Here is a 57,671-nt window from a genome sequence, read left to right as displayed (position 1 = left end):
CGGCCCGGCGGGCGAGTTGCCGGTCGAGCTTGGCGCGCGCCAGTTTGCGCTGCCGGTCCCTGCTGGAAGCCACCCGTGCTCCCCTTCCTCTACCCTGGTCGTCACCGGTGGTCGGGCGTCCTGCGCCCGTTCGACGGCGGGTGCGCCACGCCACACGCCCGCCAGAGTGTACGGCTACCGGCTGGGAAAGTGGTGTACGAGGTCCGGGCCGGGTTTATCGGGACGCGTCACTGGGCCCGGTCGGGCCCACGGGACGCACGCGATCGGCGCCGCCCGCGCCGCGAGGACGCACGCGATAGGCGCCACGCGGGACGCCTCGGACGCACGCGCAGAACCTCCTCGCCCCGCCCGATAGGCTGCGGACGGGGAACAAGCTCGACGGAAGGGGAGCGGACGTGCTCGTGGCCGGCTTTCCCGCGGACGCCTTCGGCACCAACTGCTACGTGGTCGCCGCCGCGCCGGGGGAGCAGTGCGTGGTGGTCGATCCCGGCATCGGGGTGCTCGACCGGCTCGACGCCCTGCTGGCCGAGCATCGGCTGCACCCGGCCGCCGTCCTGCTCACCCACGGCCACCTCGACCACACGTTCTCGGTGGCGCCGGTCTGCGGCGCACGCGGCATCACCGCGTACGTGCACCCCGGCGACCGGGAGATGCTCGCCGACCCGGCCAAGGGGCTGTCGGCGGATCTCACCTCGCTCTTCGGTGGGCGGCTGCCGTACACCGAGCCGGAGGACGTCGCCGAGCTGACCGACGGCGCCACGCTCGCCCTCGCCGGGTTGGAGATCACCGTCGACCACGCCCCGGGCCATACCGGCGGGTCGGTGCTCTTCCGGCTGCCGGCCGCCGGCTCGTCTTGGGAGGCGGAGCAGCTCTGCCTCTCGGGCGACGTCCTGTTCGCCGGCTCGATCGGCCGCACCGACCTGCCGGGCGGCAGCATGACGAGGATGGTCACCAGCCTCCGGGACAAGATCCTCCCGCTGGCCGACGACACCGTCGTGCTGCCCGGCCACGGCCCCGCGACCACCATCGGCCGCGAGCGCGCGACCAACCCGTACCTCGTCGAGGTGGCGGGAGGCGGCGCGCGACCGCCGGCCCCCGCCCGCGGCCTCTGACCGGCCGCACCGACTTCCCGTCCCGCGGCCTCCAGCCGGGCCGCACCGACTTCTCGCCCCGCGGCCGTGGCCGGCCGCGCCGACTCTTCGCCCGCGCCGACCGCGCGGGGCCGCGAACGGAGCATCATGAGCAAGCCCACGCCCATCTCCGGCTTCCCGGAGTGGACGCCCGCGCAGCGGATGATCGAGCAGTACGTCCTCGACCGGATCCGCGACACCTTCGAGCTGTACGGCTTCGCCCCGCTCGAGACCCGCGCGGTGGAGCCGCTGGACCAGCTGTTGCGCAAGGGGGAGACCTCCAAGGAGGTCTACCTGATCCGGCGCCTCCAGGCCGACGCCGACGGCCCGGCCGGCGACGACGCGCTCGGCCTGCACTTCGACCTGACCGTGCCGTTCGCCCGCTACGTGCTGGAGAACGCCGGCAAGCTGCAGTTCCCGTTCCGCCGCTACCAGATCCAGAAGGTGTGGCGGGGCGAGCGGCCGCAGGAGGGGCGCTACCGCGAGTTCCTCCAGGCCGACATCGACATCGTCGACCGCGACACCCTCGCCCCGCACCACGAGGCGGAGATGCCGCTGGTGATCGGCGACGCGCTGCGCTCGCTGCCGATCCCGCCGGTGAGGATCCAGGTCAACAACCGCAAGATCTGCGAGGGCTTCTACCGGGGCATCGGGCTGACCGACCCGGAGGCGGCCCTGCGCGCGGTGGACAAGCTCGACAAGATCGGCCCGGCGAAGGTGGCCGAGCTGCTGGCGCAGACCGCCGGGGCGAGCGAGGCGCAGGCCAAGGCGGTCCTGTCGCTGGCGGAGATCTCCGCCCCGGACGCCTCCTTCGCCGACGCCGTCCGCGCGCTGGGCGTCAGCGACCCGATGCTCGACGAGGGCGTCGAGGAGCTGGTCCGGGTGGTGGAGACCGCCGCCGCGCACTCCCCGGGTCTGTGCGTGGCCGACCTGCGCATCGCCCGGGGCCTGGACTACTACACCGGCACGGTCTACGAGACGCAGATGGTCGGCTACGAGCGGTTCGGCTCGATCTGCTCCGGCGGCCGGTACGACAACCTGGCCAGCGCCGGCGCCACCCGCTTCCCGGGGGTGGGCATCTCGATCGGGGTGACCCGGCTGCTGGGGCTGCTCTTCGGCGCCGGCGCGCTGTCGGTGTCGCGGGACGTGCCGACCTGCGTCCTGGTCGCGGTGACCGGCGAGGAGCAGCGCGCCGCCAGCAACCGGGTGGCCGAGGCGCTGCGGTCGCGGGGCGTACCGACCGAGGTGTCGCCGAGCGCGGCGAAGTTCGGCAAGCAGATCCGCTACGCCGAGCGGCGGGGCATCCCGTACGTCTGGTTCCCGGGGGTGGACGGCGCGGCCGACGAGGTGAAGGACATCCGTTCCGGCGAGCAGGCCCCCGCCTCGGCGGGGGAGTGGGCGCTGCCCCGGGCCGACCTCAGGCCGCTGGTCAGCTGAGACATTACTGGCGCGTACGCGCGATCGGACCTACGGTGGCGTAAGTTACGCCACCGTAGGGAGATCGTCGTGACCGCACTCAGCCAGACCGCCCTGCTCCTCGAACTGGAACCCGTCGTCGAGAAGAACCTCGACCGGCACCTGACCGTCGCCAAGGAGTGGTTCCCGCACGAGTACGTGCCGTGGAGCGAGGGGCGCACCTTCGACGGGCCGCTGGACGGCGAGGCGTGGGCGGAGAGCGACTCGACGATCCCGGACGTGGCCCGTACCGCGCTGATCGTCAACCTGCTGACCGAGGACAACCTGCCCTCGTACCACCACGAGATCGCCACCCTGTTCGGCCGCGACGGCGCCTGGGGCACGTGGGTGCACCGGTGGACCGCCGAGGAGGGGCGGCACGGCACCGCCATCCGCGACTACCTCACCGTCACCCGGGCGGTGGACCCGGTGGCGCTGGAGCGGGCCCGGATGACGCACATGTCCGCCGGCTACGCCAACGTCCACGACGACGAGGTGCTGCACTCCCTGGCGTACGTCTCGTTTCAGGAGTTGGCCACCCGGATCTCGCACCGCAACACCGGTCGGGTCACCGGCGACCCGGCGTGCGAGGCGCTGCTGGCCCGGGTCGCGGCCGACGAGAACCTGCACATGGTCTTCTACCGCAACCTGCTGGCCGGGGCCTTCGAGCTGGCGCCGAGTCAGGCGATGCGGGCGGTCGCCGACGTGGTGGCCGACTTCCAGATGCCCGGCAACGGCATCGACGGCTTCGCCCGCAAGTCCGTGGCGATCGCCCTCGCCGGCATCTACGACCTGCGTCAGCACCGCGACGACGTGGTGGCGCCGGTGCTGCGCCAGTGGGACGTCTTCAACGTGACGGGGCTCGACGCCGACGGCGAGGCCGCCCGCGACCAGATCGCGGCGCACCTCGACGACCTCGAGCGCGCCGCCTCCCGCTTCGAGGAGAAGCGCGACGCCCGCGCCGCCCGCCTGGCCGCCCGCTGACCCCGGCCCCCGCGACAGGGCCGTCGATCATGCAGTCGTGGTGGGGGACAGAACGCCTGAACCAGCGGGATCCCGGCACCACAACTGCATGATCGACTACTCGGTGGGCGGGAGGTCCAGGGGGAAGAGGAGGCACGTCGAGGTGGCGTGGGCGACCAGGCGCGACTTCGCGTCGAGCAGCTTCGCCTCGGCCAGGGCCGTGCGGCGACCGCTCTGCAGGACGGTGCCCTCGCAGCGCAGCGTGCCGCTCGCGACGGTCACCGGGCGGAGGAACTTCACGTTCAGGTCCAGCGAGGTGTAGCCGACCCCGGCCGGCAGGGTGGTGTGCACGGCGCACGCCGCGGCGGTGTCCAGCATGGTGGAGATGACCCCGCCGTGCACGGTGCCGAGCGGGTTGTAGTGGAACTCCTGAGGGACGAGTTCGACGGCCACCCACCCCTCGTCGGCCTCCATCCGGGACATGTCGACCAGGTGCATGATGGGCGGCGCCGCCAGCTCGCCGGCGATCATCGCGCGCAGCAGTTCCAGGCCGCCGCGCCGGCCGACGTGCGCGGCGTTGATGCCCGGGTCGGACCACGAGAAGGTGCGGCTACGTGCCGGATCCTGCGTCTGCGTCATGGACCCAGCCTGGCAGCGCGTTGCTGAGTCTGTCAATCAGACCTAGCCTGGAGCGCATGAGACCCGCGGCACTGGACTGGTCGGTGGAGAACTGCACCATCGCCCGGGCGATGGAGATCCTCGGCGAACGGTGGACCCTCGTCGTCCTGCGCGAGGTCTTCAACGGCGTCCGCCGCTTCGACGACATGCGGGTGCGCACCGGCATCCCCCGCCAGGTGCTGGCCAACCGGCTGGCGATGCTGGTGGAGCGCGGCGTCCTGCGGCGCGAGCCCTATCGGGAGCCCGGCAGCCGGGAGCGCCACGAGTACCGGCTGACCGGGATGGGGCTCGACCTGTGGCCGGTGCTGGTCGCCGTCCTCGGCTGGGGGGACCGCTACCTGGCCGACCCGGAGGGCTCGCCGCTGACGGTCGCGCACCGCGAGTGCGGCGCGGAGGTCCGCGTCGAGCTGCGCTGCGAGCGCGGGCACGAAATCGTCCGGCCGCGCGACGTGGTGCCGCGTCCGGGGCCCGGGGCGCGCCGCCGCGCCGACTGACCGTCCGTCGGCGGACGGATCGGCCCGGGGCCGCGAGGCGCGTCGTCGGCGCCGATCGCCGTGAGGACCCGGTCGCGCGTACCGGATGGTGGGACGACGGGCGAAGCATATAGACGTACGCCTGTGTCCACAATGTTTCGGACTGATGGCCGCCGCAGCCGGGGCGAAAAGGACAAAGTCGGGTCTTGCATACGTACTGAAGTATGTGAATACTTCAGTGAGCTCGGCCGGTACCCCCAGATCGGCAGGGCTGCTCCCGGCTCGTGTCGCCCCGGCGCGGGTCAGTCACCCCCTTCTGGAGGTTGTTGCATGCGACCCACGAGGTCCTCGCTCCGTCGTGCCGCCGTCGTCGCCGCGGCCGGCGCCATGGTCGCCGGCTCGCTGATCGGCGCGCCCGCCCAGGCCGCACCCTCGTTCGCTTCGCCCGACGCCGCCGCCGGCCTGGCCGAGCGCCTCGGCGACCGGTCCGCCGGCACGTACGCCGACGCCAACGGCAAGATGGTCGTCACCGTGACCGACGCGCTCGCCGCCCGGCAGGTCAGCGCCGCCGGCGCCACCCCGAAGATCGTCAAGCGCGGCGCCAGCGAGTTGGCCCGGGCGACCTCGGAGCTGGACCGCTCCGCCAAGATCCCCGGCACCGCGTGGTGGACCGACCCGGCCACCAACCAGGTCGTCGTCTCCGTCGACAGCACCGTCACCGGCGCCAAGCTGGAGCGCGTCAAGGCCGCCGCCGAGCGGATGAACGGCGCGATCCGGATCGAGGCCGAGGCCGGCGTGCTCGGCACCCGCATCTCCGGCGGCCAGGCCATCTACGCCGGTGGCGGCGGTCGCTGCTCGCTCGGCTTCAACGTCCGCAGCGGCAGCACCTACTACTTCCTGACCGCCGGGCACTGCACCAACATCTCGGCCAGCTGGTACAGCAACTCCGCCCAGACCAACCTGCTGGGCAGCCGCGCCGGCAGCAGCTTCCCGGGCAACGACTACGGCATCGTGCGGCACAACAACTCCGCCAACGCCGCCGGCAACGTCTCCCTCTACAACGGCAGCTTCCGGGACATCACCGCCGCCGGCAACGCCTACGTCGGCCAGTCGGTGCAGCGCTCCGGCAGCACCACCGGCCTGCGCAGCGGCTCGGTGACCGCGCTCAACGCCACGGTGAACTACGCCGAGGGCTCGGTCTCCGGCCTGATCCGTACCAACGTCTGCGCCGAGCCGGGCGACAGCGGCGGATCGCTGTTCAGCGGCACCATCGCCCTGGGCCTGACCTCCGGTGGCAGCGGCAACTGCCGCACCGGTGGCACGACCTACTTCCAGCCGGTCGGCGAGGCGCTGAGCCGCTACGGCGTCAGCGTCTTCTGATCGATCGCACCGCAACGGGCCGCCGGGTGATCCCGGCGGCCCGTCCGCCTGCCCGGAGCGGTTTGCCGGACTGGGGCGGGCAGGTCGGGGTAGGTTCCCGTCGGTGAGCGCCCCCGTGACCCCGCCCGCCGACGCCACCGCGTCCCCCTGGGCCCCGCTGCGGCTCGCCGCGTTCCGCAGCCTCTGGCTGGCGGTGCTGGCCAGCAACGTGGGCACCTGGATGCAGACCGTCGGCGCCCAGTGGCTGCTCGTCGACGAGACCAACGCCTCGACCCTGGTGTCGCTGGTGCAGACCGCCAGCATGCTGCCCGTGCTGCTGCTCGCCCTGCCCGCCGGCGCGCTGGCGGACACCCTCGACCGTCGCCGGCTGCTGATCGGCGTGCAGTGCTTCCTGGCCGCCGTCGGCGTACTGCTGGCGGGCCTCACCGCCGCCGGCCGGATGCCGCCGGCGCTGCTGCTCACCCTCACCTTCGCGCTCGGCGTCGGTCAGGCGCTGACCCTGCCGGCCTGGCAGGCGGTCATCCCCGAGCTGGTGCCCCGCTCCCAGCTCGTCTCGGCCTCGGCGCTCGGGTCGATCAGCGTGAACCTGGCCCGCGCGGTCGGACCGGCGGTGGCCGGCGTGCTGGTCGCCCGGGCCGGCGTCGCCACCGTCTTCGCCGTCAACGCGCTGTCGTTCGCCGTCTTCGCGCTGGCCCTGCTGCGCTGGCGGCCCGAACGGACCGGCGGCGACGACCTGCCCGAGCGGTTCACGGCCGCGCTGCGCGCCGGTGGCCGGTACGTGCGGCACTCGCCGGTGGTCCGCCGGATCCTGCTGCGCGCGGCGCTGTTCGTGGTGCCGGGCAGCGCGCTGTGGGCGCTGCTGCCCCTGGTCGCGAGCCGTCGCCTGGACCTGGGCGCGGGCGGGTACGGCGTGCTGCTCGCCGCGCTCGGCGTCGGCGCGGTGGCCGGCGCCCTCGTGCTGCCCCGGATCCGGCTGGCGTTCAGCACCAACCGGCTCCTGCTGCTGGCCGGCCTGGTCTACGCCGCCGTCCTGGTGGTGCTCGCCCTGGCGCCGGGCCCGGTGCCGGTCGCCCTGGCCCTGGTGCCCGCCGGCATGGCCTGGATGACCGTCCTGTCGAGCGTCAACGCCGCCATGCAGCTCTTCCTGCCCGGCTGGGTACGCGCCCGCGGCCTCTCGGTCTACCAGATGGTCTTCGCCGGCGGGCAGGCGCTCGGCGCGGTCGCCTGGGGTGCGCTCGGCGAGCTGACCAGCCTCGTGGTGGCGCTCGCCGTGGCGGCCGGGGCGATGGCCGTCGGCGCGGTGACCGTGCCGCTCTGGCCGCTGCGCGAGACCCGGGGCCTCGACCGGGACCCGGCGGTCTGGTGGCCCGAGCCGCACCTGACGCTGCGGGCCGACCCGCGCACCGGGCCGGTGCTGGTGACCGTCTCCTACACGGTGCCGCCGGAGCGGCAGGCGGAGTTCGTCGCGGCGATGCGCCTGGTGGGCCGGTCCCGGCGGCGTACGGGGGCGATGCGCTGGGGCCTGTTCCGCACGGGCGAACGGGCGGACGGCTTCGTCGAGGTCTACCAGGTGCCCTCCTGGGAGGAGCACCTGCGCCAGCACGGTGGCCGGCTCACCGGCGCCGACCGTGGGGTCGAGGAGCGGGCCCGGGCGCTGACCGTCGGGGACATCGTGGTGAACCACCTCCTGCCGGCCGATCCCCCCGACTGACGGCCGGCGGCGGAGCCGGTCCGCCACGGGTGGGCGGGGCCGCGCTCCGCGCCCGGCGGCAGGCGGAGGGCGCCTGCCTCACCCCGCAACGGGGCGCGGGGGAGGGCTGACAGAATGCCAGGGGTAACGCTGTACCGCAGATGAGGAGACGCGAGTCGTGATCCGTACCCATGACGCCGGCAGCCTGCGCGCGACGGACGCCGGCACCACGGTGACGCTCGCCGGGTGGGTGGCCCGCCGGCGCGACCACGGCGGCGTGATCTTCGTCGACCTGCGCGACGGGTCCGGCGTGGTCCAGGTGGTGTTCCGCGAGGAGGACGCGCACGCGCTGCGCAACGAGTTCTGCGTCCGGGTGACCGGCGAGGTGACCCGCCGCCCCGAGGGCAACGAGAACCCGGAGCTGCCGACCGGCGGGATCGAGGTGACCGCCACCGAGCTGGAGGTGCTCTCCGAGGCGGCGCCGCTGCCCCTGCCGGTCGACGACCAGGTCGAGGCCGGCGACGACATCCGGCTGCGCTACCGCTACCTCGACCTGCGTCGCAGCGGCCCGGCGAAGGCGATGCGGCTGCGCTCGCGGGCCAACCAGCTCGCCCGCACCGTGCTGCACGAGCGGGACTTCCTGGAGATCGAGACCCCGACGCTGACCCGCTCCACGCCGGAGGGCGCGCGCGACTTCCTGGTGCCGGTGCGCCTTCAGCCCGGCAGCTGGTACGCGCTGCCGCAGTCGCCCCAGCTGTTCAAGCAGCTGCTGATGGTCGGCGGCATGGAGCGGTACTACCAGATCGCCCGCTGCTACCGCGACGAGGACTTCCGCGCCGACCGCCAGCCGGAGTTCACCCAGCTCGACATCGAGATGTCCTTCGTCACCGAGGACGACGTCATCGACCTCGGCGAGGCGATCGTCTCGGCGCTCTGGAAGGACCTGGCGGGCCACGAGATCTCCCGGCCGATCCCGCGCATCACCTGGCACGACGCGATGGCCCGCTACGGCTCCGACAAGCCCGACCTGCGCTACGGCGTCGAGCTGACCGAGCTGACCGACTACCTGCGCGGCACCGAGTTCCGGGTCTTTGCCGGCGCGATCGACGCGGGCGGCTACGTCGGCGCGGTCGTCATGCCCGGCGGCGCGTCGCAGAGCCGCAAGGAACTCGACGGCTGGCAGGACTGGGCCAGGGCGCGCGGCGCGCGCGGCCTGGCGTACGTGGTGCTCGACGCCGAGACCGGCGAGGCGCGTGGGCCGGTGGCGAAGAACCTCTCCGCCGAGCACCTGGGCGGGCTCGCCGACGCGGTCGGCGCGAAGCCGGGCGACGCGGTCTTCTTCGCCGCCAGCACGAACACCCGCGAGGCGCAGGAACTGCTCGGCGCGGCCCGCATCGAGATCGCCAAGCGGGCCGGGCTCGTCGACGAGAGTGCCTGGGCGTTCTGCTGGGTGGTCGACGCGCCGATGTTCGAGCGCACCGACGAGGGCGGCTGGACGGCGGTGCACCACCCGTTCACCTCGCCGAACGCCGAGTGGGTCGGCCGGTTCGAGGAGGCCCCGGACCGGGCGCTGGCGTACGCGTACGACATCGTCTGCAACGGCAACGAGATCGGCGGCGGCTCCATCCGTATCCACAGGGGCGACGTGCAGAAGCGGGTCTTCGACCTGCTCGGCATCACTCCCGAGGAGGCGCAGGACAAGTTCGGCTTCCTGCTGGAGGCCTTCAAGTACGGCGCCCCGCCGCACGGCGGCATCGCGTTCGGCTGGGACCGGGTCTGCATGCTGCTCGCCGGCGCGGACTCGATCCGCGAGGTCATCGCCTTCCCGAAGACCCGGGGCGGTTTCGACCCGCTGACCGGCGCGCCGACGCCGATCACCGGCCAGCAGCGCGCCGAGGCCGGCATCGACGCCAAGCCGAAGGCCGCGGCGGCGCCGCACACCGGCACGGCGGGCCCGGCCGCGCCGGTCGCCGACCCCACCTGACCCACCGGCCCACCAGCCCGACTCCCCGCCGTTCTCCGCGTCGGCCGATCAGTCGATCAAGAGGTTTGTGTCAGCGTTCGCCGGAACGCACGACGCAAACCTCTTGATCGTTTGTGGGGAGGCGCGGCGATGCGCCGTGACCGCCGACGGGGCGGCACGCGTCGGCGGCCACGGCCCACGCCGAGACGGGCCGTGGTCGCCGCCGCTGCACACTTTCCGTGCACAACTCTTGTGCATAGAAGGTGTGCACAACTATTCTGCACGCATGGAGAACGAGCGACCCACCGCCCCGCGTACCGTCCGCCTGGACGCCCGGCAGGTGCGCACCCTCGCCCATCCGCTGCGGATGCGGCTGCTCGGCACACTGCGCGTGGACGGTCCCGCGACCGCGACCACGCTGGCCGGGAAGCTGGACACCAACACCGGGGCGACCAGCTACCACCTGCGCCAGCTCGCCGAGGTGGGGCTGGTGACGGAGGACGCCGACCGGGGCACCGGCCGGCAGCGGTGGTGGCGGGCGGCGCACGACATCAGCGACTTCGAGCCGACCGACTTCGACGACGACCCGGACGCCCGGGCGGCGGTGCAGTGGATCCAGGCCGACCAGGTGCGGCTGCTGGCCGAGCAGGCCGAGCGTTGGATGGCCGTCGAGCACGGCTACTCCCGACAGTGGCGCGACGCGGCCGGGATGAGCGACGTGCTGCTCAGGCTCGGCCCGGCGCGCCTGCGGGCCCTCAACGACGAGGTGTGGCAGCTGCTCCAGCGCTACCGCGACGAACCGGTGTCCGACGAGCCGGAAGCGGAGTCGGTGCTCGTCTTCCTGGCCGCGTTCCCCCGGGTGGAGGAGGGGCGGTGAGCGCCCTGTCCGTACGCCAGGTCCGGCACCGCTTCCTGGTGCTGCACGGGCTGCGCTGGCTGCCCACCGGCCTGATGGTCCCGGTGATGATCCTGCTGATGCAGGAGCGCGGCCTGACGCTGTCGCAGATCGGCCTGGTGACGGTCGCCCAGGGCCTCGTCGTGCTGGCCCTGGAGCTGCCCACCGGCGGCCTCGCCGACGCCCTCGGCCGGCGCCCGGTGCTGGTGGTGGCCTGGCTGGTCAACCTCGGCTCGCTCGCGCTCTTCGCCGTGGCCGACTCGTTCGCGCTGTTCTTCCTGGTCTGGGCGTTGCAGGGCGTCTTCCGCGCGCTCGACAGCGGCCCGATGGAGTCCTGGTACGTCGACGCCACGCTCGCCGCCGACCCGGACGCCGAGTACGAACCGGGCCTCGGCCACGCCGGCACCGTCGTCGGCGTCGCCATGGGCGCGGGCGCCCTGCTCGGCGGCGGCCTGGTCGCGCTGGGGCCGGTCGGGCCGATCAGCGCGCTGACCGTGCCGGTGCTGGTCGCGATCGCGCTCCAGGCGGCGGCCCTGGTCGCCCTGCTGGTGCTGCTGGTCGAGGTCCGCCCGGCGAAGGGTGCCGGCGCGCTGCGGGCGTCGGTCGTCGAGGCCCCCAGGATGGTCGGGCAGGCGTTCGGGCTGTTGCGCCGGTCCCGGGTGTTGCTCGCCCTGGTCTGCGTGGAGCTGTTCTGGGGCTTCGGGATGGTCACCTTCGAGTCGCTGCTGCCGGTCCGGCTGGCCGAGGTGGTCGGCGACCCGGACCGGGCGGCGGCGCTGCTGGGGCCGGCCAGTTCGGCGGCCTGGCTCGCCGGGGCGGCCGGCGCGGCGCTCACCCCGCTGCTGCTGCGGTGGCTGGGTGCCGCGCCGAGCGCCGCCCTGCTGCGGATCGTGCAGGGCGCGACCATCGTCGGGATGGGGCTGCTGGCCGGCCCGGTCGGGGTGCTGGTCGCCTACCTGGCCTGCTACACCGTGCACGGGGCGTCCAACCCGCTGCACATGGGGCTGCTGCACCGGCAGGTCGACGGTCCCTACCGGACCAGCGTGATCTCGCTGAACTCGATGATGGGCCAACCCGGATTCGCGGTCGGCGCCATCGTGCTGACGGCGCTCGCCGACACGGTCAGCGTCAGCGCCGCCATGCTGGTCGGCGCCGGGGTGCTGGCGCTCGCCGCGCCGCTCTACCTGCCGGCGTGGCGGGCCCGCCACCGCGCCCCGGCCACCGATGCGGTCCCGGGTGCTGATCCGGTCCCGGCCACCGATCCGGTCCCGGGCGCCCGTACCGGGTCGGGGCCGGTCCCCGACGCGGTGGCGGCGTCCGCCTCCGCGCCGACGCGCGGCGCCTGACGGTGCCGGGCGCTCAGGCCAGGTGCACCGAGCTGCGGGCCAGGGCGCCGGTGAAGCCGAGGCGCCGGTAGAGCCGGATCGCCCCGACGTTGACGCTGTAGACGCCGAGCGCCACGGTGTCGTGGCGGGCGAGCAGGGCCCGGGTCGTCGCGGCGGTCAGCGCCGCGCCCAGTCCCCGCCCCCGCAGGTCGGGGGCGACGGTCAGTCCGGCGAGGAAGCCGATGTCTCCCCGGCTGCGGTCGGCGCCGCAGGCGACGAGCCGGTCGCCGTCGCGGATGCCGTACCAGTCGACGGTCCGCGGGTCGCCCGGGCGGGAGGTGGTGGTCGGGAACGCCTCGTCGATCAGGGCGGTCAGCGCCGGGTGGTCGGCCCCGGTGAGCCGGACGACCCGCTCCTCGTCGGGCTGGCGCGGCGGCGCGACGGTGGTCCAGAGGAAGTCCCACTCGTCGTGCCGGGCCACGGCCAGCCGGCCGGGCAGCGCCGCCGGGTCGAGCCGCGGCAGGTGCAGCCACTGGCCGGGCCGCAGCGCGCCCCGCGCGACCAGGTCGGCGAAGAGCTCGACCGCCGGCCCGGGGGCGCCGACCGCGCCGCCGCGCGGGCCGTGCTCCGCCGGCAGCAGCCAGCCCACCGCGTCGCCGCGCCGCCAGCCGCGCGGCACCTCGCCGCGGGTGAGCGCGTGCCGGGCGTACGGGTGGTGACCGGCGGCCGCCAGGATGGCGTGCCGCCCCTCCAGGGCCTGGTCGGCGATGATCATGTCAGCAAGCCTAGGACGTGCTCCGGCCTCCTGCCGGCGGACCCGGCCTGCGGACGCCGGCGGAACCTGGCCGAAGACCGTGCCGCTCCACGGTGGAGATTGGCGAGCGGACCGATTGGGTACATCCCGCGCCGACCCACTGGGAACCCCCACCGGAGGAACGCCATGCTCGCCATTCTCGCGGCGATCGTTTTCGGCTTCGCCCTGCTCATCGACCTGCTGGACACCAACTTCGGTGCTCCGGACCTGTTCAACTGGAACACGCTCGTGCTCATCGGCCTGCTGCTGCTCTCCCTCTACCTGGCCGGGGTCGGCAGGGGCCCGCGCGGTGGTGGCGGCGGTGGTGGCGGCCGGTGGTACCGGGGCCGGCGTCCCGGCCGCGGCTGACCGCAATCGATCATCGCGGGCCTGGCCCCACGGCGTGCTTCCGGCGCCGTGGGCCGGGCCCGGTACTGTTCCCGTGATGGAGTCCGACGCCCTCTTCTCCCTCGGTGAATCCGCCGGAGCGCCTCCCACGCCCGCGGGTTCCGTCGGTGTGGACGGGTTCACGGCGGTGGGGGAGGACTCGCCGCTGCCCGTCCGGATGCGCCCGCGCAGCATCGACGAGCTGGTCGGGCAGGATCACCTGCTCGCACCGGGTGCCCCGCTGCGCCAGCTCGTCTCGGCCACGGCGCCGATGTCGGTCATCCTCTGGGGCCCGCCCGGCAGCGGCAAGACGACCATCGCGCACCTGGTGGCGCGGGCCACGGACCGCCGGTTCGTCGCCATGTCGGCCCTCACCGCCGGGGTCAAGGACGTGCGCGCGGTGATCGAGAGCGCCCGCCGCCAGCGCCGTTCCGGCGGCCCGCAGACGGTGCTCTTCATCGACGAGGTGCACCGGTTCAGCAAGACCCAGCAGGATTCGCTGCTCGCCGCCGTCGAGGACCGCACGGTCACGCTGCTCGCGGCGACCACCGAGAACCCGTACTTCTCGGTCATCTCGCCCCTGCTGTCGCGGTGCGTGCTGCTCACCCTCCAGCCGCTGGACGACGCGGCGGTGCGCGACCTGCTGCGCCGCGCGGTCGCCGACGAGCGCGGCCTCGGCGGCGCGCTCACCCTCGAGACCGAGGCCGAGGACCATCTCGTACGCCTCGCGGCCGGCGACGTACGCAAGGCGCTGACGGCGCTGGAGGCGGCGGCGGCCTCCGCCACGGCCCTCGGTGCCGGGCGGATCGACCTCGCCACCGCCGAGCAGGCGGTCGACGTGGCGGCCGTGCGCTACGACCGGGCCGGTGACGCCCACTACGACGTGACCAGCGCCTTCATCAAGAGCATGCGTGGCTCGGACGTGGACGCCGCGCTGCACTGGCTGGCCCGGATGCTGGTCGCCGGCGAGGACGCCCGGTTCATCGCCCGTCGCCTGGTCATCTTCGCCAGCGAGGACGTCGGCATGGCCGACCCGACCGCGCTGAGCGTGGCCACCGCCGCCGCCCACGCCGTGGAGTACGTCGGGCTGCCCGAGGCGCAGCTCAACCTCGCCCAGGCGGTGATCCACCTGGCCACCGCGCCGAAGTCCAACTCGGCGACCACCGCGATCGGCGCGGCCATCGCCGACGTGCGGGCCGGCCGGGGCGGGCCGGTGCCGCGCGGGCTGCGCGACGCGCACTACTCGGGCGCCAAGGGGCTGGGGCACGGAACCGGTTACCGCTACCCACACGACGACCAGCGCGGCGTGGTCACCCAGCAGTACGCCCCCGACGATCTCGCCGGCACCGACTACTACCGGCCCAGCCAGCACGGCGCCGAGCGCTCGGTCGCCACCCGGCTGCCGTTGCTGCGCCGTATCGTCCGGGGGCTGCCCGCTCCGGCCGCGCCCTCGGCGGCGGCGGTCGGGAGCGGTTCGGCGGACAACGGCCGCCGACAGACGGACACGGGCGGCGCCGACGCGGCGCGAGAGGGCGGCAGTGACACCGCCGGGGAGGGTCAGTAGTGAAATCGCGTGGTTCGGAGCGACCGGAGGACGGCCCCGAAGAGCGGCGCGACTCCCGCGCCAAGGGGCGCCGCTGGGGGCGGGGCAAGGCCGAGGCCGAGCCCGAGGAGCCGATCAGCGGCGAGGAGTTCGGCTGGATCGACGACCTGCGCTCGGCCAAGCAGCAGCGCACCGAGCTGGGGCCGGACGGGCTGGAGCCGACCTCGCCTCCCGGCCCGCGTCCGGGTGACCCGACGGTTCCCGGCCCTGCCGGGCCGCCGCCTCACCGTGGTCCCGGTCCGGCCGCCACGCCCCCGGTACGCCGCGGCGAGGCCGAGCCCCCGCGCTCGCGCCCGGTGGACGGACCCTGGCCCGGTGCGCCGGAACCACCCCGGCCGGCCGGACCCGCCGCCCCCGGAGCCGTCCCCCCGCACCAGCCCGTCCGTCGCCCCCCGGCGGCCGGTCGTCCGCAACCCGGGCAGGACGGCCCGGACCGGCGGCCACGCCCCGTCCCGGGCGCCCCGACGGGTCCGCAGGCCGCTCCGCCGACGGGCCCGCCTGCCGGCACCGCGACGGGCCCACAGGCGACTCCTCCGGCCGGCCCGCAGGCCGGCTTCCCGGCGCATCCGCAGGCCGACCCGCGGACCGGGCCGCAGCCCGGTCCGGCCGCCGGCCCTACCGCCGGGCCGCCGCCCGGCACGCCCCCGCGCACCGGCGCCGGCGCGCCGACCGGACCGCGTCCGGGTGCGCCGGTTTCCCCGCACTCCGACGCGCCGCACCCGGCCGGGTCGACGCCCGGTCGGCACCCCGAGGGGCGGGCGGCGGTGCCGGGCGGTACGCCGCCAACGGGTGCCGCCGCGCGGCCCGGCGGTGCCGTGGGCGCCGCCCGGGTCGGCGTCCCGGACCCCGGCGCCCCCCTGCCGCCAGCCGGTCCGCCGACCGGTGAGCTGCGCGGCGCCCCGGCCGACGCACGTGACCCCCGGTCCGGCCGGATGCGGCGGGGCCCGGTCGGTGCCGGCGTGCCCGTCCCGACGGACGGGACCGGACCCGTGCCGACGGCAGCCCCGCCGGTGCCGGACGGCGACGGGACCGACCGGGGTCGACGCCCCGGTGGGCCGGCCGGCCGACGCCGCGCCGCCGAGGAAGACGAGCCGCCGGTACCCCGCTCGGGCAACGCCCCGCCGGTGCCCGGCTCCGGCAACGCCCCGCCGGTACCGCGCTCCGGCAACGCCCCACCCGTGCCCGGTGCGCCCGCCGCGCCTCCCGGCGTGGGGGTGCAACCACCCCACGACCCCGCCCCCCGCGGCCGACGCGCCGCACCCGACGACGTCGAGGTCACGGGTCGGGGCCGGCGTGCGGCCGCCGCCGACGAGACCTCCGGCCGGGCCGGCCGCGCCACGGTCGGCGGTCAGCCCTCCGCGCGCCGGGCGGACGACGGGGTGGCCCCCACCCCGGGCCGCCCCGCCGTCCCGGACGAGGCGGAGAACCCGCCGCACGCGCCGCGCCCGGCCGACGGGGAAGCGGGGCGGCGACGCCAGCCCGGTGATCCCCGGACCGGCCGGCCGGAGCGCCCGGCCGACTGGCTGCGGCAGGCCGGCCGTGCCCACCACACCGATCCCGCCCTGCCGACGGTCAAGCGGTCGGTGCCGCCCGCTCCGGGCGGTCCGTCGCCGGCGCCGCCCGGGCCGGAACAGCGCGGCGCCGGGACCGGCGACGTCCCCGTGGGCCGGGCACGGCCCGGCGCGCAGCCGCCGCGACCCACCGACGCCACCGAACCCGGACGGCCCTCGGGGCGGGTCCGACCCATCGCCGAGCCGCCCCGGCCCGCCGACACCCCCCATCCCGGGCCGCCGGCCCGGGGCGCCGCCCGCCCCACGCCGGCCGGTCCACCGCCGCCGACCGGCGCCCCGACTTCGGCCGGCCGGGCCCACCCCGACCCGACCCGCCCCGACCCCACCCCGACCGGACCCGCGCGTCCGGACGCCGGTCTGGCGGGTCCGGCGCGTCCTGACCCTGGCCTGGCGGGTCCGGCGCGGGGTGCCGCGCGTCCCGATCCCGGCCTGGCGGGTCCCGCCCGGGGTGCCGCGCGTCCGGACGCCGGTCTGGCGGGTCCGGCGCGTCCCGATCCTGGCCTGGCGGGTCCGGCGCGGGGTGCCGCGCGTCCCGGCACCGGCCCGGCCGGTCCCGCGCGGTCCGTCGCGCCGACATCCGGCAGCGCCGCCGTGCCGTCCGCCGCCGGGTCGTTCCCGGCCGCCGCGAGCCCGATCGCGCCGCCCGCTCCGCGCCGCCCCGGGCCCGGCCCGCAAGGCCCCGAGGCGCCGTCGGGCCTGGCCGGGCCGGGGGTTAATCCGCCCGCACCGGGCGGGGCCGGACAGACCGCGTCCGGCCCCGCCCGTCCAGCCGCCACTCCGCCCGGCCCGGCCCGGCCCGGTGCCGTCCGACCGCCGGTCGGCGGGCGGGACCGGCCCGAGCCGACGCCCGGCGAGGGCCCCCGACCCGGCCCCGTCGGTCCGCCCGGGGTGGCCCGGGCGGCCGCCCCGGCGCCCCGCCCCGGGCCCGAGGACCGCGCCGCCGGGCGGGCGATCCCGCCACACCGCGAGCCGGGGCGACCGGAGCCGTCCGGCGTTGCGCCGGTGCCGTCGCCGGGGGCTGCGGGCGAGCCGGTGGTGGCGCGGGCCGCCGCGGCGGTCGTACCGCCCGCCGACCCGGCCGACGAAGCGGCGCTGCGCCGACCCGCGGAGCCGGAGTCGCCGGACGACGACGCGGCCGGCCCCGGCGGGCTGCGCGGCGCACGGTCCGAGCTGCGTCGCCGGATGCGCGAGCGGCGGCGGCTGCGGATGGGCGTCCTCGCCCTGGTCAGCGTGGTGCTGCTCGGCGCGATCCCGCTCTACTTCGGCATCCGTACGCTCAGCCGCGATCCGGTCTTCGACACCCTCGACGAGCTGGACGTGCCGGGTTGGGCGGCGGTGCAGACCGTCGACGACGTCAGCGGCAGCCGCTGGTGCCTGCTCGACTGCCGGCTGCGCGAACGCACGGCCACGTCGGAGCGGTCGACGGCGGAGACGGCACAGGTCTACGAGCGGGCGCTGGCCGACGACGGCTGGCGGCCGTGGAAGGTGAGCCGCTGCCCCGAGCAACCGGCGAAGGGGAGCTACACGTGCTGGCGCCGGGACGAGCTGACCCTCGACCTGTGGGTGCGCGAGCCCGCCTGCGTGCCGCCCCCGGTGGACGGGGAACCGGCGGTCGTGCCGTCGCCCGACCCGGCGACCGCTGCGGAGCAGTGCTCCGGCTCGTTGGTGTCGGTGAAGGTCCGCAACGCGATCGACGACGAGCGGACCCGGCCCCAGCCCACCATCGACCCGTCGCTCACCGGCGAGGATCCCTTTCCGACGGTCAGCGAGGATCCGCTCGCGACACCGACACCCTCACCGTCCTGAGCCGGTTTCCATCACGGACGGTAGGGTCTGGGGCTGGCGGACCGCCAGCTCCCGCCGGCCCCTCACGGGTGCCGGACGGCGGTGTGGGCAGGACGGTCGCGCGTTCCGGGGGCGTCGGGTTCCCGGAACTCTGCTTGAGGAGGACAGGCGTGGGCTTTTTCGAGGTCGCGGCGCTGATCGCGGCGATCGCGTTCGCGATGCTGGTGTTGATCCTGACGCTGCCCATCCTGCGGCTGCGGCACACCGTGGACGCCACCACCCGGATGATCAACGACCTCAACGACCGGACCGCGCCGCTGCTCGGCGACGTGAACACCACCGTGAAGAACGTGAACACCGCCCTGGAGCAGGTGCAGACCTCCCTCGACGGGGTCAACCTCCAGCTCGCCAAGGTCGACACCATGACCAGTCACGCGCAGAACGTCACCGCCAACGTCGCGAACCTGGCGACCGTCGTCTCCGCCGCCGCCGCCAACCCGTTGGTCAAGGTGGCCGCGTTCGGCTACGGCGTACGCAAGGCCGCCTCCGCCCGGCGGCACGCCGAGACCGAGCGTGAGGTGCGCGACACCATCAAGCAGCAGCGGCGGGCCGCCAAGCGCGGCAACCGCTGACCCGCCACGACCAGGAGGAGCTCGGAGATGAGGCGGTTGTTCTGGCTCGGCATCGGGTTGGCCGTGGGCGTGGTGGTGGTCCGCAAGGCCACCCGCACCGCGCAGGCGTACACCCCGGCCGGCATCGCCAGCACGGTGACCGAATCCGCTGGCGGGCTGGCGGAGTCGCTGCGTAGCTTCGTGGAGGACGTCCGGATCGCGATGGCCGAGCGTGAGCAGGAGATCCACGAGGCGTTCGCCCAGGGCGAGGCGTTCGACGACCAGTTCGCCGAGCTGCGGGAGGACCCGCGCCTCGGCGACCGAGAGATCTTTCCGGAGGAACACCAGCGATGAAGACGGCGGAGATCAAGCGGCGGTACCTCGCCCACTTCGAGGCGAACGGCCACACCGTGGTGCCGTCCGCTCCGCTGCCCGCCATCAGCGACCCGAACCTGCTGTTCGTCAACGCCGGCATGGTGCAGTTCGTCCCCTACTTCCTGGGGCAGCAGACCCCGCCGTACCGGCGGGCGGTCAGCGTGCAGAAGTGCATCCGCACGCCCGACATCGACGAGGTCGGCAAGACCAGCCGGCACGGCACGTTCTTCCAGATGAACGGCAACTTCTCCTTCGGTGACTACTTCAAGGACGGGGCGATCCCGCTCGCCTGGGACCTGGTCACCAAGTCCCAGGAGCAGGGCGGTTTCGGCCTCGACCCGGAGCGGATCTGGCCGACGGTCTACCTCGACGACGACGAGGCGTTCGAGATCTGGCGCTCGGTCGGCGTGCCGACCGAGCGGATCGTGCGCCGGGGCAAGGCGGACAACTTCTGGTCGATGGGCATCCCCGGCCCGTGCGGCCCGTGCTCCGAGCTGTTCTACGACCGGGGCCCGGAGTACGGCCGTGAGGGCGGCCCGGCGGTCGACGAGGACCGCTACATGGAGTTCTGGAACCTCGTCTTCATGCAGTTCGAGCGCGGCCCGGGCACCGGCAAGGAGGACTACCCGATCCTCGGTGACCTGCCGGCGAAGAACATCGACACCGGCATGGGCCTGGAGCGGATGGCCTCCATCCTCCAGGGCGTCGACAACCTCTACGAGATCGACGAGGTCCGGCCGATCCTCGACAGGGCCGCCGAGCTGACCGGCAAGCGCTACGGCGCGCACTCCGGGCACGTCGCCAGCGAGTCGCACCCGGACGACGTGCGGCTGCGGGTGATCGCCGACCACGTGCGTACCGCGCTGATGCTGATCGGTGACGGGGTCACCCCGAGCAACGAGGGGCGCGGCTACGTGCTGCGCCGCATCATGCGCCGGGCGATCCGGTCGGTGCGGCTGCTGGGCTGGCAGGAGCGGGCGCTGCCCGAGCTGCTGCCGGTGGCCCGGGACTGCATGGCCCCGTCGTACCCGGAGCTGGCCGCCGACTTCGACCGGATCGCCGACTACGCGTACGCGGAGGAGGACGCCTTCCTGTCCACCCTGCGGGCCGGCACCACGATCCTGGACACGGCCATCGCGGAGACCCGCACCGCCGGCAAGCCGGCGCTGTCGGGTGAGAAGGCGTTCCAGCTGCACGACACCTACGGCTTCCCGATCGACCTGACCCTGGAGATCGCGGCCGAGCAGGGACTGGCGGTCGACGCCGAGGGCTTCCGCCGGCTGATGGCCGACCAGCGGGCCCGCGCCAAGGCCGACGCGCAGGCGCGCAAGACCGGGCACACCGACCTGTCGGCGTACCGGTCGGTGCTCGACTCGGGCGGCCCGGTGCGGTTCACCGGCTACGGCGAGGTGTCCCGGGAGTCGACGGTGCGGGCGGTGCTCGGCGTCGACGGTCTCCGCCAGGCGGCGGTGGAGGGCGACACGATCGAGCTGGTGCTCGACGCCACCCCGTTCTACGCCGAGGGCGGTGGGCAGCAGCCCGACCTCGGCATGATCACGGTGGGCGGTGGCCAGGTCGAGGTGCTCGACGTGCAGCAGCCGGTGCCCGGCCTGATCGTGCACCGCGCCCGGGTGCTCCGGGGCGAGGTGCGGGCGGGGGAGACCGGCTACGCCGAGATCGACACCACCCGACGGCGGGCCATCTCCCGGTCGCACACCGCGACGCACCTGGTGCACCAGACGATGCGCAACTTCCTCGGCGAGTCCGCCACCCAGGCCGGTTCGCTGAACGCGCCGGGCCGGCTGCGGTTCGACTTCAACACCCCGACGGGGGTGGCGCCGAGCGTGCTGCGCGACGTGGAGCAGCAGGTCAACGAGGTGCTCCTCGCCGACCTGGAGGTGCACGCCTTCATCACCTCGCTGGAGGAGGCGCGGCGGATCGGCGCGATGGCGCTGTTCGGCGAGAAGTACGGCGAGGAGGTGCGGGTCGTCGAGGTCGGCGACTACGCCCGGGAGCTGTGCGGCGGCACCCACGTCTCCCGTTCCGGCCAGCTCGGCCTGGTCAAGATCCTCTCCGAGTCGTCGATCGGCTCCGGGGTGCGTCGGGTCGAGGCCCTGGTCGGCATGGACGCCTTCAACTTCCTGGCCCGGGAGCACCTGCTGGTGTCCCGCCTCGCCGAGCTGTACCGGGTGCCCAACGACCAGGTCGCCGACCGGGTCGAGCAGACCGTGACGCAGCTGCGCGACGCCGAGAAGGAGCTGGAGAAGCTGCGGGCCCAGCTGGTGCTCGGTGGCGCGTCGGCGCTAGCCGCGCAGGCGAAGGACGTGCGGGGCGTCGCGTACGTGGGCACCGAGGCGCCGGAGGGTGCGGCCGGCAACGACGTGCGGACCCTCGCCCAGGAGATCCGGGGCAAGATCGACCCGGCGCGGCCGGCGGTCGTCGCGGTGGCGGCCCGGGCCAACGGCAAGGCGTCGTTGGTCGTCGCGGTGAACCCGGCCGCGCGCAGCCGGGGCCTCGCCGCCTCCGACCTGGTCAAGGCGGCCTTCTCTGGACGCGGCGGGGGCAGTCCCGACCTGGCCCAGGGCGGTGGCCTGCCGGCCGCCGAGGCGCCGAAGCTGCTGCTCACGGTCGAGAAGGCGATCGCCGAGGCGTGATGCGTGCTGGCAGCGGCCAGGGCGGACCCGCGCGGTCCGCCCTGGTTCGCCATTTCGAGGGAGTCACCGGCCGTGAGTGAGTTGTCCCGGGGAGTCCGGCTCGGGGTGGACGTCGGGCAGGTCCGGGTGGGGGTCTCCCGTTCGGACCCGCACGGCGTGCTGGCCACCCCGCTGGTGACCCTCGCCCGCGACCTCACCGCGGCTGCGGACGCGGTGCCGGCCGACATCGCCGCGCTCAAGGCGCTGGTGGCCGAGCACGAGGCGGTGGAGGTCGTCGTCGGCCTTCCGGTCAATCTCGCCGGCAAGCACGGTCCCGCCGCCGTACACGCGAAGGCGTACGCTGACCGACTGGCCGATGTAATAGCGCCCGTTCCGGTGGCGCTCACCGACGAGAGGATGTCCACGGTCGTGGCGTCTCGTAGGCTTGCCGAGCGTGGTGTCCGAGGTAAACGGCAACGGGCGGTGGTCGACCAGGCTGCCGCGGTGGAGATTCTGCAGAGCTGGCTGGACGCGCAGCGGAGGCGGACGCGATGATGGACGATCTTGACCTCGGGTTCGACGAGCAGGACCGGGGGGAGAAGGGCAAGCACCGGCGCGGCGCGGTGCGCAAGCGCAAGGGCGGCTCCGGCGGCGGTGGGCGGGGCAAGACCGTCCTGGCGCTGCTGCTCGCCTTCGTTTTGCTGGGCACGATCGGCGGCGGCGCGTTCTACGGCTTCGACCGCGTCCAGAGCTACTTCGTCACCCCCGACTACGACGGCGCGGGCACCGGCGAGGTGACGGTCGAGATCAAGCAGGGCGCGCTGATCGCCGACATGGCCGACGCGCTGGTCACCGCCGGCGTGGTGAAGAGCGCCAAGGCGTTCATCGAGGCCGCCGAGGCGAACGCCCGCAGCAAGAACATCCAGCCGGGCACGTACAAGCTGCGCAAGCAGATGAGCGGCGAGAGCGCCGTCACCGCGATGCTCGACCTGAAGAACCGGATCGTCAACGGGGTCACCATCCCGGAGGGCCGGACGGCGAAGAACGTCTACAAGCTGCTGTCCGAGAAGACCAAGATCCCGGTGAAGGACTTCGAGGCGGCGGCGAAGGACCCGATCGCGCGGGGCGTGCCCGACTGGTGGTTCAAGCGCACCGACGACAAGAAGGTCAAGCCGTCGATCGAGGGCTTCCTCTACCCGGACACCTACGAGATCCCGCCGAAGGCGACCGCCGAGAGCATCATCGAGCTGATGGTGGAGAACTTCCTGAGCGTGACCCAGGAGATGCAGTTCGCCGACCGGGTGCAGAAGGAGCGCGGCGGCATCAGCCCGTACGAGGCGCTGATCGTCGCGTCGCTGGCCCAAGCCGAGGCGGGGAACAAGGACGACCTGGGCAAGGTCGCCCGGGTGGCGTACAACCGGGTGTTCGGCGAGTTCCCGTGCAACTGCCTGGAGATGGACGTCACGGTCAACTACTACCTGGAGTCGATCGGTAAGCCGACCAAGCGGTCCGCGGACATGACCGCGGCGGAACTGGACGACCAGAAGAACCCGTACAACCGGAAGCTGAAGGGCCTCGTGCCCACCCCGATCAACAACCCCGGCAAGCAGGCCATCGAGGGTGCGATGGACCCGCCGCCCGGCAAGTGGCTCTTCTTCGTCGCGATCGACAAGGAGGGGCACTCCGCCTTCGCCGAGACCTACGCGCAGCACGAGAAGAACATGGACAAGGCGCGGGAGGCCGGGATCATCTGATGACGGCCGCACGCCGGGCGGGGGTGCTCGGCACGCCGATCGCGCACTCCCTCTCGCCGGTGATCCACAACGCCGGCTACGCGGCGGCGGGGTTGACCGGGTGGTCGTACACCCGGATCGAGTGCGCGGCGGCCGAGCTGCCGGACGTGGTCGCCGGCCTCGGCCCGGAGTGGGCCGGGCTGTCGGTGACCATGCCCGGCAAGGAGGCGGCGCTCGCGGTGGCCGCCGAGGTCTCGCCGGTCGCCGCCGCCGTCGGCGCCGCCAACACGCTGGTACGCCGCCCGGACGGCTCCTGGTACGCCGACAACACCGACGTGGTCGGCATGGTCGAGGTGCTCGCCGACGCCGGGGTGCGCCCCGGGGCGACGGTGACCGTGCTGGGCGCGGGCGGTACGGCCCGGGCTGCGGTGGCGGCGGCGGGGCGGCTCGGCGCCCGCGCGGTGACCGTGGTGGCCCGCCGGCCGGCGGCGGCCGAGGAGCTGCGCCCGGTGGCCCGCGCGGTCGACGTGGAGATGCGCGCGGCGGCCTGGGACGACGCCGCGAGACGCCTCGACGCGGACCTGGTGGTCGCGACCGTGCCGAAGGGGGTCGCCGATCCGCTCGCCGGGCCGGCCGCCTGGCGGCCCGGCGCGGTGTACTTCGACGCGCTCTACGACCCGTGGCCGACGCCCCTGGCGGCGTCGGCCCAGGAGGCCGGCTGCCGGATCGTCTCCGGGATCGACCTGCTCCTGGCCCAGGCGGTGGGCCAGTTCGAGCACTTCACCGGCGTCGCCGCGCCCCGGGCCGCGATGGCCGCCGCGCTGGCCGCCGCCCGCGCCGACTGACCGGCGGCTCGGGGGCGGGAGTGTCCCCTGTGGCCATCCGGTGCATCCTTAGGCGACGGTTAAGACGCGCTTAGGTCCGACTGTCCTCCCCACGTCACGCCGTGGCCGTGGTTACGCTGCTGACCGTCACCGTCCGACACACAGGGAGTACTCCTTGAGCAGGCACGGACTGCACCGCATCCCCCGGCACGCCGGCCCACGGCGCAAGGCCGTCGTCCTCGGCGTGGCCGGCGCCACCGTGGTGGCCGGCATCGTGGCCACCACGATGCCGCTGCTGGCCGCCGACGACCTGTCGATCCGCGCGAGCGCGGACACCACGGCGACCATGGTGCCGCAGGACGGCGACAACGGCGCGAAGACGACGCTGGCGACCTGCGCGGTCCGCTGCGACGGCAACCCGCGGGGCGGCCGGGAGGCGGTCGTCCAGTTCGCGGTGACCACCCTGCCGGCCACGGCGGTCAACGTGCGGGCCACGCTGCGGGTGCACGCGTGGCAGGAGTTCCCGGCGACGGTGACCGCGCACGCCTCCGCGGTGGACGCCCGCGCGGCCCGGCCGACGCCGATGCTGCCCGGGGCGGTGCTCGACACCGTCTCGGGCGTGGCGAAGGGCTTCAACGAGTGGGACGTCTCGGCCCTGGTGAAGGGCAACGGCACCTGGACGGTCTCGCTGGCGCAGACGGGCCTGGAGAGCAGGATCTACTGGGCGTCGACGGAGAACCGCAACCCCGACCTGCGTCCGCGCCTGGAGATCCGCTACGACGTGGGCACCCGGCCCACGCCGGTGGTGACCAGCGCCGCGCCGTCGCCGAGCCGGACGGTCACGCCGAGCCCCGCGCCGAGGCCGACGCCCAGTGCCAGCCCCACCCGCGCCACCCCGAGCCCGTCGGCGAGCCCCTCGACCGGTACGGACCGGTGCGGCGAGGTGTCGAGCAGGCTGGTGCCCTCCTGCGGTGCCTGGTGGGGGATGTACTCCCCGTCGAGCGCCGGCGACGGCTGGGACCACGGCGCGGCGGTGGCCGAGGTGGAGGCGCAGGTCGGGCGGAAGTTCGACATCGTGCACCGCTACCACGACTTCTCCAACGCCGGCAGCAACGGCGCCTTCCCCGACGCCTACCAGCGGCAGCAGATGCGCGAGGGGCGGCTGATGTTCTTCGCCTGGGAGTCGCGGATCTTCTCCTCCGGCACGGTGCTGACCTGGCAGGACGTCTACAGTGGCCGATACGACGCCACCATCGACGCGGTCGCCGGGCGGATCCGCGACACCGGCGTGCCGGTGTTCATGGGCTTCGACCACGAGCCGGAGGACGAGCCGGCCAAGGGCAGCGACGCCGACTTCGTCCGCGCCTGGCGGCACGTGCACGACCGGTTCGCCGCGGCGGGCGCCGACAACGCGGTCTGGGTCTGGACGATGATGGGCTGGTCGGGCCACTACGACCGCTACACGGGTCTCTACCCCGGCGACCGGTACGTCGACTGGGTGGGCTACGACCCGTACAACTTCCACGTCTGCAACGGCAGCAAGGTCTGGAAGAGCCCGGCCACCACCATCGGCGGCTTCTACCGGTGGCTGGACGAGCACCGGGTCGGGGTCGGCAAGCCACGGATGCTCGCCGAGTTCGGCACCAACTTCGACGCGGCCGACCCGGACGCGAAGCGGCGCTGGTTCGAGGAGTTCCCGGCGGCGCTGAAGGCGCACCCGAAGATCAAGGCGGCGATCTACTTCAACTCCCCGGGGATGACCCGCCGGTCGGACACCTGTGACATGACCATGAACCACGACGCCGCGTCGGTGGCGGGGTTCGCCCGCGCCGGGCGCGACAGCTACCTGCGGCAGCCCACCGGGGGCGCCCGCTGACACCGTGCGTTCACATTTTGACTCAGAGTGATACGGGCGAGTCGGACATCCGACGTCCTGTGTGCGGTGTCATGTTGCTGATGCAGTGACCGCCCAATCGGCGGATATCGCCAGGCTGGGTCGACCAGGCACGCTACGCGGGTTCTCTCCCGACATGGAGGCGTAGCGTGCCCGACATCCCGCTCTCTCGGCGATCCGCCGGACTCCGCACCCGGGCGGGGGTGGTCGCACTCGTGACCGCCGCCGCCGTGCTGGCCGTCCCCACCGGGACCTCCGCCGCCCTGGTGCCGGCGCCCGAACCGGCGACCCTGGTCTCGGCCAATCCGGCCGACGCCACACCGCACGCCAGGGACGGCGAGACCCGCGCCTTCGCGCAGGTCGGCTCCACCGTGTTCGTCGGCGGCAGCTTCACCCAGATCCGGCAGACCGCCAGCGCGGCGTGGACCACCCAGCGCTACCTCTTCGCGTACGACCGGGCCAGCGGCACGATCTCGACCAGCTTCCTGCCGGTGCTGGACGGCGCGGTCAACACGCTGGTCGCCGGGCCCGGCGGCACGCTGATCGTCGGTGGCACCTTCAAGACCGTCAACGGCGTCTCCCGCAAGAACCTGGTGGCGCTCAACCCCGCCACGGGCGCCATCGTCGACAGCTGGGTCGGCCGCTCCGACGGCGGCACCGTCCGCGACCTGGCGCTGCACGGCAACTGGCTCTACGTGGCCGGGGCGTTCAACTGGCTCAACGGCACCGCGCACGCCGGCCTCGGCCGGCTCAACGCCACGACCGGCGCCATCGACCCGACCTTCAACGTCAACGCCACCGTCGGGCGCCACCAGACCACCTCGTACGTCTGGACGCTCGACGTCTCCCCGGACGGCGGCACTCTGGCCGTCGGCGGCAACTTCACGCTCGTCAACGACCTGCCGCGCAACCAGATGGCGCTGGTCGACCTCACCGGCACCCCGACGGTGCTCGACTGGAGCACGGAGAAGTTCGTGCCGCCGTGCGCGGCGCCGACGACCTTCGTGCACTACGTGCAGGACGTCAAGTTCGGCGGCGACGGCAGCTGGTTCGTCGTCGGCACCAACGGCGGCTCAGGCTGGCCGGCCGCGTACTGCGACGCGCTGGTGCGCTTCGAGACCGCCGCCCGGGGCACCGGGCAGCTGGGCACCTGGGTCGACTACACCGGCAACGACACCATCACCTCGGTCGAGGTGGCCGACAACGTCATCTACCTCGGCGGGCACTTCCGCTGGCTGAACAACCCGAACGCCAGCGACACCGCCGGCAACGGCGCGATCGACCGGCTCGGCATCGCCGCGGTCACCCCGGCCACCGGCATGCCGGTCAACTGGAACCCCCGGCGCAGCGGCAGCGCGACGATGCCGCCCGGCACCAGCAACTGGGGCTCCTCGGTGCCGGTGCTCTGGCGCGGCAGCGACGGCCTCTACTTCGGCCACAACTCCGACGGCATGGGCAACGAGTACCACGGCCGGCTCGGGATGTTCCCGCTGACCGGCGGGCGCACCATCACCCCGAAGAACGCGCCGACCGCGACCACCGGCAACCTCTACGTCGGCACCGGCGCGGGCGAGCTGGCCAGGGTGCCGTTCGACGGCGCCAGCCTGGGCACCCCGACCACGGTCAGCCAGCCCAACTACACGGCAGCCGGCGCGACCTGGCGGGTGGCCGACCGGATCTACTGGTCGCACACCGTCGCCGGTACCCCCACCGGCAGCCGGATCGACATCTCGCTGTTCAACGGCGGCGCGATCGGCGCGCCGTGGGAGGCGTCCGGCTACAACGACTGGTTCAACCCGGCGCTGATGACCGGCGCCTTCTACCTCGACGGGCGCCTCTACTACACCCGCTCGGGCGCCAACGGTCTCTACTACCGCTACTTCGAGATCGACGGCAACTACCTCGGCGCCACCGAGTTCACCCTGCCCACCACGGGGGTGACCTGGTCGGCCGTGCGGGGCATGGCCTGGGTCGCCGGCCGGGTCGTGTACGGTGCCACCGACGGAACGCTGCGCAGCGTGCCGTTCGACCCGACGGCCGCCCCGGCGGTCGACGGAACGGCGGCGACGGTGGTCCCGGCGACCGCCGGCGTGACGTGGTCAACGCCGTCGACCTTCTTCTCCGTGCAGTGACGGTCGACTGTTCGTAACGGAACATCGGTAGATTGTTCACGTTGGGCCGGCGACGGATCAGCCGTCGCCGGCCCGCACGACGTGGGGAGGGTCGTTGGTCGGCGCGGGTGGCAACCGCAGAGGGCTCGCGGTGCGGGTCGTCTTCGCGGTCAAGCGCGGCTGGTACACGCTGCGCTATCCCCGACTGACGCTGGGTCGGGGCGTGGAGATCCGCGGCCGGATCCGGTTGCGCCGGGGCGTACGGGTGAGCATCGGTGACCGCACCCGGATCAACAAGCTGGTCCGCTTCGCCGGTCCCGGCGAGGTGCGGGTCGGTGCCGACTGCCTGTTGAACGCCACCTGGATCGGCACCTGGACGTCGGTGACGATCGGCGACCGGTGCCTGCTCTCGGACTGCGAGCTGCTGGACAACGACTTCCACAACCTGCCCCCCGAACAGCGGCACGACCCGCCCGTCCCGGCCACCCGCGCCCCGATCACGGTCGAGGACAACGTGTGGATCGGGGCGCACGCCCTGGTGATGAAGGGCGTGCGGATCGGCCGGGACAGTGTCGTGGGCGCCGCCACGGTGGTCCGTACGGACGTGCCGCCGCGGGTCGTGGTCGCTGGAAATCCACAACAGACGGTGAAGAAGTTCCATGACTGACGCTTCCCCCGGTACCTGGCCCACGGACGTCCCCGCCGGCGGCGGCACACCGGGCCGCACCGTCACGCTGACCGACCTGCTGCGCGTTCCGCTGCACCGGATCCGGCTCGTCGGGGCCGTCGCCGCGATCGGCCTGCTCGCCGCGCTCGGCTACGTGGTGCTCGTACCGGCCGCCGTGACCGCCAGCGCGGTCGTGGCGGTCCGCCCCGTCGTCACCGACGCGTTCACGCCCAGCGGCGCCGCCGCCGACCGGGCGGTGAACATGAACGTGGAGAGCGGCATCGCCACGGGCACCGACGTGGTGCAGCGGCTGGCCGACTCGGGGGACCTGGACCCGCGCGAGGTACGCGACGCGCTGGAGGTCGAGGTGCCCACCGGCGGGCAGATCCTGCGCTTCGTCTACCAGGCCCCCACCGCCGAGCAGGCGGTCGAGGGCGTCAACCTCGCCGCCCGGGCCTACCTCGACGTGCGCCGCACGATGTACGAGAAGCAGCGCGAGGAGATGCTGCGCTCGTACGACGAGAGCATCGCCAAGGTCGCCGCCCAGCAGGCCGCCCTCCAGAAGCGCGTCAACAACGCCCGGGAGGGCGCCGTCGACGCCGCGGTGACCGAGCTGACCGGGATCAACAACCAGCTCACCCAGCTCAACGCCGCGCGCACCGAGATCGCCGCCGTCGACGTCAACCCCGGCTGGGTCACCCAGACCGCCGAGCGGGCCCTGGCCTCCACCGCCGGCAACCGCCCGCTCTACCTGCTCGCCGGCCTGCTCGGCGGGACGCTGCTCGGCGTGGTGCTGGCGTACGCCTGGGAGTCGATGGACCGGCGGATCCGGTCGGTCGACGACGGCCGGGACGCCACCGGGCTGGCGCTGCTCGGCACGGTCCGCAGCCGCCGGTGGCGCGGCGGCAAGGAGGCGGTCGACGCCGACATCCGGTACGTGGCGATGGCCATCGCCGAGCGGGTGCGCCAGCCCGCGCGGGTGTCGCTGCTGACCGCCCGCGAGGAGGACCCCACGGCCATCACCGCCGGGCTGGCGGTGGCGCTGGCGGCCGTCGGCCGGGAGGTCTTCGTCGCCGACGACAGCGGGCGCGCCGACCGGCTGCGCACCACCGTGCTCGCCGACCGGGAGCGGCTGCCCGCCACGGCGGACCCGTCCCGCCCGCTCGTCCCGAAGCCCCGGCCGGCCGGCTCGACGACGGACGGCAAGAGCGGTGGCACCCCGGAGCCGGCGGCGGCCCGTCGCCCGTCGCCGCATCCGATCGGCGCCCGCCCGTCCACCGACCCGGACGCCACGCTGACCCTGCCCCGGGTCACCTCGACGGCGCCCGGCGGGAACGGCAAGGTGACGAGCACCGACCCGGTGACCGTGGGCGCGGGCAGCGTCCGGTTCGGCACCTGGCGGCAGGGCGCCGACCACACCCTGGTGCTGTTCAACGCGCCCCCGGCGGAGTCCGACGAGCGCGGGGTTGCCGTCGCCCGGCAGGGCACCGCGGTCGTGGTGGTCGAACAGGACCGCACCCGGCAGGGCGACCTGCGCCGTCTCGTGGAGCGGCTGCGCGCCGCCGGGGTCACCCCGCTCGGCTTCGTGTTGACGCGCAGCGGCCGGGGCTGATCCGTGCCGGTCACCCGCGCGCCGGCGACGACCGAGCCGGGCGGCGGCCCGGGCGCCGCCGCGCCGCTGCCGCAGCCGCCGCCCCCGCCACGGTTGCCGCTCTGGCCGCTGGCGTTGATGTTCGGCATGGTGCCCGTGTGGTGGCTGGCCGGCGCGTTCTACCTCGGGTGGCCCCTGCTCGGGGCGCTGCTGTTCGCGCTGCTGTTCATCCGGGGCCGGGTGCCGTTGCCCCCGGCCGCCGGGATCTGGCTGCTGTTCCTGGCCGTCGTGGTGGTCAGCGCCACCCAGTTGCAGACGCCGGCCTCGGTGCTGACGTTCGCCCTGCGGCTCGCCTTCTACCTCACCGCCCTCGTGGTGGGCGTGTACGTCTACGCGGTCACCCGGGAACGCCCCGACCAGGTCGCGGTCCTCGTTCCGCTCTGCGCCTTCTGGTTCGGGCTGGTCGCGCTGGGCTGGCTGGGCGTGCTGGCCCCCCGGTTCGCGCTGACCACCCCGGTGGAGGTGCTGCTCCCGAGCGGGGTGGCCAACACCCCGTTCATCCAGGACATGGTCCACCTCACCACCGCGGAGTACAGCGCCCGGTCGTTGAACCCGATCTACCGGCCGGCCGCGCCGTTCGCGTACACCAACAACTACGGCAGCGCGTACGCGATGACGCTGCCCTGCGTCGTGGCCTTCACCATGCTGCGCCGGCGCGGCGTGCTGCGCTGGGCGCTGCTGGTGTCGCTGCCGCTGTCGTTGGCGCCGGCCTTCCTCACGCTCAACCGGGCGATGTTCCTCAGCCTCGGCGCCGGGCTGGCGGTGCTCGGCGTCCGGGCCGCCCTGCGCGGCAACGTGCGGGTGGCCGCGTCGATCGTCGGGGTGGTGGTCACGGGTGGCCTCGTCACCCTGTTCATCCCGGTCACCCAGCTGATCGGCAACCGGGTCGAGTCCAGCGACACCAACACCGACCGGCTCTCCCTCTACCTGGAGGTGATCCGGCGGGTGCGGGAGTCGCCCTGGTTGGGCTACGGCGCGCCGGTGAACGTCGACACCGTCAGCGCCGAGGCGCCGATCGGCACCCAGGGGCAGCTGTGGATGGTGCTGTTCAGCCACGGCGTCCCCGCGCTGCTGTGCTTCCTCGCGTGGTTCGTGGTCGCCGCGCTGATCTGCGCCCGGGCCACGTCCGCCGCCGGGCAGTGGCTGGCCGTGGTGCCGGTGGTCTGCCTGGTGCAGATCCCCTTCTACGGCATGGCCAACCAGAACCTCGCGGTCGCCTTCTTCGCGGTCGCCTTCGCGATGGCGCTCACCGAGCGGGAGACCGCCGCCCGCCCGCACCGCCCCCGTCTCCCGCGCCCGGAAGCGGTGCCCGCATGACCGCCGCCACCCACCCGTCGCCCGGTTCCCACGCCGCCTCCGGCACCGCAGGGGCGTCCGGCGACGACACGGAGACCCGCCGCAGCGTCCGCAGCGGCGTCGCCGGGCTGATCGGCGCGGCGACCAGCGGGCTCTTCGGCTTCCTGCTCGCGGTCGTCATCACCCGCGGCTACGGCACGGTCGGCTCCGGGGCGTTCTTCGCCGCGATCGGGGTGGTCACCGTCGCCACCGCCGTGTGCACCCTCGGCGCGGAGACCGGGCTGATGTGGGCGCTGCCCCGCCGGCGCCTCGGCGCGCGCGGCGACGCCGCCCGGGTGCTCCCGGTGGCGCTGCTCCCACCGCTGCTGGTCGCGGTCGCCGTCGCCGTGGGCGGGATGCTCGCCGCCGACGCGCTCGCCCCGCGCCTGCTCGGCGGCTCCGGCGTCGACGGCGCGGCCCTGCTGACGGCCAGCTTCGCCGCGGTGCCGGTGGTGGTGGCGATGACGCTGCTGCTCGCCGCGCTGCGCTGCGTGCGCCCGATCCGGGCGTACGTCGGGGTGCAGTTCTTCCTGCTGCCGGTGGCCCGGCCCGTGCTGGTCGGCGCGGCGGCCCTGGCCGGTGGGGGCCTGCTGGCCGGCATGACCGGCTGGCTGGTGCCGGCGGCGCTCGCCCTGCTGGCCTGCCTGACGCTGGTGGCCGGCCCGCTCGGCGTCGGCCGGGGCGCGGCGCTGCGGCCCGCCGCGGCCGACTGGTCGGCGTTCTGGCGCTTCGCGCTGCCCCGGGCCGCGTCGGCCGCCATCGACGCCGGCAACATGTGGGTGGGCGTGCTGCTCACGTCGGTGCTCGCCGGGCCGGCCGACGCCGGCGTGTTCGGCGCCGTCGGGCGCTACATCCTCGCCGGCCAGCTGGCCATGCAGGGGCTGCGGGTGGCGGTGTCGCCGCAACTGTCCCGGCTGCTCGGGCGCGGGGACCGGGCCGCGGCGGCGGCCGTGCACCGGCAGTTGACGACGTGGGGGCTGGTGCTGTCCTGGCCGGTCTACCTGCTGCTCGCGGTCTTCGGGCTGGCCTTCCTCCAGCTCTTCGGGCCCGAGTTCACCGCCGGCGCCACCGCGATGACCGTGCTCGCGCTGGCCATGCTGGTCAACACCGGGGTCGGCAACGTGCAGAGCCTGCTGCTGATGGGCGGGCGCAGCGGGCTGCACCTGGCCGCCACGCTGGCCGGGCTGCTGGTCACCGTCTCCCTCGGTCTCTGGCTGATCCCGGCGCACGGCGCGACCGGGGCGGCGCTGGCCTGGGCGCTCGGCATCGCCACCGAGAACGTCACGGCGGTCGTCTGCGCCCGGGTCGTGGTCGGCCAGCCGCTGGTCGACGCGGCGATGCTGCGGGCCGGGGCGGCCACCGTCGCCGGGGTCGGGGCCGCCGCGGCGGTCGGGGTGCTGGCCGGGGGCCGGGGGATCGGCGGCCTGGCCGTGGCCCTGGGCGTGCTGGCCGCCGGCTGCGTCGGCTTGTTGACGTTGCCCCGGGTGCGGCACCGCATCCGGGTGACCATGGTGCAGGTCCGTGGGCGGCAGGAGGCGGCCCCGGCCGCCACCGGGCACGCCCCGGAGGAATCGAAGGGCAGGTGAGGTCCGTCGTGCCGTCCATCCGAGACCGGGTGAAGCAGCTCGTACCGACCCAGGTGACGGAGCGGGTGCGGGAGTCACTCGTCGACTACGGGGTGCGGACCAGCGACCGGCGACCGCTGCCGGACTTCCTCATCATCGGCACGAAGCGGGGCGGCACCACATCGCTGTGGAACTACCTGATCCAGCACCCGCTGGTGCCCCGGCTCTTCCCGGCCTGGAACACCAAGTCCTCGCACTACTTCGAGGAGCACTGGCGCCGCGGCGAGGCCTGGTACCGCTCGCACTTCCCGACGCAGCGCCACCGCGAGGCGCTGGAGAAGCGGCACGGCGGGCCGGTGCGCGTCGGCGAGGCGGCGCCGCTGTACATGTTCCACCCCCTCGCGGCGCAGCGGGTCGCGGCGCTGATGCCGTCGGTGCGGCTGATCGTGCTGCTGCGCGACCCGGTGGAGCGGGCGTACTCGCACTGGAAGGAGCGCCGGACGCACGGCATCGAGCCGCTCGACTTCGCCGCCGCGCTGGCCGCCGAGCAGGAGCGTACGGCGGGGGAGCGGGAGCGGCTGATCGCCGAGCCGGAGTACTTCAGCGAGCCGTACGACTGGTACACCTACCGGGCCCGGGGCCGCTACCTGGAGCACCTGGAGCCGTGGCTGGAGCGGTTCGACCGGGAGCAGATCCTCTTCCTGCCCAGCGAGGACCTCTACCGCGACGCCCGGTCGACCTACCGCCGGACGCTGGACTTCCTCGGCCTGCCCCCGCACGACCTGCCCGACTTCAAGGTCTACAACGACCGTCGCTCGGCGCCGCTGGAGCCGGCCGTGCGTGCCGAGCTGACCGAGTACTACCGCCCGTACAACGACGCGTTGCGGCAGCGGTTGGGGCTGGAGCTCGACTGGCCGGACCGGGCCCCGTGACGGCGCGGGCCACCGCCGCCGACCCCCGCTCGCGTACCGACGGGCTGGGCTGGGTCACCCGGGCCGTGTTCGGCGACGAGCGGATCGCCCTGACCGTGGGCGCCCCGCCGCCGCCCGGGCACCGCGCCGTCGCCCGGTACGCGGTCGTCCCGTCGCTCGCCCGGGCCCGGTTCCTGCTACCGCTCGGCGCGCCCCGGGCCACGGCCGCCTCGCTGCTGGCGTACAACGCGCTGCGTCCGCCGAAGGTGCGGGCGGTGCGGGCCGGGCTCGGGGTGCTGGCGCGGGTCGGCGCGGTCGACCTGGCCCCGTTCCCCCGGCTGACGGTGTCGCTGCCCGAGCGGGTGGCGGCCGACGAGGCGCTGCTGGCCGGGCGGTTGGGCGCCGCGCTCGGCGCGCCGTCGGTCTACGCGGCCTGCGGGGTACGCCCGCCGGACCCGAACCACAAGCCCACCCTGCAACTGTTCGGCCCGGACGGCCGGGCCCTCGGCTACGCGAAGATCGGCTGGAACGGGGCCACCCGGGCGCTGGTGACCGCCGAGGCGGCGGCCCTGCGCGAGTTGCCGACGGTGACCGGCGTGCCCGACCATCCGGCGGCGCCCCGGCTGCTCGCCGAGACGGCGGCCGCCGGGCAGGTGGTCGCGCTGGTCGAGCCGCTGCCACCGGCCGTGCGGGGGGTGTCGGCCGGCGAACCGCCGCGGATCGCGGCGCTGCTGGCCGTGGCCCGCCGGGGCCGCCCGCCGGCGCCACCGCGCCCCGTGGCCGGGTCGGCGTTCCTGGCCCGGCTCGCCGCCGGGGCCGCCCGCGCCGCCGCCGGCACGCCGGACGGAGCCCGGGCGGTCGCCGCCGTCGCCGCCCTGGCCGGCCGGCACGGCGACACGGCCGTCGAGTTCGGGCACTGGCACGGCGACTGGGTGCCGTGGAACCTCGGCGTCCACGCCGGCCGCCTCGTCGCCTGGGACTGGGAGCACAGCGGGCCGGACGTGCCGCTCGGCTTCGACCTGGCGCACGACGGGTTCCAGCGGGCCCTGGTGCTGCGGGGCGAGCCGGCCTCGGCGGCGGCGCGGGCCGTCGACGCCCACCTCGACCGGTACGGCGCCGACCTCGGGCTCGCACCGGCGGCCCGGCTGTTGGTGGCCGACGCCTACCTGCTGGAGATGTGGCTGCGCACCTGGCGCCTCGCCGATGCCGGCGCGGGCTGGAACGCCGCACTGCATCCCGCCCTGCTGGACGTCGTCGAGAAACGACATAGCGGCTGATCCACCGAAATCGCCGGAGCCTGCGAGGCACCGCCGACTCCGGATAGTGACGACGAAGCTCCAGGTCGTGACGATCGTCGATGTCGATGGTCGCCGCGGCGCACCCGATCCGCCACCCGCGGAGATCGACCTGTCGCCCGGTCGCCCTATTTCACCAGCCGGGGGACGTGTGATCTGCTGTCGCGTGGCGACCACCGAACATCCAAGCGAACTTGTGGGGAGTCGCGTGGAAACGACGACCGAGGATGCCGGCGAGCCCGGAGTCCTGCTCCTGGTGGGCTCCAGCGGCGGCCACCTGGCCCAACTGCTCGCCCTGCGCCCGTGGTACGAACGCTGGCGGCGGTGCTGGGTCACCTTCGACACACCCGAGGCGCTCTCGCTGCTGGCCGGCGAGGAACTCGTCCCGGCGCACCACCCGACCACCCGCAACGTGCCGAACCTGCTGCGCAACGCCGTCCTCGCCTGGCGGGTGCTGCGGTCGCGCCGGGTCGCCGCGGTGGTGACCACCGGCGCCGGGGTGGCCGTCCCGTTCGTGGTGCTGGCCCGGCTCCGGCGCGTGCCGACCGTCTACATCGAGGTGTACGACCGCATCGACACCCCGACCCTGACCGCCCGGCTCTGCCGGCCGTTCCTCTCCGCGATGCTCGTGCAGTGGGACGAGCAGCGCCGGCAGTACCCGGAGGCCACCGTCGTGGGGACCCTGCTGTGAGCGCCGAGAGCACCGGAACCGCCCCCGCGCACCGCGTCGCCCCTGGCCGTCCCCGGGCGGCGAACGCCAACCGGGTGCCCCGGCCGCGCGACCCCGGCGACCTCGTCCGGGCCCGGCTGCTGGTCGCCGTCGGCACCGACAAGCATCCGTTCGACCGCCTGGCCGGCTGGCTGGAGGAGTGGCACCCCGCCGTCGCCGAGGACGTCGGGCTGACCGTTCAGCACGGACACACCCGGGCCCCCGGGGTGCCCGGGGCGATGCCCTTCCTCGGCCACGACGAGCTGCAGACCGCGATGGCCGAGGCCGACCTCGTGGTCTGCCACGGCGGCCCGGCCACCATCCTGGAGGCCCGCCGGCACGGTCACCTACCGATCGTCGTCCCACGGGACCCCACCCGGGGCGAACACGTCGACGACCACCAGCAGTTGTTCGCCCGCCGACTGGGCGCGGCCGGCATGGTGGCGCTCGCCGAGACCCGGGAGGCGCTGTTCGAGGCGCTCACCGCCGGCCTCGCCGACCCGTCGCGGTTCGCCGTCGCGGCCGACCCGGACGCGTCCCGGGCGCGCCGCGCGGCGGTCGAGCAGGTGGGACGGATCGTGGAGGACCTGGTGGCCGCGTCGACCGGACGACGGCAGCGGACGAGGTGGCGGCCGTGGGCACGGCCGGGCCGGAACGGAGAGCGGCGATGACCGAACACCCGAGCGTGAGCGCGGTGGTCCCCACCCGGGACCGCCCGGAGCTGCTCCGGGCCGCCGTGCGTGCCATCCTCGACCAGGACCACCCCGGCCCGATCGAGGTGGTGGTGGTCTACGACCAGTCCGAGCCGGACGCCTCCCTCGCCGAGCTGTCCCGCCCGGACCGGCTGGTCCGGGTGATCCGCAACGGGCGCGCCCCCGGCCTGGCCGGCGCCCGCAACTCCGGCGTCCTGGCCGCCACCGGCGAACTCGTGGCGTTCTGCGACGACGACGACGAGTGGCTGCCCGGCAAGCTGCGCGCCCAGGTCGAGGCGCTCGCCGCCCACCCCGACGCGGAGTTCGTCAGCTGCGGCATCCGGGTCAGCTACGACGGGCACACCGTCGACCGGGCGCTGCCGAAGGACTCGGTCACCCTGGCCGACCTGCTGCGGGACCGGATGACGGAGCTGCACCCGTCGACCTTCCTGATCCGCGCCGCCGCGCTGCGCGACGGGTTCGGGCTGGTCGACGAGGAGATCCCGGGCAGCTACGCGGAGGACTACGAGTTCCTGCTCCGGGCCGCCCGCAGCGCGCCGCTGGTCAACCTGCGCACGCCGTACGTGCTGGTGCGCTGGCACAAGCGGTCCTACTTCGCGCAGCGCTGGGACACCATCTCCGAGGCGTTGCAGTGGCTGCTGGAGCGCTACCCCGAGTTCGGCACCCAGCCGGCCGGCGAGGCGCGGGTCACCGGGCAGATCGCCTTCGCCCGTGCCGCCTCCGGCGACCGGCGGGGCGCGATGCGTTGGGCCCGGCACACCATCCGGCGCAACCCGCGCGAGCCGAGGGCGTACCTGGCCCTCGCCGTGGCCGGGCGGATGGTCCGCGCCGACGCGGTGCTGCGTACCCTGCACAAGCGCGGCCGGGGCATCTGAGCGGGCGTTCAGGGCTGGGTGCGTCGTTCGGCGGCGTCGAACGCCGGCGCGAGCGGGGCCAGCGCCGCGCGGAGCTGGTCGGGCAGTGAGCCGGAGGGCACGACCAGTCCTCCGGCGGCGAGGCCCTCGGCGGCCCCTGCGTTTCCGGCCGGCTGGAGCCAGCCTTCCAGTGCGATGCGGACCGCCGCGGCCACGCTTGCCGCGAGAACGCGGGCTGTGTGCGCTCCGGCGTCACCCAGGCGTTCGGCGATCGCTGCCGTGAGAGGGGGCTCGATGCCGGTGGTGGTGTCGAGGAACGCGTCGCGCAGCGCGGTCCGGGTGGTGATCAGCAGCAGCGCCTGCTGTTCACGCTCGCCGGTGTTCGCGTACTGCTCGACCACTGCTTCGGTGACGGCGTCGGCCAGGCGCGCTCCCGCGGGCCGGGCCGTGACCGCCGCCGCGATCCGCGCCTCCCGGTCCGCGGTGACGGCGGAGACGATCGCCTGCTCGCGGCTGGCAAAGTAGTTGTTGTAGGTGCGCGGCGAGACCCCGGCCGCCTCGGCGATGTCCTCGACCCGCACCGACGCCACCATGCGGGCAAGAGGAATGACCTACGACACCGGATTCGTCGTGCACGGCCAGAACGCCCGCGAGCACTTCGACCTAGCGGTGGTCCGGCGCGAGCTCGCCATCATCCGCGACGACCTGCACTGCAACGCGGTCCAGATCATCGGGGGCGACCCGGAGCGACTGGAACTGGCCGCCGGTGCCGCCGCCGAGCTCGGCCTGGAGGTCTGGTTCTCGCCCTATCCGCTGGAGCTGGATCCGCAGCAGATCCTCACGCTCTTCGGCGACTGCGCCGAGCGGGCGGAACGGCTCCGGCAGCAGGGGGCCACGGTCGTGTTCGTCGCAGGCGTCGAGCTGAGCGTGATGAACCGCGGGTTCCTGCCCGGAGAGAGCCCCGAGGATCGGGTCGGGCAGTTGATGAGTCAACCCGAACGGCGGGCCGAAGCCATCCGCGAACTCGGCGCGCGCATCAACGCATTCCTCCGCGAGGCCGTGGCCACGGTCCGTCCCCGCTTCCAGGGCAGGCTCACCTACGCAGCCATCCAGTTCGAGCAGGTCGACTGGACCCCCTTCGACATCGTGGCGTTCGAGCTGATCCGCTCCGCCGAGGTCGCCGACCGGTTCCGGGACGCGGTGCGCACCCTGGCCCAGGGCCCGAAGCCGCTCGCCATCACCGGATTCGGCACCGCGGCCTACCGCGGCGCGGGAGACCGTGGTGGGCGAGTGCTGGAGGTGGTCGAGTACGACCCGGAGACCAGGGCCCCGGTACGGCTGAACGGCGTGTACGAGCGTGACGAGGCCGGCCAGGCCACCTATCTGAGCGAGCTCCTGGAGATCTTCGAGACCGAGGGCGTGGACAGCGCGTTCGTGTTCCTGTTCGCCTTGCCTGGCTACCCGCACCGCCCGGACGGCGACCCCAGGGACGACCTGGACCGGGCCGGCCTGGGCATCGTCAGACTGCTCGAAGGGCGCCGTGGGCAGACCTATCCGGACATGGAATGGGAGCCCAAGGCCGCCTTCGCGGCAGTGGCACAGCGCTATCGGAGGTGACAGGCCCGAGCGGATGGAAGCTGAGGCCGGTACGAGTCACCCCGCGCCGCCCGGGACCGCCCACGGGTGCGGCCTGGCCCGGCCCCGGGGCGGCACGGGTCCTAGCGGCGGGTGTGCCCGGGAGCCGGGCCACCCGGCGGTCGCGCCGGTGCCGCGCCGCGTCCGCAGGGCGGGACGCGGCGGGCACCGCACGGCAGCGGGCACCGGGCGTGACAGACTGACCGCTGTGTTGCGCTGGTTGACTGCAGGGGAATCGCACGGTCCCGCCCTCGTCGCGATGCTCGAGGGCGTGCCCGCCGGCGTCGAGGTCACCACCGGGGAGATCGCCGGTGAGCTGGCCCGGCGGCGGCTCGGCTACGGCCGGGGCGCGCGGATGTCGTTCGAGCAGGACGAGGTCGAAGTCATCGGCGGGCTCCGGCACGGGGTGACGCTCGGCAGCCCGGTCGCGATCCGCGTCGGCAACTCCGAGTGGCCCAAGTGGCGCACCGTGATGGCCGCCGACCCGGTCGACGCGGAGGAGCTGGCCAGCCAGGCCCGCAACGCGCCGCTCACCCGCCCCCGTCCGGGGCACGCCGACCTGGCCGGCATGCAGAAGTACGGCCACACCGACGCCCGGCCGATCCTGGAACGGGCCAGCGCGCGGGAGACCGCCGCCCGGGTCGCCGTCGGCACGGTCGCCAAGGCGCTGCTCCGGCAGGCCCTCGGCATCGAGATCGTCTCGCACGTGGTGGAGCTGGGTCCGGTCGCCGCCAAGCCGGGGCTGCGTCCCATGCCCGCCGACGCCGCCCGCATCGACGCCGACCCGCTGCGCTGCCTCGACCCGGAGGCCAGCGCCCGAATGGTCGCCGAGGTCGACGCCGCGAAGAAGGCTGCCGACACCCTGGGTGGCGTGGTCGAGGTGCTGGCGTACGGGGTGCCGCCGGGCCTGGGCAGCCACGTGCAGTGGGACCGCAAGCTCGACGCCCGGCTCGCGACCGCCCTGATGTCGATCCAGGCAATCAAGGGCGTGGAGATCGGCGACGGCTGGCAGCAGGCGCGCTCCCGTGGCTCCGAGGCGCACGACGAGATCATCCCCACCGCCACCGGCGTGCGCCGGGTCACCGACCGGGCCGGCGGGCTGGAGGGCGGCATCACCACCGGCGAGCCGCTGCGGGTGAAGGCCGCGATGAAGCCGATCTCGTCGCTGAACCGGGCGCTGGCCACGGTGGACGTCACCACCGGCGAGCCGGCCACCGCGATCAACCAGCGCTCGGACGTCTGCGCCGTGCCCGCCGCCGCCGTCGTCGCCGAGGCGATGGTGGCGCTGGTGCTGGCGGAGGCCGCCACCGAGAAGTTCGGCGGCGATTCGGTCGCCGAGATCCGCCGCAACCTGGCCGGCTACCTCGACGCGCTGGTGATCCGGTGAGCGCGGAGCGCGCGGCGGGTCGACGGGCGGGGCGCACAGCCGGCCGGCGGTGCCGCTGATGGCGCCGGTCTGCGTGCTCGTCGGGGCGCCCGGCTCCGGCAAGACCACGGTCGGGCTGGCGTTGGCGGAGCTGCTCGGCGTGGAGTTCCGCGACACCGACCTGGACATCGTCCAGCTGGCCGGCAAGCCGATCCCCGAGATCTTCATCGACGAGGGCGAGGACCACTTCCGTACCCTCGAACGGGCGGCGGTGGCGGCGGGGCTGGCCTCGTGCGAGGGCGTGCTCGCCCTCGGCGGTGGCGCGGTCCTCGCCGAGGAGAACCGCGCGGCCCTGGTCGGGCACCCCGTGGTCCACCTCTCCGTCGAGCTGTCCGACGCGGTGAAGCGGGTCGGGCTCGGCATGGGGCGCCCACTGCTGGCGATCAACCCCCGGGCGACGCTGAAGTACCTGCTGGATCAGCGCCGCCCCCTCTACGCCGAGGTGGCCACCGCGACGGTCGTCACCGACGGGCGCTCCCCGGCGGAGATCGCCGCCGAGGTCGCCGCGCTCCTCAAGCGCTGAGCCGCCGCGCTCCCGCTGCGGGCCGCAGCGGGCCACGTGCCCGGTCCGGTCCGGTCCGGCCGCCGCATGCCGCATGCGCGGGTGTGGCGGTGCCCGGGGGCCGTCAGTCGCGGACGATGCGGTCGAGCACGTCGGTCAGGCCCGCCGGCTCGCTGAGCATGGGCCAGTGCCCGGTGGGCAGCGCGTGCAGCTGGCCGCCGGCCAGCCCGGCGAAGAACGGGTGGCCCTGCGCGATCATGCCCTCGACCACCTCGAGCGGGAAGGTGCTGGCGACCAGGGCAGTCGGCACCGCGCCCCCGCCGGTGCGGCGCACCGGGTCGGTGGCGGCGCGCAGCGGGTGGGCGGTGGCGCGCCGGCGCAGCAGCGCGAGCGCGGCGGAATCCAGCCCGGCCAGGTTCTCCGGGTCCTCCGTTGGATCGAACGCGGGCGGCGGCAGCAGGTGCCCGTCGCCGATCTCGGCGCGCAGCCGCTCCTGCTCCTCCGGCGGGTTGCTGTCGAACTGCGACATGCCGTCCGGCATCGGCCCACTCTCCACGTAGACCACCCGGGCGATCCGTTCCGGGACGCGGTCCGCCGCCTGGGTCACCGGCAGCCCGCCGCCGGAGTGCCCGACCAGCACCACGTCGTGCAGGTCCTCCACCTCGATCAACCGGACGATGTCGGTGGTGTGCGTCTCCAGCCCCACCTCCGGGCCGGCGAGGTGGGCGCGCTCGGCCACCCCGGTCAGCGTCACCGGGTGGACCTCGTGGCCCCGCCCGCGCAGCGCGACGGTCACCTCGCGCCACGCCCAACCGCCCAGCCAGAAACCCGGAACCAGCACGAACGTCGCCATCCGCGACCTCCCTCTCTCGTCGTCCGGGACCACCGTACGATCGAAACCGGACGCTTTCCGCCCGCTTTCGAGGAGTGACCCGTGGCACATCCCGCCGCCCGGGTGCTCGGCATGCTCGAACTGCTCCAGAGCCATCACCGCCTCACCGGCGCGGAACTGGCCCGCCGGCTGGGGGTGGACGGGCGCACGGTGCGCCGCTACGCCGCGACCCTGGCGGAGCTGGGCGTCCCGGTGACCGCCGAGCGGGGCCGCCACGGCGGTTACCGGCTGCGCCCCGGCTACAAACTGCCGCCGCTGATGCTCACCGACGACGAGGCCGTCGCCGTGCTGCTCGGACTGGTCGCCGCCGAGCGGCTCGGGCTGGGCACCGCGGAGCCGGCGACCGCGACCGCGCTGGCGAAGATCCGTCGGGTACTCCCGCCCACGCTCGGTGACCGCCTCGCCGCGGTGCAGGAGCACCTCGACTTCACCCTGCGCCGGTCGGTCCCGCAGGCCCGGCCGGCGACCGCGACGCTGCTCACCCTCGCCGACGCGGCCCGGCACCGGCGCCGGGTACGGCTGGACCACCGCTCCTTCTCCGGCGCGGCGACCCGCCGCGAGCTGGACCCGTACGGGCTGGTCTTCCACGCCGGCCGGTGGTACGTCACCGGTCACGACCACCTGCGCGGGGAGGTACGCACGTTCCGACTGGACCGGATCGGGGAGGTGGAGCCGGGGGAGGAGACCTTCACCGTCCCCGACGGCTTCGACCCGGTGGCCCGGGTGACCCGCTCGCTGGCCCGCGTGCCGTACGCCCACGACGTCGAGGTGCTGCTGGAGACCGACCTGGCCGCCGCCCGACGCCGCCTCCCGCCCAGCGTGGCCGAGCTGAGCGCGACCGCCGACGGCGTGCTGCTGCGTGCCCGCGCGGAGAGCCTGGGCGGGATGGCCCAGCTGCTCGCCGGGCTGGGCTGCCCGTTCACCGTGCTGCGTCCCGACGCCCTGCGCGACGAGGTCGCCGAGCACGCCCGCCGGTTGGCCGCCTGGGCCGTACGGGTGCCCGGGTGACCCGGTCGCCGACGGGGTCGGCCCATGCTCCCTCGGCGGGCCACGAGGGCGAAGCGGGCGGACGCGAGGACGGCGGGCCGGCGCGAGCGGGTGGCCACGAAGTGGACAGTTCCCGCCCGGGACCGGGCGGCTGGACTAGGCTGCCGGCGATGGACGAGGTGACCCGGATCCCGGTCGGCGGCGAGCGCCCGTACGACGTGCTGGTGGGACGCGACCTGCTCGACGCGCTGCCCGGGCTGCTGCCGGACGCGACCCGGGTGGCGGTGCTGCACGCGCACCCGCTCAGGGAGTTGGCCGACGCGATCGGCGGGCGGCTGCGCGCCGCCGGCGTCGCACCGCTGCTGATCGAGGTGCCGGACGCCGAGGCGGGCAAGCGCATCGACGTCGCGGCGACCTGCTGGGACCGGCTGGGCGAGGCGGGTTTCACCCGTACCGACGCGGTGGTGGGCGTCGGTGGCGGCGCGATGACCGACCTGGCCGGCTTCGTCGCGGCCTGCTGGCTGCGCGGGGTGCGCTGGGTGCCGGTGGCGACCTCGCTGCTGGGCATGGTCGACGCGGCGGTGGGCGGCAAGACCGGGATCAACACCGCCGCCGGCAAGAACCTGGTCGGGGCGTTCCACCCGCCGGTCGGCGTCCTCGCCGACCTGGCGACGCTGGACAGCCTCCCGCAGGTCGACCTCGCCGCCGGCCTGGCCGAGGTGGTCAAGTGCGGCTTCATCGCCGACCCGGCGATTCTCGACCTGGTGGAGCGGGACCGGGCGGCGGCCACCGACCCGACCGGACCGGTGACCCGCGAGCTGATCGAGCGGGCGATCCGGGTGAAGTCCCACGTGGTCTCGGGCGACCTGCGCGAGTCGGGCGTGCGGGAGGTGCTCAACTACGGCCACACCCTGGCCCACGCGATCGAAAAGGCGGAGGGCTACCGCTGGCGGCACGGCCACGCGGTGTCGGTCGGCGTCGTCTACGCCGGTGAGTTGGCGCGGCTGGCCGGACGGCTGGACGCCCCCACCGCCGAGCGGCACCGGACGGCCATGGCGGCGCTCGGCCTGCCGACCAGCTATCCCGCCCAGGCCTGGCCCGAACTGCTCGCCGCGATGCGGGTGGACAAGAAGACCCGGGGCAGCCAGCTGCGTTTCGTCGTGCTGGACGGGCTGGCCCGGCCGGCGATCCTGGAGGGCCCGGACGACGAGCTGCTGGAGGCGGCCTACCGCGAGGTGGCCGCGTGAGGGTCCACGTGCTGAACGGCCCGAACCTCGGCCGGCTCGGCACCCGCCAGCCGGACGTCTACGGGGCGACCAGCTACGCGGACCTGGTGACGTTCTGCGAGTCGACCGGGCGGGAACTCGGCCTGGACGTGACGGTGCGGCAGACCGACGCCGAGCACGAACTGCTGGGCTGGCTGCACGCCGCCGCCGACGAGGGCGCCGCCGTGGTGCTCAACCCCGCCGCCTGGTCGCACTACTCGTACGCGGTCCGGGACGCCTGCGCCATGCTGCGCGGGCCGCTGGTCGAGGTGCACATCTCCAACATCCACGCCCGCGAGGAGTTCCGGCACCACTCCGTGGTGTCGGCGGTGGCGACCGGGGTGATCTGCGGCCTCGGCGTCGACGGCTACCGCCTGGCCCTGCACCATCTGGCCGCCCTGGCCCGCTGAGGCCGCCGCCCCGCCACCAACCCCGTCGCCGCCCGCCGCCCGCCGCCCGCCGCCCGCCGCCCGCCGCCCGCCGCCCGCGTGTCGCGCGAGTCGGCGAGATGCGTGCCGGGGCGCCGCGCTCCGGAGGCTATTACGGTGAGTAATATCCCCCTTCGTTACTGAGGGTCACCTCCTGCGTGGCGTCCGCTCCCGGCCCTCCCGATGCTTTGCTCTGCATCCGGATTCGCACCACGGTGCTGAGCTGGGGTTTCTTGTCGCCAGCGAATCATGGTCGAGAACGAAAAGTGACCAAGCGTAACTGGTGCGTCCGCACGTGCAGAGCAAAGGGGAGCGCAGGAAGTTCCCGCCGGGGAAGCCTCCGCTTACGCAGGGTGAGATGTCGGCACGCGTTGTCGCGGCAATCCCGCGACGTGGCTGGGTCGGCCGGCGGGGCGAGGTGGCCGGAACGGCGGGGCGACGTGGGCGGGACCGGTGGACGACGTGGCGGGACCGGTGTGCGACGTGGCTGGACCGGCGGGAGCACCGGGAGCGGCGGCGGAGAACAGTGGGTAGGCGGGCGGTAAGTGTCGCGGATGGCAGGAAGGCGTCGGAAAGTGTCGCGGGCGGGCGGCGGGAGGGCGCCGGAAGGTGCGGCGGGAAGGCCGCGGGCAGCGGCGGGCAGCGGCGTTCGGCGCAACTAGTAGACTTGCCAGGTCTGTCCGCCAATTGATGATCAAGGCAGGAAATGGCCACCACCAACGACCTGAAGAACGGCCTGGTACTCAACCTCGACGGAGAACTCTGGGCCGTCGTCGAGTTCCAGCACGTCAAGCCCGGTAAGGGTGGTGCGTTCGTGCGTACCACCCTGAAGAACGTGCTGTCCGGCAAGGTGGTCGACAAGACCTTCAACGCGGGCACCAAGGTCGAGACCGCGACCGTGGACAAGCGCACCATGCAGTATCTGTACGCCGACGGCGAGGACTACGTCTTCATGGATCTGGAGACGTTCGACCAGATCAACGTGCCGGGTGCCACCGTCGGTGAGGCGGCGAACTACCTGCTGCCCGAGGCCGAGGCGACCGTGGCCACCCACGAGGGTGTCCCGCTCTACATCGAGCTTCCGACCAGCGTCGTGCTGGAGGTCACCTACACCGAGCCGGGCCTGCAGGGCGACCGGTCGACCGGCGGCAACAAGCCGGCCACCGTCGAGACCGACGCGACGGTCCAGGTGCCGCTCTTCATCACCACCGGCGAGAAGATCAAGGTCGACACCCGCGACGGCCGTTACCTCGGCCGCGCCTGATGGCCGAGGGTCCCAAGCAGCAGATGCCTGCGCGTCGCAAGGCGCGCAAGCGGGCGCTGGACGTGCTCTTCGAGGCCGACCTGCGGGACCGTCCGCCGGTCGAGGTGCTCGCCGGCTACATCGAGCGGATCGAGAAGCCCCGGCCCGAGCACCTGGGATACGCGGTGAGCCTCGTCGAGGGGGTCGCCGCCCACCTCGACCGGATCGACGAGGTGATCGCCAGCTACGCCGAGGGGTGGACGCTGGACCGGATGCCGGCGGTCGACCGCAACCTCGCCCGCATCGCGGTCTACGAGCTGCTCTACGTCGACGAGATCGACGACGCGGTGGCCATCAGTGAGGCCGTCGAGCTGGCCCGGCAGATGTCGACCGACGACTCGCCGCGCTTCCTGAACGGCATCCTCGGCCGCATCGCCGAGTACGCCACCCGCTGACGCGGCGCACGTCACAGCCGACGTGCGTCACACCCGGCCGCGACGGCGGGCGGGGACGCGACACGAACGACCGTACGACGACGAGAAGGGCCCGTGCCGGACGGCACGGGCCCTTCTCGCGGTCGGGGTCAGCTGGCGAAGAACGCCCGCGGGTCGGCGACCAGCACACCGTGCTCGGTGAGCCGCTCGATCAGGCCGGACGGCGAGGCGTCGTACACGATCGCGAGCGCGCGCAGGTCGTCGGCGCGGATGGAGAGCACGCGGCCGTTGTAGTCACCGCGCTGCTGCTGGATGGCACGCGCGTACCGGGCGACGTAGGCCAGGTCCTCGGAGGCCTCGTCGTACAGCCGCTCCAGGTCGAGGACGATCTTGCTGGTGGGCTCGTGGCGGACCCCGCTGCCGTCGGGCAGCAGCTCGGAGACGGGAACGCGGTAGAAGTCGGCCAGCTCGGCCAGGCGCGACACCGTGACGGCCCGGTCGCCGCGCTCGTAGGAGCCGACCACCACCGCCTTCCACCGCCCGTTCGACTTCTCCTCCACACCCTGCAGGGAGAGGCCCTGCTGCTGGCGGATGGAGCGCAGGCGGGCGCCCAGAGACTTGGCGTATTCAGAGGGCATTAAACACTCCCAGTGCTGCTCGGGGTTCTCCCAGCGGTCGCTACGGAGCGTGACGGTACGGGGATTGGTACAACTGGTCAAGTGGTCGTGACCTTACCGTTGGGATCACCGGGGGAGTTGTCCCCATTTCGCCGGGCTGACCAGGGGGTCAGTGGCCGGCGACGGTCAGTGCGGTGACCACTGGTAACGTGGCGGGAAGCCCCGGTCCGGGCCGCTCGCGTCCCGGTACCGGCATCCGACGTCCTTTAACGACCCGTCCCGTGAGGCGGGGAAGGAGGTCCGCCGTGGCCTACCCACCTGCTGCCCAGTCGCCGCCGCCGCGACAACCCTCGGTGAAGGTGATCCTCGCCAGCGCCGACGTCCAGCGCGTGGTCGACCGCATCGCCCACCAGATCCTGGAGAAGACCCAGGGCGCCGAGAACACGGTGCTGCTGGGCATCCCCACCCGGGGCGCCCCCCTCGCGAGGCGGCTCGCCGCCCGGATCAGCACCTTCGAGGACGTGACCGTCCCGGTGGGCGTGCTCGACATCACCCTCTACCGCGACGACCTGCGCCGGCACGCCACCCGCGCGGTCGGGCCGACCCAGGTGCCGCCCGGCGGCATCGACGGCAAGCGGGTCGTGCTCGTCGACGACGTGCTCTTCTCCGGCCGCACGGTGCGGGCCGCGCTCGACGCGCTCAACGACGTCGGCCGGCCGGCGTCCGTCCAGCTCGCCGTCCTGGTCGACCGCGGCCACCGCGAGCTGCCGATCCGCGCCGACTACGTCGGCAAGAACATCCCGACGTCCCTCGCGGAGAGCGTGAAGGTCACCCTCGCGGAGACCGACGGCACCGACGAGGTCAAGTTGTACGGGGGGAACCGGTGAGCGCGAGGAGTGCAGGGCAGCGGAGCCCCGCAGTCGCGGACGGAAGGCAGGCACAGTGATCCGGCACCTGCTCTCGGGCGCGGACCTGGACGCCGCCACCGCCACCGAGATGCTGGACACGGCCGCCGAGATGGCCACCGTCGCCGGCCGGGAGGTCAAGAAGCTGCCCGCGCTGCGGGGGCGCACCGTGGTGAACCTCTTCTACGAGGACTCCACCCGGACCCGGATCTCCTTCGAGGCGGCGGCGAAGCGGCTCAGCGCCGACGTGATCAACTTTTCGGCCAAGGGCTCCAGCGTGACCAAGGGTGAGAGCCTGAAGGACACCGCGCTGACCCTCCAGGCCATGGGGGCCGACGCCGTGGTCGTCCGGCACCCCGCCTCCGGCGCCCCGCACCGGCTCGCCGACTGGGTCGACGGGTCGGTGGTCAACGCCGGCGACGGCACCCACGAGCACCCGACCCAGGCGCTGCTCGACGCGTACACGATGCGCTCCCGGCTGGGGCGGCTGGCCGGCCTGTCGGTCGCGGTGGTCGGGGACGTCCTGCACAGCCGGGTGGCCCGCTCCAACGTCCTGCTGCTGTCCACGCTCGGCGCCAAGGTGACCCTGGTCGGGCCGCCGACGCTGATCCCCGTCCACATCGCGCAGGCCCTCGCGCCCGGTACCGACGTCTCCTACGACCTCGACGCGGTGCTGCCGCAGTCGGACGTGGTGATGATGCTGCGGGTGCAGCGCGAGCGGATGAACGCCTCCTACTTCCCGTCCGCCCGCGAGTACGCCCGCCGCTACGGCCTGGACGGCCCGCGGATGCGCCGGCTGCCCGAGCACGCGATCGTCATGCACCCCGGACCGATGAACCGGGGGATGGAGATCACGCCCGAGGTCGCCGACTCGCCCCGCTCCACCATCGTCGAACAGGTCGCCAACGGGGTCTCCGTGCGGATGGCCGTCCTCTACCTGCTGCTCGGGGGGAACAACCGGTGAGCTCGTACCTGATCTCCAACGTCAGCGTCGTCGGCGCCGCGCCGACCGACGTGCTGATCCGCGACGGCGTCGTCGCGGCCGTCGGCGCCGGACTGGACGCGCCGGAGGCGACCGTCGTCGACGGCACCGGGCTGGTCGCCCTGCCCGGCCTGGTCGACCTGCACACCCACCTGCGCGAGCCCGGCCGGGAGGACGCCGAGACCGTCGAGTCCGGGTCGCGGGCGGCGGCGCTCGGTGGCTACACCGCGGTCTGCGCGATGGCCAACACCTCGCCGGTCGCCGACACCGCCGGCGTGGTCGAGCAGGTCTGGCGGCTGGGCCGGGAGGCCGGACTGGTGGACGTGCAGCCGATCGGGGCGGTCACCGTCGGCCTGGCCGGCGAGCACCTCGCCGAGCTGGGCGCGATGGCCGACTCGGCGGCCCGGGTGCGGATCTTCTCCGACGATGGGCACTGCGTCGCCGACCCGAGGCTGATGCGCCGGGCGCTGGAGTACGTGAAGGCGTTCGACGGGACCATCGCCCAGCACGCCGAGGAGCCCCGGCTCACCGAGGGCGCGCAGATGCACGAGGGCGAGGTCTCGACCCGGCTCGGCCTGACCGGCTGGCCGGCGGTCGCCGAGGAGGCGATCATCGCCCGGGACGTGCTGCTCGCCGAGCACGTCGGCAGCCGCCTGCACGTGTGCCACGTCTCCACCGCCGGCAGCGTCGAGGTGCTGCGCCAGGCCAAGGCCCGGGGCGTCCGGGTCACCGCCGAGGTCACCCCGCACCACCTGCTGCTCACCGACTCCCGGGCCGAGACCTACGACCCGGTCTACAAGGTCAACCCGCCGCTGCGCACCGCGGCCGACATCGCCGCGCTGCGGGCGGCCCTGGTCGAGGGCGTGATCGACATCGTCGCCACCGACCACGCCCCGCACGCGGTGGAGGACAAGGAGTGCGAGTGGGCGTACGCCCGGCCGGGCATGCTCGGCCTGGAGACGGCGCTGTCGATCGCCCTCGACGTGCTCGGCCCGCAGTGGGACCTGATCGCCGAGCGGATGTCGCGCACCCCGGCCCGGATCGCCGGGCTGGAGGGGCACGGCCTCGACCCGGCGCCCGGCGTGCCGGCGAACCTGACCCTGGTCGACCCCGCCGCCCGACGCACCATCGAGCCGGCGGAGCTGGCCAGCCGTAGCCGCAACACCCCGTACGCCCGCATGACGCTGCCAGGTCGCATCGTGGCGACCTTCCTGCGCGGCGAGCCGACGGTCCTGGACGGAAAGGCCCTCAAGTGATCCGAGCGAGGAGTGCAGCGGAGCGGAGCCCCGCGGTCCGGACCGAAGGAGACGCAGCATGACCCGCAGACAACCGGCGATCCTCGTCCTGGAGGACGGGCGGACGTTCCACGGCGAGGCGTACGGCAGCGTCGGGGAGACCTTCGGCGAGGCGGTCTTCAACACCGGCATGACCGGCTACCAGGAGACGCTGACCGACCCGTCCTACCACCGTCAGGTGGTGGTGCAGACCGCCCCGCACATCGGCAATACCGGCGTCAACGGTGAGGACGACGAGTCGGGCCGGATCTGGGTCGCGGGCTACGTGGTCCGCGACCCGGCCCGCATCGGCTCCAACTGGCGGGCCACCGGCGGGCTGGAGGAGCGGCTGGCCGCCGAGGGCGTCGTCGGCATCAGCGGCGTCGACACCCGGGCGCTGACCCGGCACCTGCGCGAGCGCGGCGCGATGCGGGTCGGCATCTCCAGCGTCGAGACCGACCCCCGGGCGCTGCTGGCCCGGGTGCGGCAGGCCCCGGAGATGGTCGGCGCGGACCTCTCCGCCGAGGTCACCACGGCCGAGCCGTACGTGGTGGCGGCCTCCGGCGAGCACCGGTTCACGGTCGCCGCGCTGGACCTGGGCATCAAGCGCAACGTCCCGCGCCGGCTCGCGGCCCGCGGGGTCACCACCCACGTGCTCCCGGCCGGCTCCACCATCGACGACCTGCTCGCCACCGGCGCGGACGCGGTCTTCTTCTCGCCCGGCCCGGGCGACCCGGCCACCGCCGACGGGCCGGTGGCCCTGGCGCGGGAGGTGCTGCGCCGCAGGGTGCCGCTGTTCGGCATCTGCTTCGGCAGTCAGATCCTCGGCCGGGCGCTGGGCTTCGGCACCTACAAGCTCGGCTACGGCCACCGGGGGATCAACCAGCCGGTGCTCGACCGGGTCACCGGCAAGGTCGAGGTGACCAGCCACAACCACGGGTTCGCGGTCGAGGTCCCCGGCGCGGGCCACGGCGCGGTCGTACCCGACCAGGTGATCGAGACCGAGTTCGGTGGTGTCCAGGTCAGTCACGTCTGCCTCAATGACAACGTGGTCGAGGGGCTGCGGGCGAAGGACGTGCCCGCCTTCACCGTTCAGTACCACCCGGAGGCGGCGGCCGGTCCGCACGACGCGGACTACCTCTTCGACCGCTTCGCCGAGCTCATCGAGGGCCGGACCCAGAGCGAGGGGCGCACACATGCCTAAGCGGACCGATCTCAAGCACATCCTGGTGATCGGCTCCGGGCCGATCGTGATCGGGCAGGCCTGCGAGTTCGACTACTCCGGCACCCAGGCCTGCCGGGTGCTGCGCAGCGAGGGGATCCGGGTCAGCCTGGTCAACTCGAACCCGGCGACGATCATGACGGACCCCGAGTTCGCCGACGCCACGTACGTCGAGCCGATCACCCCGGAGTTCGTCGAGCTGGTGATCGCCAAGGAGCGTCCCGACGCGATCCTGCCCACCCTCGGCGGGCAGACCGCGCTGAACACGGCCGTCGCCCTGCACGAGGCGGGCGTGCTGGAGAAGTACGGCGTGGAGCTGATCGGCGCCAACATCGAGGCGATCAACCGCGGCGAGGACCGGCAGCTGTTCAAGGACATCGTCGCCAAGGCCGGCGTACGCCTGGGCGTCGACGACCCGGCGGGCCTGGTGCCCCGCTCCCGGGTCTGCCACTCGATGGCCGAGGTCGAGGCCACGGTCGCCGAGCTGGGCCTGCCGGTGGTGATCCGGCCGTCGTTCACCATGGGCGGCCTCGGCTCCGGCATGGCGCACACCCCGGAGGACCTGGCCCGCATCGCCGGTGACGGGCTGGCCGCCAGCCCGGTGCACGAGGTGCTCATCGAGGAGAGCGTGCTCGGCTGGAAGGAGTACGAGCTCGAACTGATGCGCGACCGGCACGACAACGTCGTGGTGGTCTGCTCGATCGAGAACGTCGACCCGATGGGCGTGCACACCGGCGACAGCGTCACCGTCGCCCCGGCCATGACGCTCACCGACCGCGAGTACCAGCGGCTGCGCGACCTGGGCATCGCGGTGCTGCGCGAGGTCGGGGTGGACACCGGCGGCTGCAACATCCAGTTCGCCGTCAACCCGGCCGACGGCCGGATCGTGGTGATCGAGATGAACCCCCGGGTGTCCCGGTCGTCGGCGCTGGCCTCCAAGGCCACCGGCTTCCCGATCGCGAAGATCGCCGCGAAGCTGGCCATCGGCTACACCCTCGACGAGATCCCCAACGACATCACCCTGAAGACCCCGGCGGCGTTCGAGCCGACCCTGGACTACGTGGTGGTGAAGATCCCCCGGTTCGCGTTCGAGAAGTTCCCGGGCGCCGACCCGGAGCTGACCACCACCATGAAGTCGGTCGGCGAGGCGATGAGCCTGGGCCGCAACTTCAGCGAGGCGCTGAACAAGGCGATGCGGTCGCTGGAGACGAAGGCGGGCGGCTTCTGGACGCTGCCCGACCCGGCCGGCGCCACGAAGGAGAACACCCTCGACGCGCTGCGGATGCCGCACGACGGCCGGCTCTACACCGTCGAGCGGGCGCTGCGCCTCGGCGCGTCGATCGCCGAGGTGACCGCCGCGTCCGGCGGGATCGATCCCTGGTTCCTGGACCAGATCGCCGCCCTCGTCGAGCTGCGCGCCGAGATCGTCAACGCCCCGGTGCTCGACGCCGAGCTGCTGCGCCGGGCCAAGCGGGCCGGCCTGTCGGACCGGCAGCTGGCCGCGCTGCGCCCGGAGCTGGCCGCCGAGGACGGCGTACGGACGCTGCGGCACCGCCTCGACGTGCGGCCGGTCTACAAGACGGTGGACACCTGCGCCGCCGAGTTCGAGGCGACCACGCCCTACCACTACTCGACGTACGACCAGGAGACGGAGGTCGTGCCGTCGGCCCGGCCGAAGGTGATGATCCTGGGTTCCGGGCCGAACCGGATCGGTCAGGGCATCGAGTTCGACTACTCGTGCGTGCACGCGGTACAGGCGCTGCGAAGCGCGCCCCTGGGCGGGGCGGTGGGCTCCGGCTACGAGACCGTGATGGTCAACTGCAACCCGGAGACCGTCTCCACCGACTACGACACCGCCGACCGGCTCTACTTCGAGCCGCTCACCTTCGAGGACGTGCTGGAGGTCTGGCACGCCGAGGACTCCTCCGGCCGGGCGGCCGGCGGGCCGGGCGTGGTCGGGGTGATCGTCCAGCTCGGCGGGCAGACCCCGCTGGGCCTGGCGCAGCGGCTGAAGGACGCGGGCGTGCCGGTCGTCGGCACCTCCCCGGAGTCGATCCACCTGGCCGAGGAGCGGGGCGCGTTCGGTGCGGTGCTGGCCCGGGCCGGGCTGCGTGCGCCGGCGCACGGCATGGCCACCTCGTACGACGAGGCGAAGGCGATCGCCGACGAGATCGGCTACCCGGTGCTGGTCCGGCCGTCGTACGTGCTGGGCGGGCGGGGCATGGAGATCGTCTACGACGACGCCACGCTGCGTGACTACATCGGGCGGGCCACCGAGATCTCGCCGGACCACCCGGTGCTGGTGGACCGCTTCCTCGACGACGCCATCGAGATCGACGTGGACGCGCTCTGCGACGCCGACGGCGAGGTCTACCTCGGCGGGGTGATGGAGCACATCGAGGAGGCCGGCATCCACTCCGGCGACTCGTCCTGCGCGCTGCCGCCGATCACCCTGGCGGGCTCGCACGTGGCCCAGGTGCGCCGCTACACCGAGGCGATCGCCCGGGGCGTGGGCGTGCGGGGCCTGCTCAACGTGCAGTACGCGCTGAAGGACGACATGCTCTACGTGCTGGAGGCGAACCCCCGCGCGTCCCGGACGGTGCCCTTCGTCTCCAAGGCGACGGCGGTGCCGCTGGCCAAGGCGGCGGCCCGGATCGCGCTGGGCGCCACCATCGCCGAGCTGCGTGCCGAGGGGCTGCTCCCGGCGACCGGGGACGGCGGCTCGCTGCCGGCCGGCGCCCCGATCGCGGTCAAGGAGGCGGTGCTGCCGTTCAAGCGGTTCCGCACCCCCACCGGCAAGGGCGTGGACTCGCTGCTCGGCCCGGAGATGAAGTCCACGGGCGAGGTGATGGGCATCGACACCGCCTTCGGGCACGCCTTCGCCAAGTCGCAGTCGGCCGCGTACGGCTCGCTGCCGACCGCCGGGAAGATCTTCGTCTCGGTCGCCAACCGGGACAAGCGCGGCATGATCTTCCCGATCAAGCGCCTGGCCGACCTGGGGTTCGAGATCGTCGCCACCACCGGCACGGCGGAGGTGCTGCGCCGGCACGGCATCGCCTGCGAGCAGATCCGCAAGCACTACGAGTCCGGCGGGGGCGAGGACGCGGTGTCGCTGATCCTCGGCGGCGACGTGGCGCTGGTGATCAACACTCCCCAGGGCTCGGGCGCGAGCGCCCGCTCGGACGGCTACGAGATCCGCAGCGCCGCCGTCACGGCGGACATCCCGTGCATCACCACGGTGCCGGGCGCGGCGGCGGCGGTGATGGGCATCGAGGCGCGGATCCGGGGCGACATGCAGGTCCGTCCGCTCCAGGAGTTGCACGCCGCCCTGCGGGCCGCCGAGTGACCGCCCCGGCGAGCGCGCGGTGATGTTCGAGCGGATCGTGCGGCCCGGGCTGTTCCGGATCGGCGGCGGGGACGCCGAGGCCGCGCACGAGTGGACACTGCGCCGGCTGGCGGAGCTGTCCGGGCGGCCGGCGGCGCTGTCCGTGCTGCGGGCCCGCTACGCCGTCCGCGCGCCGCGCACGGTGTTCGGCGTCGAGTTCCCCAACCCGGTCGGGCTCGCCGCCGGGATGGACAAGGACGGCGTGGCGCTGCCGGCCTGGCCGGCGCTGGGCTTCGGCTTCGTCGAGGTCGGCACGGTCACGGCGCACCCGCAGCCGGGCAACCCCCGGCCGCGGCTGTTCCGGCTGCGCGACAGCGAGGCCGTGGTGAACCGGATGGGCTTCAACAACGCCGGCGCCGAGGCCCTCGCGGCCCGGCTCGCGGCGCTGCCCCGCCCGATCGGGGTGCCGCTGGGCATCTCGCTGGGCAAGTCCAAGGTGACCCCGCTGGACGAGGCGGTGGAGGACTACCTGGCCTCGTACCGCGCGCTGCGCGACCACGGGGACTACTTCGCGGTCAACGTCTCCTCGCCGAACACCCCGGGGCTGCGCTCCCTGCAGGACCGGGCGCACCTGGACGCCATCCTGGCGGCGCTGATGGGGGAGAAGCCGGTGCTGGTGAAGATCGCCCCGGACCTCACCGAGCCGGCGATCGCCGAGCTGCTGGAGGTCTGCCTGGCCCGGGGGGCCGCCGGGGTGATCGCCACGAACACCACGCTGGCCCGCGACGGCCTCGCCCCGGCCGACCGGGCGCGCGGCGCGGAGACCGGCGGGCTGTCGGGTCGCCCGCTCGCCGACCGCGCCCGCGAGGTGGTCGCCTTCGTGCACCGGGAGGCCGGTGGCCGGCTGCCGGTGATCGGCGTCGGGGGCGTCGTCGACCCGGATGCGGCGGCCCGGATGTTCGACGCCGGCGCCGTCCTGGTGCAGCTCTACACCGGCTTCATCTACCGCGGTCCGGCCCTGGTCCGGGCCGCCGCCCGCGCCACGGCCACGGGGACGGGCGGGTGACCCCCGAGGAGATCCTGGCCGCCGACCGGGTGCACGTGTGGCATCCGTACGCGGCGCTGCCGCCGGCGAGCGCGCCCTACGTGGTGGAGGGCGCGGCGGGCGTACGGCTGCGGCTGGCCGACGGCCGGGAGCTGGTCGACGGGATGTCGTCGTGGTGGGCGGCGATCCACGGCTACCGGCACCCGGTGCTCGACGCGGCGGTGACCGACCAGCTCGGGCGGATGAGCCACGTGATGTTCGGCGGGCTCACCCACGCCCCGGCGGTCCGCCTGGCGGCCTCCCTGGTCGAGCTGGCCCCGGACGGGCTGGAGCACGTATTCCTGGCCGACTCCGGCTCGGTCGGCGTCGAGGTCGCGATCAAGATGTGCCTGCAGTACCAGCGGGCCACCGGCCGGCCGGAGCGCCGCCGGCTGGGCACCTGGCGGGGCGGCTACCACGGCGACACGTTCCACCCGATGAGCGTCTGCGACCCGGAGGGCGGCATGCACCACCTCTGGGGCGACGTGCTGCCCCGGCAGGTCTTCGCGCCCGTGCCGCCCGGCGGCTTCGACAGCCCGCCCGAGCCGGCCTACGAGGCGGCCCTGGTCGAGGCGGTCGAGCGGCACGCCCACGAGCTGGCCGCGGTCGTCGTGGAGCCGGTGGTCCAGGGCGCCGGCGGGATGCGCTTCCACCACCCGCACTACCTGCGGGTGCTGCGCGAGGTGACCCGGGCGCACGGGGTGCTGCTGATCTTCGACGAGATCGCCACCGGCTTCGGCCGCACGGGCACGATGTTCGCCGCCGAGCACGCCGGGGTGGCGCCCGACGTGATGTGCGTGGGCAAGGCGCTCACCGGCGGGTACCTGACGCTGGCCGCGACGCTCTGCACCGCGGAGGTCGCCCGGGGCATCTCCGCCGGCGGGGTGCTGGCGCACGGCCCGACCTTCATGGGCAACCCGCTGGCCTGTGCGGTCGCCAACGCCTCCCTCGGCCTGCTGCGGGCCGAGGACTGGGCGGGGCAGGTGGCACGGGTGCAGGCGGGCCTGCGGGCCGGCCTGGAGCCGTTGCGCGGCGCGCCGGGGGTGGCCGACGTGCGGGTGCTCGGCGCGATCGGCGTGGTCCAGCTGGGCCATGAGGTGGACCTGCCCGCCGCCACCGCCGCGGCGGTCGCCGAGGGGGTCTGGCTGCGGCCGTTCCGCGACCTGGTCTACACCATGCCGCCGTACGTCACCGACGACGCCGACGTGGCCCGGATCGCCGCCGGGGTCGCCGCCGCGGTGCGGGCCGGCTGAGCCGCCGGTCACGGTCCGGCGGGAGTACGCGGACGGCGCGCGCCGCCCGCGACAGGAGCGTGCCCCGGCGGCGGACGCCCCGGGTGCCGAGGAGAGGGAGAGAACCGGATGGAGAGCTTCGGCGCCCGCCTGCACCGGGCCGTCACCGAGCGGGGTCCGCTCTGCGTCGGCATCGACCCGCACCCGGGGCTGCTGGCCCGCTGGGGGCTCGACGACGATGTCCGG

The 57,671-nt window shown here is 74.2% G+C and carries 51 protein-coding genes (2 of these 51 running past the window's edge); 45 read left to right on the top strand and 6 right to left on the bottom strand.

Going from position 1 to position 57,671, the window contains the following annotated elements; genetic code table 11:
• Positions 1-73, bottom strand: partial view of a peptidylprolyl isomerase gene (locus ACFHW0_RS21955; protein WP_416610400.1) — the 5' portion only. 815 nt of this gene lie to the left of the window's left edge; 73 of the gene's 888 nt are visible here — the first part of the coding sequence; it begins with the start codon at positions 71-73; its stop codon lies off the left edge, out of view.
• A gap of 322 nt (positions 74-395) precedes the next feature.
• On the opposite strand from ACFHW0_RS21955, the gene ACFHW0_RS21950 reads away from it, so the two are divergent.
• The 3 genes from ACFHW0_RS21950 to ACFHW0_RS21940 all read left to right on the top strand — a co-directional run bounded on the left by ACFHW0_RS21950 (position 396) and on the right by ACFHW0_RS21940 (position 3,569).
• A complete protein-coding gene (locus tag ACFHW0_RS21950) occupies positions 396-1,112 on the top strand; it encodes an MBL fold metallo-hydrolase (RefSeq protein ID WP_416610398.1) in 717 nt (238 codons plus the stop codon).
• Between the two features lie 126 nt (positions 1,113-1,238).
• A complete protein-coding gene (gene hisS, locus ACFHW0_RS21945; protein WP_416610396.1) occupies positions 1,239-2,567 on the top strand; it encodes a histidine--tRNA ligase in 1,329 nt (442 codons plus the stop codon).
• Positions 2,568-2,636: 69 nt separating this feature from the next.
• Positions 2,637-3,569, top strand: a complete 933-nt coding sequence (locus ACFHW0_RS21940) for an acyl-ACP desaturase (RefSeq protein WP_416610394.1) — start codon at positions 2,637-2,639, stop codon at positions 3,567-3,569.
• A 96-nt stretch (positions 3,570-3,665) separates the two neighbouring features.
• Here ACFHW0_RS21940 and ACFHW0_RS21935 read toward each other — a convergent pair whose 3' ends face one another.
• Positions 3,666-4,187 (bottom strand): PaaI family thioesterase, encoded by a 522-nt coding sequence (locus ACFHW0_RS21935; protein WP_416610392.1) that lies wholly within the window; start codon positions 4,185-4,187, stop codon positions 3,666-3,668.
• Between the two features lie 56 nt (positions 4,188-4,243).
• Here ACFHW0_RS21935 and ACFHW0_RS21930 point away from each other — a divergent pair, with 56 nt between their 5' ends.
• The 6 genes from ACFHW0_RS21930 to ACFHW0_RS21905 all read left to right on the top strand — a co-directional run bounded on the left by ACFHW0_RS21930 (position 4,244) and on the right by ACFHW0_RS21905 (position 11,973).
• On the top strand, positions 4,244-4,720 hold the full coding sequence (locus tag ACFHW0_RS21930; RefSeq protein ID WP_416610390.1) for a winged helix-turn-helix transcriptional regulator: 477 nt from the start codon (positions 4,244-4,246) through the stop codon (positions 4,718-4,720).
• Positions 4,721-5,029: 309 nt separating this feature from the next.
• Entirely contained in the window at positions 5,030-6,079 is a 1,050-nt protein-coding gene (locus tag ACFHW0_RS21925) for a S1 family peptidase (protein WP_416610388.1), read from the top strand.
• 103 nt (positions 6,080-6,182) lie between these two features.
• Positions 6,183-7,790 (top strand): MFS transporter, encoded by a 1,608-nt coding sequence (locus ACFHW0_RS21920; protein WP_416610386.1) that lies wholly within the window; start codon positions 6,183-6,185, stop codon positions 7,788-7,790.
• 157 nt (positions 7,791-7,947) lie between these two features.
• Complete coding sequence (gene aspS, locus ACFHW0_RS21915) at positions 7,948-9,753, top strand: aspartate--tRNA ligase (RefSeq protein WP_416610384.1); 1,806 nt, start codon at positions 7,948-7,950, stop codon at positions 9,751-9,753.
• Positions 9,754-10,018: 265 nt separating this feature from the next.
• Entirely contained in the window at positions 10,019-10,609 is a 591-nt protein-coding gene (locus tag ACFHW0_RS21910) for a helix-turn-helix domain-containing protein (RefSeq protein WP_416610382.1), read from the top strand.
• Positions 10,606-11,973 (top strand): MFS transporter, encoded by a 1,368-nt coding sequence (locus ACFHW0_RS21905; protein ID WP_416610380.1) that lies wholly within the window; start codon positions 10,606-10,608, stop codon positions 11,971-11,973. Before ACFHW0_RS21910 ends, ACFHW0_RS21905 begins: the two co-directional genes overlap by 4 nt.
• A gap of 13 nt (positions 11,974-11,986) precedes the next feature.
• Here the strand turns inward: ACFHW0_RS21905 and ACFHW0_RS21900 are convergent, their stop codons facing one another.
• A complete protein-coding gene (locus ACFHW0_RS21900) occupies positions 11,987-12,727 on the bottom strand; it encodes a GNAT family N-acetyltransferase (RefSeq protein WP_416610378.1) in 741 nt (246 codons plus the stop codon).
• Between the two features lie 165 nt (positions 12,728-12,892).
• On the opposite strand from ACFHW0_RS21900, the gene ACFHW0_RS21895 reads away from it, so the two are divergent.
• The 20 genes from ACFHW0_RS21895 to ACFHW0_RS21800 all read left to right on the top strand — a co-directional run bounded on the left by ACFHW0_RS21895 (position 12,893) and on the right by ACFHW0_RS21800 (position 37,993).
• Complete coding sequence (locus tag ACFHW0_RS21895; RefSeq protein WP_210834577.1) at positions 12,893-13,114, top strand: hypothetical protein; 222 nt, start codon at positions 12,893-12,895, stop codon at positions 13,112-13,114.
• A gap of 76 nt (positions 13,115-13,190) precedes the next feature.
• On the top strand, positions 13,191-14,696 hold the full coding sequence (locus tag ACFHW0_RS21890; RefSeq protein ID WP_416610376.1) for a replication-associated recombination protein A: 1,506 nt from the start codon (positions 13,191-13,193) through the stop codon (positions 14,694-14,696).
• Positions 14,697-17,488: 2,792 nt separating this feature from the next.
• Positions 17,489-18,112: a hypothetical protein gene (locus ACFHW0_RS21885; protein WP_416610432.1), complete on the top strand. Its 624-nt coding sequence runs from the start codon at positions 17,489-17,491 to the stop codon at positions 18,110-18,112.
• Between the two features lie 149 nt (positions 18,113-18,261).
• Entirely contained in the window at positions 18,262-18,723 is a 462-nt protein-coding gene (locus tag ACFHW0_RS21880; RefSeq protein ID WP_089000990.1) for a DUF948 domain-containing protein, read from the top strand.
• 27 nt (positions 18,724-18,750) lie between these two features.
• Complete coding sequence (locus ACFHW0_RS21875) at positions 18,751-19,056, top strand: hypothetical protein (protein WP_121395286.1); 306 nt, start codon at positions 18,751-18,753, stop codon at positions 19,054-19,056.
• Positions 19,053-21,731: an alanine--tRNA ligase gene (gene alaS, locus ACFHW0_RS21870; protein WP_416610373.1), complete on the top strand. Its 2,679-nt coding sequence runs from the start codon at positions 19,053-19,055 to the stop codon at positions 21,729-21,731. Before ACFHW0_RS21875 ends, alaS begins: the two co-directional genes overlap by 4 nt.
• A gap of 72 nt (positions 21,732-21,803) precedes the next feature.
• Positions 21,804-22,265, top strand: a complete 462-nt coding sequence (ruvX, locus tag ACFHW0_RS21865) for a Holliday junction resolvase RuvX (protein WP_416610371.1) — start codon at positions 21,804-21,806, stop codon at positions 22,263-22,265.
• A complete protein-coding gene (mltG, locus tag ACFHW0_RS21860; RefSeq protein ID WP_416610369.1) occupies positions 22,262-23,464 on the top strand; it encodes an endolytic transglycosylase MltG in 1,203 nt (400 codons plus the stop codon). The genes ruvX and mltG overlap by 4 nt, the downstream gene beginning before the upstream one ends.
• On the top strand, positions 23,464-24,288 hold the full coding sequence (locus ACFHW0_RS21855; RefSeq protein WP_416610368.1) for a shikimate dehydrogenase: 825 nt from the start codon (positions 23,464-23,466) through the stop codon (positions 24,286-24,288). The genes mltG and ACFHW0_RS21855 overlap by 1 nt, the downstream gene beginning before the upstream one ends.
• 154 nt (positions 24,289-24,442) lie before the next feature.
• Positions 24,443-26,143, top strand: coding sequence for a glycosyl hydrolase (locus ACFHW0_RS21850; protein ID WP_416610366.1), 1,701 nt, complete (start codon positions 24,443-24,445; stop codon positions 26,141-26,143).
• A 221-nt stretch (positions 26,144-26,364) separates the two neighbouring features.
• Positions 26,365-28,293, top strand: a complete 1,929-nt coding sequence (locus ACFHW0_RS21845) for a hypothetical protein (protein ID WP_416610364.1) — start codon at positions 26,365-26,367, stop codon at positions 28,291-28,293.
• A 94-nt stretch (positions 28,294-28,387) separates the two neighbouring features.
• On the top strand, positions 28,388-28,939 hold the full coding sequence (locus ACFHW0_RS21840) for an acyltransferase (RefSeq protein WP_416610363.1): 552 nt from the start codon (positions 28,388-28,390) through the stop codon (positions 28,937-28,939).
• Positions 28,932-30,551 carry a lipopolysaccharide biosynthesis protein gene (locus ACFHW0_RS21835; protein ID WP_416610361.1) on the top strand — a complete coding sequence of 540 codons (1,620 nt, stop codon included), beginning with the start codon at positions 28,932-28,934 and terminating at the stop codon, positions 30,549-30,551. The genes ACFHW0_RS21840 and ACFHW0_RS21835 overlap by 8 nt, the downstream gene beginning before the upstream one ends.
• A gap of 117 nt (positions 30,552-30,668) precedes the next feature.
• Positions 30,669-31,907, top strand: coding sequence for an O-antigen ligase family protein (locus ACFHW0_RS21830; RefSeq protein ID WP_416610430.1), 1,239 nt, complete (start codon positions 30,669-30,671; stop codon positions 31,905-31,907).
• Positions 31,904-33,511: a lipopolysaccharide biosynthesis protein gene (locus ACFHW0_RS21825; RefSeq protein ID WP_416610359.1), complete on the top strand. Its 1,608-nt coding sequence runs from the start codon at positions 31,904-31,906 to the stop codon at positions 33,509-33,511. The genes ACFHW0_RS21830 and ACFHW0_RS21825 overlap by 4 nt, the downstream gene beginning before the upstream one ends.
• Before the next feature lie 8 nt (positions 33,512-33,519).
• Entirely contained in the window at positions 33,520-34,422 is a 903-nt protein-coding gene (locus tag ACFHW0_RS21820; RefSeq protein WP_121398854.1) for a sulfotransferase domain-containing protein, read from the top strand.
• The gene (locus ACFHW0_RS21815; protein ID WP_416610357.1) at positions 34,419-35,678 is read left to right on the top strand and encodes a hypothetical protein; all 1,260 of its coding nucleotides are present in this window, start codon (positions 34,419-34,421) and stop codon (positions 35,676-35,678) included. Before ACFHW0_RS21820 ends, ACFHW0_RS21815 begins: the two co-directional genes overlap by 4 nt.
• Positions 35,679-35,904: 226 nt before the next feature.
• Positions 35,905-36,387 (top strand): UDP-N-acetylglucosamine--LPS N-acetylglucosamine transferase, encoded by a 483-nt coding sequence (locus ACFHW0_RS21810; protein ID WP_121395268.1) that lies wholly within the window; start codon positions 35,905-35,907, stop codon positions 36,385-36,387.
• Positions 36,388-36,461: 74 nt separating this feature from the next.
• Complete coding sequence (locus ACFHW0_RS21805; RefSeq protein ID WP_416610428.1) at positions 36,462-37,076, top strand: glycosyltransferase; 615 nt, start codon at positions 36,462-36,464, stop codon at positions 37,074-37,076.
• Positions 37,073-37,993 (top strand): glycosyltransferase family 2 protein, encoded by a 921-nt coding sequence (locus ACFHW0_RS21800; RefSeq protein WP_121398853.1) that lies wholly within the window; start codon positions 37,073-37,075, stop codon positions 37,991-37,993. Before ACFHW0_RS21805 ends, ACFHW0_RS21800 begins: the two co-directional genes overlap by 4 nt.
• 8 nt (positions 37,994-38,001) lie before the next feature.
• On the opposite strand, the gene ACFHW0_RS21795 is transcribed toward ACFHW0_RS21800, so the two are convergent.
• Positions 38,002-38,565, bottom strand: a complete 564-nt coding sequence (locus tag ACFHW0_RS21795) for a TetR/AcrR family transcriptional regulator (protein ID WP_416610355.1) — start codon at positions 38,563-38,565, stop codon at positions 38,002-38,004.
• 13 nt (positions 38,566-38,578) lie between these two features.
• Between ACFHW0_RS21795 and ACFHW0_RS21790 the strand changes: the two genes are divergently transcribed.
• The 3 genes from ACFHW0_RS21790 (at position 38,579) to ACFHW0_RS21780 (ending at position 41,556) form a co-directional block, all read left to right on the top strand.
• Entirely contained in the window at positions 38,579-39,589 is a 1,011-nt protein-coding gene (locus ACFHW0_RS21790) for a hypothetical protein (protein WP_416610353.1), read from the top strand.
• Positions 39,590-39,815: 226 nt separating this feature from the next.
• Complete coding sequence (aroC, locus tag ACFHW0_RS21785) at positions 39,816-40,994, top strand: chorismate synthase (RefSeq protein WP_416610351.1); 1,179 nt, start codon at positions 39,816-39,818, stop codon at positions 40,992-40,994.
• Positions 40,995-41,052: 58 nt separating this feature from the next.
• A complete protein-coding gene (locus ACFHW0_RS21780; RefSeq protein ID WP_416610349.1) occupies positions 41,053-41,556 on the top strand; it encodes a shikimate kinase in 504 nt (167 codons plus the stop codon).
• A 103-nt stretch (positions 41,557-41,659) separates the two neighbouring features.
• Here ACFHW0_RS21780 and ACFHW0_RS21775 read toward each other — a convergent pair whose 3' ends face one another.
• A complete protein-coding gene (locus ACFHW0_RS21775; RefSeq protein ID WP_416610347.1) occupies positions 41,660-42,388 on the bottom strand; it encodes an alpha/beta fold hydrolase in 729 nt (242 codons plus the stop codon).
• Between the two features lie 81 nt (positions 42,389-42,469).
• Between ACFHW0_RS21775 and ACFHW0_RS21770 the strand changes: the two genes are divergently transcribed.
• The 5 genes from ACFHW0_RS21770 (at position 42,470) to nusB (ending at position 46,805) form a co-directional block, all read left to right on the top strand.
• Positions 42,470-43,435, top strand: a complete 966-nt coding sequence (locus tag ACFHW0_RS21770; protein ID WP_416610345.1) for a helix-turn-helix transcriptional regulator — start codon at positions 42,470-42,472, stop codon at positions 43,433-43,435.
• Positions 43,436-43,584: 149 nt separating this feature from the next.
• Positions 43,585-44,661 carry a 3-dehydroquinate synthase gene (gene aroB, locus ACFHW0_RS21765; protein WP_416610343.1) on the top strand — a complete coding sequence of 359 codons (1,077 nt, stop codon included), beginning with the start codon at positions 43,585-43,587 and terminating at the stop codon, positions 44,659-44,661.
• Complete coding sequence (gene aroQ, locus ACFHW0_RS21760) at positions 44,658-45,089, top strand: type II 3-dehydroquinate dehydratase (RefSeq protein WP_416610341.1); 432 nt, start codon at positions 44,658-44,660, stop codon at positions 45,087-45,089. Before aroB ends, aroQ begins: the two co-directional genes overlap by 4 nt.
• 724 nt (positions 45,090-45,813) lie before the next feature.
• Positions 45,814-46,371 carry an elongation factor P gene (gene efp / locus ACFHW0_RS21755; protein ID WP_121395249.1) on the top strand — a complete coding sequence of 186 codons (558 nt, stop codon included), beginning with the start codon at positions 45,814-45,816 and terminating at the stop codon, positions 46,369-46,371.
• Positions 46,372-46,394: 23 nt separating this feature from the next.
• Positions 46,395-46,805 carry a transcription antitermination factor NusB gene (gene nusB, locus ACFHW0_RS21750; protein WP_172896683.1) on the top strand — a complete coding sequence of 137 codons (411 nt, stop codon included), beginning with the start codon at positions 46,395-46,397 and terminating at the stop codon, positions 46,803-46,805.
• Positions 46,806-46,933: 128 nt separating this feature from the next.
• On the opposite strand, the gene ACFHW0_RS21745 is transcribed toward nusB, so the two are convergent.
• Positions 46,934-47,422: a transcriptional regulator gene (locus tag ACFHW0_RS21745; RefSeq protein ID WP_013285505.1), complete on the bottom strand. Its 489-nt coding sequence runs from the start codon at positions 47,420-47,422 to the stop codon at positions 46,934-46,936.
• Positions 47,423-47,706: 284 nt separating this feature from the next.
• Here ACFHW0_RS21745 and pyrR point away from each other — a divergent pair, with 284 nt between their 5' ends.
• The 8 genes from pyrR to pyrF all read left to right on the top strand — a co-directional run.
• Complete coding sequence (pyrR, locus tag ACFHW0_RS21740) at positions 47,707-48,288, top strand: bifunctional pyr operon transcriptional regulator/uracil phosphoribosyltransferase PyrR (protein WP_416610337.1); 582 nt, start codon at positions 47,707-47,709, stop codon at positions 48,286-48,288.
• A 55-nt stretch (positions 48,289-48,343) separates the two neighbouring features.
• Positions 48,344-49,270, top strand: a complete 927-nt coding sequence (locus ACFHW0_RS21735; protein ID WP_416610335.1) for an aspartate carbamoyltransferase catalytic subunit — start codon at positions 48,344-48,346, stop codon at positions 49,268-49,270.
• Complete coding sequence (locus tag ACFHW0_RS21730) at positions 49,267-50,544, top strand: dihydroorotase (RefSeq protein ID WP_416610333.1); 1,278 nt, start codon at positions 49,267-49,269, stop codon at positions 50,542-50,544. Before ACFHW0_RS21735 ends, ACFHW0_RS21730 begins: the two co-directional genes overlap by 4 nt.
• 58 nt (positions 50,545-50,602) lie before the next feature.
• Positions 50,603-51,766, top strand: coding sequence for a glutamine-hydrolyzing carbamoyl-phosphate synthase small subunit (gene carA / locus ACFHW0_RS21725; RefSeq protein ID WP_416610331.1), 1,164 nt, complete (start codon positions 50,603-50,605; stop codon positions 51,764-51,766).
• Positions 51,759-55,130 carry a carbamoyl-phosphate synthase large subunit gene (carB, locus tag ACFHW0_RS21720; RefSeq protein ID WP_416610329.1) on the top strand — a complete coding sequence of 1,124 codons (3,372 nt, stop codon included), beginning with the start codon at positions 51,759-51,761 and terminating at the stop codon, positions 55,128-55,130. Before carA ends, carB begins: the two co-directional genes overlap by 8 nt.
• Positions 55,131-55,149: 19 nt before the next feature.
• Entirely contained in the window at positions 55,150-56,175 is a 1,026-nt protein-coding gene (locus tag ACFHW0_RS21715) for a quinone-dependent dihydroorotate dehydrogenase (RefSeq protein ID WP_416610327.1), read from the top strand.
• Positions 56,172-57,446, top strand: coding sequence for an adenosylmethionine--8-amino-7-oxononanoate transaminase (locus ACFHW0_RS21710; RefSeq protein WP_416610325.1), 1,275 nt, complete (start codon positions 56,172-56,174; stop codon positions 57,444-57,446). The genes ACFHW0_RS21715 and ACFHW0_RS21710 overlap by 4 nt, the downstream gene beginning before the upstream one ends.
• Positions 57,447-57,554: 108 nt before the next feature.
• Positions 57,555-57,671, top strand: the start of a protein-coding gene (pyrF, locus tag ACFHW0_RS21705) for an orotidine-5'-phosphate decarboxylase (protein ID WP_416610323.1). It continues 723 nt past the right edge of the window; the window shows 117 of its 840 coding nt (coding positions 1-117); the start codon lies at positions 57,555-57,557; its stop codon lies beyond the right edge, outside the window.

The organism is Micromonospora sp. LOL_025, assembly GCF_048060285.1.
In the GTDB taxonomy this organism is placed as follows: domain Bacteria; phylum Actinomycetota; class Actinomycetes; order Mycobacteriales; family Micromonosporaceae; genus Micromonospora.
Note: the sequence above shows the minus strand (reverse complement) of the source record. Positions and strands in the feature narration are given on the sequence as shown.

What these genes read in the sequence shown, in the direction of transcription:
- ACFHW0_RS21930 (WP_416610390.1), top strand. Translation starts at nt 4,244, where the DNA reads ATGAGACCCGCGGCACTGGACTGGTCGGTGGAGAACTGCACCATCGCC.
- ACFHW0_RS21935 (WP_416610392.1), bottom strand. Translation starts at nt 4,187, where the DNA reads ATGACGCAGACGCAGGATCCGGCACGTAGCCGCACCTTCTCGTGGTCC.
- nusB (WP_172896683.1), top strand. Translation starts at nt 46,395, where the DNA reads ATGCCTGCGCGTCGCAAGGCGCGCAAGCGGGCGCTGGACGTGCTCTTC.
- carA (WP_416610331.1), top strand. Translation starts at nt 50,603, where the DNA reads ATGACCCGCAGACAACCGGCGATCCTCGTCCTGGAGGACGGGCGGACG.
- ACFHW0_RS21875 (WP_121395286.1), top strand. Translation starts at nt 18,751, where the DNA reads ATGAGGCGGTTGTTCTGGCTCGGCATCGGGTTGGCCGTGGGCGTGGTG.
- ACFHW0_RS21825 (WP_416610359.1), top strand. Translation starts at nt 31,904, where the DNA reads ATGACCGCCGCCACCCACCCGTCGCCCGGTTCCCACGCCGCCTCCGGC.
- ACFHW0_RS21925 (WP_416610388.1), top strand. Translation starts at nt 5,030, where the DNA reads ATGCGACCCACGAGGTCCTCGCTCCGTCGTGCCGCCGTCGTCGCCGCG.
- efp (WP_121395249.1), top strand. Translation starts at nt 45,814, where the DNA reads ATGGCCACCACCAACGACCTGAAGAACGGCCTGGTACTCAACCTCGAC.
- ACFHW0_RS21900 (WP_416610378.1), bottom strand. Translation starts at nt 12,727, where the DNA reads ATGATCATCGCCGACCAGGCCCTGGAGGGGCGGCACGCCATCCTGGCG.
- ACFHW0_RS21835 (WP_416610361.1), top strand. Translation starts at nt 28,932, where the DNA reads ATGACTGACGCTTCCCCCGGTACCTGGCCCACGGACGTCCCCGCCGGC.
- ACFHW0_RS21885 (WP_416610432.1), top strand. Translation starts at nt 17,489, where the DNA reads ATGCGCGAGCGGCGGCGGCTGCGGATGGGCGTCCTCGCCCTGGTCAGC.
- ACFHW0_RS21895 (WP_210834577.1), top strand. Translation starts at nt 12,893, where the DNA reads ATGCTCGCCATTCTCGCGGCGATCGTTTTCGGCTTCGCCCTGCTCATC.
- ACFHW0_RS21780 (WP_416610349.1), top strand. Translation starts at nt 41,053, where the DNA reads ATGGCGCCGGTCTGCGTGCTCGTCGGGGCGCCCGGCTCCGGCAAGACC.
- alaS (WP_416610373.1), top strand. Translation starts at nt 19,053, where the DNA reads ATGAAGACGGCGGAGATCAAGCGGCGGTACCTCGCCCACTTCGAGGCG.
- ACFHW0_RS21745 (WP_013285505.1), bottom strand. Translation starts at nt 47,422, where the DNA reads ATGCCCTCTGAATACGCCAAGTCTCTGGGCGCCCGCCTGCGCTCCATC.
- ACFHW0_RS21800 (WP_121398853.1), top strand. Translation starts at nt 37,073, where the DNA reads ATGACCGAACACCCGAGCGTGAGCGCGGTGGTCCCCACCCGGGACCGC.
- ACFHW0_RS21790 (WP_416610353.1), top strand. Translation starts at nt 38,579, where the DNA reads ATGACCTACGACACCGGATTCGTCGTGCACGGCCAGAACGCCCGCGAG.
- ACFHW0_RS21830 (WP_416610430.1), top strand. Translation starts at nt 30,669, where the DNA reads ATGTTCGGCATGGTGCCCGTGTGGTGGCTGGCCGGCGCGTTCTACCTC.
- carB (WP_416610329.1), top strand. Translation starts at nt 51,759, where the DNA reads ATGCCTAAGCGGACCGATCTCAAGCACATCCTGGTGATCGGCTCCGGG.
- ACFHW0_RS21775 (WP_416610347.1), bottom strand. Translation starts at nt 42,388, where the DNA reads ATGGCGACGTTCGTGCTGGTTCCGGGTTTCTGGCTGGGCGGTTGGGCG.
- ACFHW0_RS21795 (WP_416610355.1), bottom strand. Translation starts at nt 38,565, where the DNA reads ATGGTGGCGTCGGTGCGGGTCGAGGACATCGCCGAGGCGGCCGGGGTC.
- ACFHW0_RS21890 (WP_416610376.1), top strand. Translation starts at nt 13,191, where the DNA reads ATGGAGTCCGACGCCCTCTTCTCCCTCGGTGAATCCGCCGGAGCGCCT.
- mltG (WP_416610369.1), top strand. Translation starts at nt 22,262, where the DNA reads ATGATGGACGATCTTGACCTCGGGTTCGACGAGCAGGACCGGGGGGAG.
- ACFHW0_RS21910 (WP_416610382.1), top strand. Translation starts at nt 10,019, where the DNA reads ATGGAGAACGAGCGACCCACCGCCCCGCGTACCGTCCGCCTGGACGCC.
- aroB (WP_416610343.1), top strand. Translation starts at nt 43,585, where the DNA reads ATGGACGAGGTGACCCGGATCCCGGTCGGCGGCGAGCGCCCGTACGAC.
- hisS (WP_416610396.1), top strand. Translation starts at nt 1,239, where the DNA reads ATGAGCAAGCCCACGCCCATCTCCGGCTTCCCGGAGTGGACGCCCGCG.
- ACFHW0_RS21855 (WP_416610368.1), top strand. Translation starts at nt 23,464, where the DNA reads ATGACGGCCGCACGCCGGGCGGGGGTGCTCGGCACGCCGATCGCGCAC.